48 protein-coding genes, 1 tRNA gene and 1 pseudogene (2 of these 50 cut by a window edge) are annotated in these 57,671 nt (G+C 32.6%); 25 read left to right on the top strand and 25 right to left on the bottom strand.

Translation table 11 applies throughout. The features are described from left to right. Nucleotides 1-1,247: the 5' portion of a putative porin gene (locus B8963_RS07005; RefSeq protein WP_084060674.1), read on the bottom strand. 745 nt of this gene lie to the left of the window's left edge; the window shows 1,247 of its 1,992 coding nt (coding positions 1-1,247); it begins with the start codon at nucleotides 1,245-1,247; its stop codon lies off the left edge, out of view. A gap of 173 nt (nucleotides 1,248-1,420) precedes the next feature. On the opposite strand from B8963_RS07005, the gene B8963_RS16190 reads away from it, so the two are divergent. Further along, nucleotides 1,421-5,689: a thrombospondin type 3 repeat-containing protein gene (locus B8963_RS16190; RefSeq protein ID WP_084060673.1), complete on the top strand. Its 4,269-nt coding sequence runs from the start codon at nucleotides 1,421-1,423 to the stop codon at nucleotides 5,687-5,689. A gap of 12 nt (nucleotides 5,690-5,701) precedes the next feature. Next, nucleotides 5,702-6,406 carry a hypothetical protein gene (locus tag B8963_RS06995; protein WP_084060672.1) on the top strand — a complete coding sequence of 235 codons (705 nt, stop codon included), beginning with the start codon at nucleotides 5,702-5,704 and terminating at the stop codon, nucleotides 6,404-6,406. A 79-nt stretch (nucleotides 6,407-6,485) separates the two neighbouring features. On the opposite strand, the gene B8963_RS06990 is transcribed toward B8963_RS06995, so the two are convergent. The 3 genes from B8963_RS06990 to B8963_RS06980 form a co-directional block, all read right to left on the bottom strand. Continuing rightward, on the bottom strand, nucleotides 6,486-8,243 hold the full coding sequence (locus B8963_RS06990; RefSeq protein ID WP_084060671.1) for a carboxypeptidase-like regulatory domain-containing protein: 1,758 nt from the start codon (nucleotides 8,241-8,243) through the stop codon (nucleotides 6,486-6,488). Nucleotides 8,244-8,725: 482 nt separating this feature from the next. After that, nucleotides 8,726-10,153, bottom strand: coding sequence for a SusD/RagB family nutrient-binding outer membrane lipoprotein (locus B8963_RS06985; protein WP_159447285.1), 1,428 nt, complete (start codon nucleotides 10,151-10,153; stop codon nucleotides 8,726-8,728). 13 nt (nucleotides 10,154-10,166) lie between these two features. Next, nucleotides 10,167-13,322, bottom strand: coding sequence for a SusC/RagA family TonB-linked outer membrane protein (locus tag B8963_RS06980; RefSeq protein ID WP_084060669.1), 3,156 nt, complete (start codon nucleotides 13,320-13,322; stop codon nucleotides 10,167-10,169). Nucleotides 13,323-13,659: 337 nt separating this feature from the next. On the opposite strand from B8963_RS06980, the gene B8963_RS06975 reads away from it, so the two are divergent. From B8963_RS06975 to B8963_RS06960, 4 genes are all read left to right on the top strand, one after another. After that, complete coding sequence (locus tag B8963_RS06975; protein WP_084060668.1) at nucleotides 13,660-14,256, top strand: ribonuclease HII; 597 nt, start codon at nucleotides 13,660-13,662, stop codon at nucleotides 14,254-14,256. A gap of 61 nt (nucleotides 14,257-14,317) precedes the next feature. Next, nucleotides 14,318-16,777 carry a hypothetical protein gene (locus B8963_RS06970; protein ID WP_084060667.1) on the top strand — a complete coding sequence of 820 codons (2,460 nt, stop codon included), beginning with the start codon at nucleotides 14,318-14,320 and terminating at the stop codon, nucleotides 16,775-16,777. Nucleotides 16,778-16,894: 117 nt separating this feature from the next. Next, a complete protein-coding gene (locus B8963_RS06965) occupies nucleotides 16,895-18,235 on the top strand; it encodes an OmpA family protein (RefSeq protein ID WP_084060666.1) in 1,341 nt (446 codons plus the stop codon). A gap of 19 nt (nucleotides 18,236-18,254) precedes the next feature. Next, nucleotides 18,255-18,947, top strand: coding sequence for a TapB family protein (locus tag B8963_RS06960; protein ID WP_084060665.1), 693 nt, complete (start codon nucleotides 18,255-18,257; stop codon nucleotides 18,945-18,947). Nucleotides 18,948-18,977: 30 nt separating this feature from the next. On the opposite strand, the gene lipB is transcribed toward B8963_RS06960, so the two are convergent. Beyond that, nucleotides 18,978-19,694: a lipoyl(octanoyl) transferase LipB gene (gene lipB, locus B8963_RS06955; RefSeq protein WP_084060664.1), complete on the bottom strand. Its 717-nt coding sequence runs from the start codon at nucleotides 19,692-19,694 to the stop codon at nucleotides 18,978-18,980. A gap of 36 nt (nucleotides 19,695-19,730) precedes the next feature. Continuing rightward, on the bottom strand, nucleotides 19,731-19,889 hold the full coding sequence (locus tag B8963_RS06950) for a YqaE/Pmp3 family membrane protein (RefSeq protein WP_084060663.1): 159 nt from the start codon (nucleotides 19,887-19,889) through the stop codon (nucleotides 19,731-19,733). A gap of 156 nt (nucleotides 19,890-20,045) precedes the next feature. Between B8963_RS06950 and lysS the strand changes: the two genes are divergently transcribed. The 5 genes from lysS to B8963_RS06930 all read left to right on the top strand — a co-directional run bounded on the left by lysS (nucleotide 20,046) and on the right by B8963_RS06930 (nucleotide 25,867). Then, nucleotides 20,046-21,737 carry a lysine--tRNA ligase gene (gene lysS, locus B8963_RS06945; RefSeq protein ID WP_084060752.1) on the top strand — a complete coding sequence of 564 codons (1,692 nt, stop codon included), beginning with the start codon at nucleotides 20,046-20,048 and terminating at the stop codon, nucleotides 21,735-21,737. A 362-nt stretch (nucleotides 21,738-22,099) separates the two neighbouring features. Then, nucleotides 22,100-24,595 (top strand): zinc-dependent metalloprotease, encoded by a 2,496-nt coding sequence (locus tag B8963_RS06940; protein ID WP_084060662.1) that lies wholly within the window; start codon nucleotides 22,100-22,102, stop codon nucleotides 24,593-24,595. 147 nt (nucleotides 24,596-24,742) lie between these two features. Continuing rightward, nucleotides 24,743-24,901 carry a hypothetical protein gene (locus B8963_RS15935; protein WP_159447284.1) on the top strand — a complete coding sequence of 53 codons (159 nt, stop codon included), beginning with the start codon at nucleotides 24,743-24,745 and terminating at the stop codon, nucleotides 24,899-24,901. Between the two features lie 199 nt (nucleotides 24,902-25,100). Beyond that, nucleotides 25,101-25,295: a hypothetical protein gene (locus B8963_RS06935; RefSeq protein WP_084060661.1), complete on the top strand. Its 195-nt coding sequence runs from the start codon at nucleotides 25,101-25,103 to the stop codon at nucleotides 25,293-25,295. Between the two features lie 134 nt (nucleotides 25,296-25,429). Further along, nucleotides 25,430-25,867: a hypothetical protein gene (locus tag B8963_RS06930; RefSeq protein ID WP_084060660.1), complete on the top strand. Its 438-nt coding sequence runs from the start codon at nucleotides 25,430-25,432 to the stop codon at nucleotides 25,865-25,867. 74 nt (nucleotides 25,868-25,941) lie between these two features. On the opposite strand, the gene B8963_RS06925 is transcribed toward B8963_RS06930, so the two are convergent. The 6 genes from B8963_RS06925 to B8963_RS06900 all read right to left on the bottom strand — a co-directional run bounded on the left by B8963_RS06925 (nucleotide 25,942) and on the right by B8963_RS06900 (nucleotide 31,927). Next, nucleotides 25,942-27,309, bottom strand: a complete 1,368-nt coding sequence (locus tag B8963_RS06925) for a GH1 family beta-glucosidase (protein WP_084060659.1) — start codon at nucleotides 27,307-27,309, stop codon at nucleotides 25,942-25,944. An 11-nt stretch (nucleotides 27,310-27,320) separates the two neighbouring features. Further along, nucleotides 27,321-28,319, bottom strand: coding sequence for a glycosyltransferase family protein (locus B8963_RS06920; protein ID WP_084060658.1), 999 nt, complete (start codon nucleotides 28,317-28,319; stop codon nucleotides 27,321-27,323). A gap of 239 nt (nucleotides 28,320-28,558) precedes the next feature. Next, a complete protein-coding gene (gene hemL, locus B8963_RS06915; protein WP_084060657.1) occupies nucleotides 28,559-29,848 on the bottom strand; it encodes a glutamate-1-semialdehyde 2,1-aminomutase in 1,290 nt (429 codons plus the stop codon). 10 nt (nucleotides 29,849-29,858) lie between these two features. Further along, nucleotides 29,859-30,686, bottom strand: coding sequence for a glucosaminidase domain-containing protein (locus B8963_RS06910; RefSeq protein ID WP_084060656.1), 828 nt, complete (start codon nucleotides 30,684-30,686; stop codon nucleotides 29,859-29,861). After that, nucleotides 30,683-31,585 (bottom strand): 1-aminocyclopropane-1-carboxylate deaminase/D-cysteine desulfhydrase, encoded by a 903-nt coding sequence (locus B8963_RS06905; protein ID WP_084060751.1) that lies wholly within the window; start codon nucleotides 31,583-31,585, stop codon nucleotides 30,683-30,685. The genes B8963_RS06910 and B8963_RS06905 overlap by 4 nt, the downstream gene beginning before the upstream one ends. A gap of 18 nt (nucleotides 31,586-31,603) precedes the next feature. Next, nucleotides 31,604-31,927 carry a hypothetical protein gene (locus B8963_RS06900; protein ID WP_084060655.1) on the bottom strand — a complete coding sequence of 108 codons (324 nt, stop codon included), beginning with the start codon at nucleotides 31,925-31,927 and terminating at the stop codon, nucleotides 31,604-31,606. Nucleotides 31,928-32,111: 184 nt separating this feature from the next. Here B8963_RS06900 and B8963_RS15930 point away from each other — a divergent pair, with 184 nt between their 5' ends. The 3 genes from B8963_RS15930 (at nucleotide 32,112) to B8963_RS06890 (ending at nucleotide 34,774) form a co-directional block, all read left to right on the top strand. Continuing rightward, the gene (locus B8963_RS15930) at nucleotides 32,112-32,273 is read left to right on the top strand and encodes a C1orf53 family protein (protein WP_159447283.1); all 162 of its coding nucleotides are present in this window, start codon (nucleotides 32,112-32,114) and stop codon (nucleotides 32,271-32,273) included. 63 nt (nucleotides 32,274-32,336) lie between these two features. Continuing rightward, nucleotides 32,337-32,897 carry a DUF4136 domain-containing protein gene (locus tag B8963_RS06895; RefSeq protein ID WP_084060654.1) on the top strand — a complete coding sequence of 187 codons (561 nt, stop codon included), beginning with the start codon at nucleotides 32,337-32,339 and terminating at the stop codon, nucleotides 32,895-32,897. A gap of 125 nt (nucleotides 32,898-33,022) precedes the next feature. After that, the gene (locus B8963_RS06890; RefSeq protein WP_084060653.1) at nucleotides 33,023-34,774 is read left to right on the top strand and encodes an aromatic amino acid hydroxylase; all 1,752 of its coding nucleotides are present in this window, start codon (nucleotides 33,023-33,025) and stop codon (nucleotides 34,772-34,774) included. 11 nt (nucleotides 34,775-34,785) lie between these two features. On the opposite strand, the gene B8963_RS06885 is transcribed toward B8963_RS06890, so the two are convergent. From B8963_RS06885 to alaS, 6 genes are all read right to left on the bottom strand, one after another. Beyond that, nucleotides 34,786-35,397 carry a DUF4230 domain-containing protein gene (locus B8963_RS06885; protein WP_084060652.1) on the bottom strand — a complete coding sequence of 204 codons (612 nt, stop codon included), beginning with the start codon at nucleotides 35,395-35,397 and terminating at the stop codon, nucleotides 34,786-34,788. A 61-nt stretch (nucleotides 35,398-35,458) separates the two neighbouring features. Continuing rightward, the gene (locus B8963_RS06880; RefSeq protein ID WP_084060651.1) at nucleotides 35,459-36,109 is read right to left on the bottom strand and encodes a response regulator; all 651 of its coding nucleotides are present in this window, start codon (nucleotides 36,107-36,109) and stop codon (nucleotides 35,459-35,461) included. Continuing rightward, complete coding sequence (locus B8963_RS06875; RefSeq protein WP_159447282.1) at nucleotides 36,099-38,012, bottom strand: ATP-binding protein; 1,914 nt, start codon at nucleotides 38,010-38,012, stop codon at nucleotides 36,099-36,101. The genes B8963_RS06880 and B8963_RS06875 overlap by 11 nt, the downstream gene beginning before the upstream one ends. A gap of 421 nt (nucleotides 38,013-38,433) precedes the next feature. Beyond that, on the bottom strand, nucleotides 38,434-39,486 hold the full coding sequence (locus B8963_RS06865; protein ID WP_084060648.1) for a hypothetical protein: 1,053 nt from the start codon (nucleotides 39,484-39,486) through the stop codon (nucleotides 38,434-38,436). A gap of 81 nt (nucleotides 39,487-39,567) precedes the next feature. Then, nucleotides 39,568-40,524, bottom strand: a complete 957-nt coding sequence (locus B8963_RS06860; RefSeq protein ID WP_084060647.1) for a GSCFA domain-containing protein — start codon at nucleotides 40,522-40,524, stop codon at nucleotides 39,568-39,570. A gap of 207 nt (nucleotides 40,525-40,731) precedes the next feature. Further along, the gene (alaS, locus tag B8963_RS06855; protein WP_084060646.1) at nucleotides 40,732-43,347 is read right to left on the bottom strand and encodes an alanine--tRNA ligase; all 2,616 of its coding nucleotides are present in this window, start codon (nucleotides 43,345-43,347) and stop codon (nucleotides 40,732-40,734) included. Between the two features lie 218 nt (nucleotides 43,348-43,565). Between alaS and B8963_RS06850 the strand changes: the two genes are divergently transcribed. The 6 genes from B8963_RS06850 to B8963_RS06825 all read left to right on the top strand — a co-directional run bounded on the left by B8963_RS06850 (nucleotide 43,566) and on the right by B8963_RS06825 (nucleotide 47,223). Continuing rightward, complete coding sequence (locus B8963_RS06850; protein WP_084060645.1) at nucleotides 43,566-44,543, top strand: M23 family metallopeptidase; 978 nt, start codon at nucleotides 43,566-43,568, stop codon at nucleotides 44,541-44,543. After that, a complete protein-coding gene (locus tag B8963_RS06845; protein WP_084060644.1) occupies nucleotides 44,543-44,872 on the top strand; it encodes a MerR family transcriptional regulator in 330 nt (109 codons plus the stop codon). Before B8963_RS06850 ends, B8963_RS06845 begins: the two co-directional genes overlap by 1 nt. A gap of 24 nt (nucleotides 44,873-44,896) precedes the next feature. Then, on the top strand, nucleotides 44,897-45,496 hold the full coding sequence (locus tag B8963_RS06840; RefSeq protein ID WP_084060643.1) for a LemA family protein: 600 nt from the start codon (nucleotides 44,897-44,899) through the stop codon (nucleotides 45,494-45,496). 8 nt (nucleotides 45,497-45,504) lie between these two features. Then, nucleotides 45,505-45,942 carry a TPM domain-containing protein gene (locus tag B8963_RS06835; protein ID WP_084060642.1) on the top strand — a complete coding sequence of 146 codons (438 nt, stop codon included), beginning with the start codon at nucleotides 45,505-45,507 and terminating at the stop codon, nucleotides 45,940-45,942. After that, nucleotides 45,923-46,708, top strand: coding sequence for a TPM domain-containing protein (locus B8963_RS06830; RefSeq protein WP_084060641.1), 786 nt, complete (start codon nucleotides 45,923-45,925; stop codon nucleotides 46,706-46,708). The genes B8963_RS06835 and B8963_RS06830 overlap by 20 nt, the downstream gene beginning before the upstream one ends. A 101-nt stretch (nucleotides 46,709-46,809) precedes the next feature. Then, entirely contained in the window at nucleotides 46,810-47,223 is a 414-nt protein-coding gene (locus B8963_RS06825; RefSeq protein ID WP_084060640.1) for a hypothetical protein, read from the top strand. An 8-nt stretch (nucleotides 47,224-47,231) separates the two neighbouring features. Here B8963_RS06825 and B8963_RS06820 read toward each other — a convergent pair whose 3' ends face one another. Beyond that, complete coding sequence (locus B8963_RS06820) at nucleotides 47,232-50,003, bottom strand: outer membrane beta-barrel family protein (protein ID WP_084060639.1); 2,772 nt, start codon at nucleotides 50,001-50,003, stop codon at nucleotides 47,232-47,234. 158 nt (nucleotides 50,004-50,161) lie between these two features. Next, a pseudogene (locus B8963_RS16065) lies at nucleotides 50,162-50,365 on the bottom strand (glycerate kinase); the annotation flags it as partial. Nucleotides 50,366-50,446: 81 nt separating this feature from the next. On the opposite strand from B8963_RS16065, the gene B8963_RS06815 reads away from it, so the two are divergent. Further along, nucleotides 50,447-50,614 carry a substrate-binding domain-containing protein gene (locus B8963_RS06815; protein WP_317043699.1) on the top strand — a complete coding sequence of 56 codons (168 nt, stop codon included), beginning with the start codon at nucleotides 50,447-50,449 and terminating at the stop codon, nucleotides 50,612-50,614. A gap of 11 nt (nucleotides 50,615-50,625) precedes the next feature. Here the strand turns inward: B8963_RS06815 and der are convergent, their stop codons facing one another. Further along, entirely contained in the window at nucleotides 50,626-51,933 is a 1,308-nt protein-coding gene (gene der, locus B8963_RS06810; protein WP_084060637.1) for a ribosome biogenesis GTPase Der, read from the bottom strand. A gap of 77 nt (nucleotides 51,934-52,010) precedes the next feature. Here der and B8963_RS06805 point away from each other — a divergent pair, with 77 nt between their 5' ends. After that, on the top strand, nucleotides 52,011-52,526 hold the full coding sequence (locus tag B8963_RS06805; RefSeq protein WP_084060636.1) for a GTP-binding protein: 516 nt from the start codon (nucleotides 52,011-52,013) through the stop codon (nucleotides 52,524-52,526). A gap of 93 nt (nucleotides 52,527-52,619) precedes the next feature. Here the strand turns inward: B8963_RS06805 and B8963_RS06800 are convergent, their stop codons facing one another. From B8963_RS06800 to B8963_RS06790, 3 genes are read right to left on the bottom strand one after another with little or no spacing between them, the layout of a single operon-like run. Then, a complete protein-coding gene (locus tag B8963_RS06800) occupies nucleotides 52,620-53,201 on the bottom strand; it encodes a hypothetical protein (protein ID WP_084060635.1) in 582 nt (193 codons plus the stop codon). Between the two features lie 50 nt (nucleotides 53,202-53,251). Beyond that, complete coding sequence (era, locus tag B8963_RS06795; RefSeq protein WP_084060634.1) at nucleotides 53,252-54,139, bottom strand: GTPase Era; 888 nt, start codon at nucleotides 54,137-54,139, stop codon at nucleotides 53,252-53,254. Next, on the bottom strand, nucleotides 54,126-55,490 hold the full coding sequence (locus B8963_RS06790; protein ID WP_084060633.1) for an alanine/glycine:cation symporter family protein: 1,365 nt from the start codon (nucleotides 55,488-55,490) through the stop codon (nucleotides 54,126-54,128). The genes era and B8963_RS06790 overlap by 14 nt, the downstream gene beginning before the upstream one ends. A 184-nt stretch (nucleotides 55,491-55,674) precedes the next feature. Between B8963_RS06790 and B8963_RS06785 the strand changes: the two genes are divergently transcribed. The 3 genes from B8963_RS06785 (at nucleotide 55,675) to B8963_RS06775 (ending at nucleotide 57,496) form a co-directional block, all read left to right on the top strand. Beyond that, a tRNA-Met gene (locus tag B8963_RS06785) sits at nucleotides 55,675-55,747 on the top strand. 314 nt (nucleotides 55,748-56,061) lie between these two features. Then, nucleotides 56,062-56,784: a hypothetical protein gene (locus B8963_RS06780; RefSeq protein WP_084060632.1), complete on the top strand. Its 723-nt coding sequence runs from the start codon at nucleotides 56,062-56,064 to the stop codon at nucleotides 56,782-56,784. A 490-nt stretch (nucleotides 56,785-57,274) separates the two neighbouring features. Further along, the gene (locus B8963_RS06775) at nucleotides 57,275-57,496 is read left to right on the top strand and encodes a hypothetical protein (RefSeq protein WP_084060631.1); all 222 of its coding nucleotides are present in this window, start codon (nucleotides 57,275-57,277) and stop codon (nucleotides 57,494-57,496) included. A gap of 32 nt (nucleotides 57,497-57,528) precedes the next feature. Here the strand turns inward: B8963_RS06775 and B8963_RS06770 are convergent, their stop codons facing one another. Beyond that, on the bottom strand, nucleotides 57,529-57,671 hold the 3' portion of the coding sequence (locus B8963_RS06770; protein ID WP_084060630.1) for a CPXCG motif-containing cysteine-rich protein. Its footprint extends 40 nt past the window's final position; 143 of the gene's 183 nt are visible here — the last part of the coding sequence; the start codon falls outside the window, past its right edge — the gene reads right to left on this strand; it ends in the stop codon at nucleotides 57,529-57,531.

The following is a 57,671-nucleotide window of genomic DNA, read 5'->3' as shown; positions in this document are numbered from 1 at the left end:
ATTTTGTATGATGCTCCAACATTTAGTATTGTACCTGTTAATTTTCCAGAAAGGTTATATGCAAAATCCCCTTTCAAATTAAAACCTCCTATTTGTTTTTGATAATTTGCTCCTAAAGAAATTTCTTCTCCTTTTATTTGCCTAGCAATAGACTCATTATTAACAATAAGCGTACTATTAAAATAGTAATTATAATTGTAAATATTTAAATTACCCTTTAACCTACCCAATGTTGAATTATAAAATTCTGCACTAAATTGATTATAAAATGTTTTTAAAATGGCTTTGTCTGACAAATTACTTGCCACAAATGCTTCTCCAAAATAATCGTTTTGATTGTTTTGGGTAAATTGATAGTATTTTGTTTCATAATTAAATACATGTCCAATACCCAGTGAAGTTTTTTCCGCAATTGTCGAATCTTTAACTTTTCGTATTAGCTTATATCTATTTTCAAAAAAATACCGCTTACCTAATATTTTAGTTTGAGCATCTGTAAAATTTACATCAATCCTTGATCTATCACTAAAATCGGCATCGCCAGATTCAAACTGGCCTTCTTTATTTGATAATCCTCCATTCTCTTCATTTATCAAATCTTGAGCAGCAATATGCATTCTAATATCATATCTACTATTCTTACTTTGATAATTAGCAGTTGTTCTAAAATTACCCGCTTCGGACTCACTGGAATTGTATTTACCTAATGATCGAAAACCTTTGTATGCGATGGAATAGTTTAATCGTTTTGACAAATTAAAGGTTAATAAAATATCTAAAAACTGCCCCTCTTCAAAAACAGTTTTAAACATAGCATCGGTAGTTGGAGTTGGAACATTGTAATACTTAACATCTTCCATCTCCAAATAATTAAAGTGTTTTGCAGAAGCTCCAATTTTAGGGTAGAATAATTGCGATTCAAAATCATAGCCTAAATTATTATAAGCCTGACCCATATTTGCCAAGGGCAATAATTCAAAATTATCCTTTCTTAAATAATTATAGCGGTACTCCTTTTGTATTGTAAGTGTCGTATCTAAATAAGTAGTGTCTCTTGAGAATGAAATTATTTTGTAATCTTTGATGGTGATATTCTCTTCTTTATCTGATTTTTCCTTTTTAGCTATTTGTTTAAAATCTTTCTTTTCCGAAAGTAAAGTATCAGACTTCACTGTAGTCAACCCAGTTTCTTGCGCAGAAATTATTTTAATACTAAATATGAAAATTATAAAAAACAGATATCTCATTGAATATTACTTATCGAAAACAAAGGTAATTTTTTTGTTATTAAGAAAATGTGAAAGTTTATTTAATACCAAATTTCAAATAAAAGAATTGAAGACCCAAAAAAAGAACCAAACAACAAATAAAATTTAAATTTTGATTTATTTTCAAGATATTTACAAAAAAAGGCTAAAAAATGTTAAGAAAAATACTTTTCTCTTGTTTACTCATATCAAGTTTTTCCTACGGGCAATTTAATCAAGATGCTCCCTGGATGCAAAATATCAAAACAAAAAGTAACCAGACTTCAAAAACAGAAACCATAAGTATTGATGACATATCTAAGGCTTTTAACGAATATTGGCTTGATAAAGATTACAAAAAAAAAGGTAGTGGCTACAAACCATATAAAAGATGGGAAAATTACTGGAATTATTTCGCAAATAGTAATGGAGTGATTCCTTCCTCCAAAGAACTGTATCAAAGTTGGAAAAACAAAGTAGCTGGAACTGGAAAAGTCAATGAAATTAGCAACTGGACATCTATTGGTCCTGTTAACACTTCACCTTTTTCAGGCAGATTACCAGGACAAGGCAGAGTAAATGCTATAGCTGTTGACCCTAACAATTCTAACATATGGTATGTAGGCGCACCTGCAGGAGGGATTTGGAAATCAACAAATTCTGGCTCTTCATGGGTAAACTTATTTGACGATTTTCCGCAAATTGGTGTTTCAGGTATTGCTATTGACCCTAATAATTCTGACATTATTTATATAGCAACTGGTGATGATGATGCTGCGGATTCTTATAGTATTGGTGTTTACAAATCAAATGATGGTGGTTTAACCTGGAATGAAACTGGACTAAATCCATCAAATACAACTATCAATTTTTTAGCAAATGAAATTGTAATTGACCCATCTAATTCGAATATATTATGGTTGGGAACTAATAATGGATTGTTTAAATCTACCGATGCAGGAAATTCATGGGAAGTAAAACAGAATGGGGATATAAAAGATTTTAAATTAAAACCGGGAGACAGTAACACTATATATGCCGTTTCATCCACTCAATTTTTTAAATCCGTTAATGGAAATACTTTCACCACTATAACCAGTGCGCTTCCTGCTTCATCTGGAAGATTAGTCTTAGGAACTTCACCAGCAGACCCTTCCGTAGTATATATTCTAAGCGCCAATACTAGTATAAATGAATACAAATTCCAAGGAATTTACAAATCAGTAGATAGCGGTAATACATTTACAAAAACATCTAATACAGTTGATTTAATGGAATCAAACCAAGCTTGGTTTGATCTAGCCTTAGAAGTATCGCCAACAAATGCCAACGAATTATATGTTGGCTGCTTAAATATTTGGAAAAGCACTAATGGAGGGATATCATTTAACAAAAGAAATAATTGGTTTGATAATAATGCTGCCTATACCCATGCAGATATACATACCATTAAATTTTTTGGTAATAAATTATTCGTTGGAAGCGACGGTGGTATTTATGTTTCTGAGAATGGAGCAACCACATTTTCTGACAAAACGTCTAACCTAGAAATTAGTCAGTTTTACCGAATTTCTGTTGCTCAAAAAAATTCAGATAAGATAATAGGAGGATTACAGGATAATGGTGGTTTTGTTCTAAATAATAATCAATGGAATAATTATCATGGTGGAGATGGAATGGATAATGTAATAGATCCAAATAACGAAAATTTACTTTATGGATTTACACAAAACGGAGGATCTCTTAACATATCCACTGATTCTGGACAATCTATTGGATCTATTGGCCCACCTCAGAAATCAGATGGTAGCAATTTAGTAGGTAACTGGATTACTCCTTTAGCTATAAGCAGCACAGGAGAGGTTTATTCAGGATTTGATGCCGTATATAAATTGGTTGGAAATTCATGGGTAAAATCATCAAATAATTTCCTTGCTAGAAACGAGCTTATTGATGATTTAGAAATTGACCCCAACAACCCATCTATAATGTATGCTGTGAATTTTGAAACAATCTACAGAAGCCTTGATGGGGGTGTAACTTTTACTAATATAGCATCTCTAGACAATCAAATATCTGATTTAGCTATAAATAGAACAGACGGAAATATACTCTATGTTACAACTTCATTGAGAGTGGGTACGGCAAATAGATCACAAATCAATGAAACTGATCGAGGGGTTTTTAAAATCACCATCAATAATGATTTTGGTTCAATTGAAAATATTACTCATAATTTACCTACAGATCAAGCTTTTTTCTCTATTATCCATCAAGGCAGGCATATTGACAACCCTATTTACGTTGGCACAAGCTTAGGTGTTTATAGACTTGACGATACTATTGATGAATGGGAAGAATATTATACTAATTTTCCAAACGTAGCTGTTGGTGATTTAGAGATTAGTTTAGAAGATAATATTATTACAGCCGCAACCTATGGTAGGGGTGTATGGCAGTCCCCTATACCTGTAAAAACTGCCGAAAACGACTTAAGTTTAATTTCCGTGGATATAAATTCTGATGCAGTTATATGCTCAAATTTAGATCCTGAAATTTTAGTAGCTAACAAAGGATTAAATGATATTACAACAATCAATATTTCATATTCAACAACTAATTCTCCAGAAGAAAATTATACATGGAACGGCATATTAACAAGTGGACAAACCACAACAATTACATTACCTACTTTAAGCTCTTTGAATTATGGAAAATCAATTTTAAATATAACAGCAACAATCCCAAACGATGCTTTCGCTGATAACAATTCATTAAACAAATCAATTTTTATAAATAAAACTGGAATTGGTAATGCAATTAACACTTTTGACACACCTGAAGAAACTCTAATTGCATATACTGAAGGGAGTAACCAAATAGTTTGGGAAAAAGGAATTCCAAATGGCACATTATTAAATAAGGCTAGTACAGGAGAAGTTTATGCCACAAATTTAGATGGAAATCATCCAGATCAAGTTAAAGCTATTTTATTAAGTAATTGTTATTCTATTTCTTCAATTACAGCACCAGTTTTAAAATTTAAAATGGCTTATGATCTAGAATTAAATTGGGATATTGTTTATGTTCAGTATTCTATTGATTCTGGAAACTCTTGGAATATTCTTGGTAATATAAATAGTCAACCTAATTGGTATAACAGTAATAGAACAAATGCTTTGTCAGGATCAGAAGACGATTGCCAAAATTGTCCTGGCGCACAATGGACGGGAACGAATACAAATTTAACAGAATATTCATATGATTTTGGTGCAAATGCATTGTTAGGAGAAACTGACTTAACAACACAGTCTAATGTAATATTCAGAATTGTATTTCATTCAGATGCTGCTGTTAATCAAGAAGGTGTTGTTATCGATGATTTTCAAATAGAAGGAATAGAAGATGATGAAGATGATGATAATGATGGCATCTTAGATGAAAACGACAACTGCCCTTTAACTGCGAATGCCAATCAAAATGATAATGACAATGATGGCTTAGGTGACGTTTGTGATGCTGATGATGACAATGATGGCATTTTAGACATTAATGATAACTGTCCTTTAACAGCTAATGCCGATCAAGCAGATAACGATGGAGATGGGGTTGGTGATGTTTGTGACTTAGATTTAGATAACGACGGTGTTCCGAATAATTTAGATCTTTGTCCTAGTACCCCTGCTAATGCTATTGTAGATATTAATGGTTGCGAAATATTTTCTTTACCCGCTAACAATTTTAAGATTTTAACGAATAGTGAAACGTGTATTTCAAGTAATAACGGAAGTATATCTATCGAAGCCATACAATCCTTAGAATATACAGCTAATTTGACTGGCAATAATGAATCCCTAAGCAATAACTTTACTACTTCTACCAGTTTCGCAAATATTAAAGCTGGCAACTATACCATTTGTATAACGGTCGCGGATCAACCCAATTACGAAAATTGTATTGATGTGGTAATTTCGGAACCAACACCACTAGGAGTTGGTTCAATAATAAATTCTTTAAACAAGGAAGTTACATTAAGTTTAAATGGAGCCCAAGAATATATTATTACACTAAATGAAAAGGTTTTTAGAACTTCAGAAAATACTGTAACACTACCATTAACAAAAATTGAAAATAAATTATCCGTTCAAACTGATAAAAATTGCCAAGGCATTTATGAAGAAAATATAATTTTAGGAACAGAAGTATATATATATCCTAACCCAATTGTAGGAGGAGAACTTACTATTTTCCTTGGAGCTAACAGCCCAGAAAAGGCATTAATTACGCTTTACAGTATAAATGGAACTAAACAGTTTTCAAAAAAATACACAGTAAATAACAATAAGATTTTATTTAATGTAGATAATCTTTCTCAAGGTATTTATCTGTTAAATGTAAAATCTGGTGAAACACTTTCATCATACAAAATAATTAGAAAATAATACAATAGACCTATGAAAAGCTTAAATTATACAATACTTTTAGCGCTTATTTTTCTTACATCATGCGGTGGTGGATCCGATGGTGGATCTACCACAGAACCGGATCCTATTCCAAATCCGACAGCAGCTACATTGATTTTTCCAGAAAACAATAAGGAATGTACTGAAGGATCAGTTTTAAATGAATTACAAAGTTCTGTAAATTTTCAATGGTCAGCTTCGGAAAATACCGATTCTTACAGTCTAACCGTCACTAATTTAAACACTAATTCATCTTCAACCACTACTTCTAGTACAACAGAAAAAACGATAACACTGCAGCGTGGTACTCCATATGAATGGTTTGTTACTTCAAAGGCTAATGGCACTGCAGAAACAGCGATCAGTTCAAAATTTCGATTTTATAATCAAGGTGTTGGAGTTGAAAATTATGCACCTTTTCCTGCAGTAGCTGTTTCCCCTAAAAGAGGAATCACTTTATCAACAAGAACAAATGTTGATTTACAATGGATTGGAGAAGATATAGATAATGACATAGCATCTTATGAAATTTTATTTGGCACAGAAATAATTCCAACAAATTCCTTAGGCTCTACAACCACTAATACTATGAATACCTCCGTTATTAGTGGAAACGTGTATTATTGGGTTGTAATAACCAATGACCAAGAGGGCAACAAATCAAGATCTGAAGTGTTTGAATTTAAGGTCGATTAATTTAGATATAAAAATATATTACTTAAAAGAAGTAATTCAATCTATATTGAAGATAAAAAAATATTATTTACACAGATATTTAATCCCCCATTGTTAAGAGCGTTTGGTCTAGTGTAATTTCTAATATTTTAAAATTTTGATTTATTTCAGAAAATTTAAAAACTTTTACCTGCTTAGACTGCTTTTTAGAATTATTATAATTATGAAATAAGGTCGCTTTTATATAAGTTGGCTCAAAAGTTCTATTCCCAAAATATTTCATATTTATTTGCCAATTACCATTGGCTATATCATCTATATAAAACTGCTTACTTGAATATCCTATCTGCTTTTGTTTTTTCATCAAATCTGGCCTTTCATCCATAGTATTTGAATTTACCGTGTAATTATTATTGGAATGGACTAATTGTACTTCAAATTCGGCATCAGTATGGCTCCATTCTAACAATAATCTTACAGGCCAAGTATCTTTATACACTTGTTTAGAAATATCCTTTGCTATTTTTTCGCCATGTAGTATTACAAAATTTTTAGACTCTGTTCTTATAATAGAATCAATTTCACTCAAACCATGAGTACTATCTTTTCTTATATGAGATTCATATCTAGAGTATATAGAAGCAGCCTTAGTAAAAAGAGTGTTCTCTGAATATATATTTGCCAAATCTCTATACGATTGTGCATAACTTGGCCTTAACACAAGTAATTTTTCATACAAGTCCACAGCTCTTGCTGTGTCACCTTCAATTTCAAAATGATATGCTAAAACCTTTAAAACGTTCGCATTATCTCCATGAATTTCCTCTATTTCATTATAAATTATATTCTTAGTAATGTGATCACCCCAAGCTGATTTAAAATAAGAAGCTACATCAAATAAATAAAATGGCAAATGCTTAAAATTATCCTTTTCAGAAACGAAGTTTTTAACTGCCTCTTCTCGAGTTTTAGAATTAATAATTCCACTTAAATAAACTTCAGAGTACGAATTTTGCGGGAATGGAACTGCATTACCTCTGTACTTATCACCTCTTAATTTAGCATAATCATAAAGTTGATCAGGACTATCAGGATCAGACTTATAATTTGCAGTTTTTGTATTTATAATAATCATGCCTCCTAATCCTGTCTTACCATATCTTAGTGATATTGCTGGTCCATAAATTATTGCAAGTTTTTTAATATCTGTAATAGACATATGAATTGGAAAATCTCTTGTAACAGAACCATCAATATCATATCCAGCTGGTGCAGGTGTCTTAACTAAAGTTGGTAGATACCTAAGAATTACTTCACTTGTACCAGATTCATTAACGGCAACTCTTGCGGATGTAAATTTTTGAATAAAATCAAAAATATCTATAGCACCAGTACCTTCAAAATCAGTTTCATCAAATGTCATAACCCTATGACCAGAATTTCTAGCATTTATATAGCCATAGGCAGTGTTAAAAATATTCTTATCAAATACATAACGCTCCTCCATTTTTTTTCTTTTACTAACCCTCTCTTTTGAAACAATAACCTCTTTCAAATTTTCCACCTTCGATACCATATTAACATTCAAAACTTCAGTTACATCCTCTATAATTATTTCTACAGGCTTCATACCCAAAGAAGTGAATACCAAAGTCTGTTTTGGCGCTACTTTAGTTTCATATCTACCCCGACTATCAGAAATTACTACCTTTTGATGATTTTTTATGGCAACTTCAACATTAGCTAAAGGTTTAGAAGAAGATGTTATAAATCCAGTCACTTTTTGTGTTTCATCTTGAGCAAAAAGTATAGTTATCGGATTTAAAATAAATAATATTATGAGTTTCAGATTTTTCATTGTAAAATAGTCATTAATTCAACCGTTTAAAACAAAAGTTACAAAAAAAAATATAAGAAACACCAAAAGTATAAATAAAATTAACATGTAAGAAATTACGTAAATAAAGAAAAATATTACTAATTTAAAAGCTAAGATTATTTTAATTTAAATTACAAACTGAAAAGAAATTTACCTTATCATACATGTATTTAAACACAAGATTATTTCAGACTAAAAGTTATTCTATATCAATAAAAAATGAGTGTAATAATTAGACACTGTACTAATTATCCTTATCCTAAAAGTTTTCTTAAAAATGATTGAATTCTGAAAAGTAATAACTAATAAGTCATTAGGGTAAATAATATCTAAAATAAGTATAATCACTTTTATAATGAATACGTTTATTTTTTTACAGTAAGTCTTAATAAGAAATAAACAAAAAAAGACCTTTGAATTAATATTCAAAGGTCTTTTTATCAAGTATTTAAAATATTTGGTTACTTCTGAAACCACATAGGAGTTGTCAAAGGAACAATTTCCGGTGCATTAGGATTAGAAGTAACTTCACTCAAAGGAATTTGGTATCTTCTTATAAAATCTGTCAACACAGCTCCTGTCGGAAGCACAATAGTTGGCACATTATTTCTTCTCTGGTCTGTCCAAGATTCAATCGCTCTTGTGAAGTTAGCAACATAAGTCTCTTCATGAATTTTTCTTAGTGCTACAGCTTCAGTATCACTAGTTATTGATCCTCTTGATGAAGCTAAAAATGCATCCTTATCTGCTTGAGAAATTTGACCAGGAGCTCCATCATAAGAATTCAAAGATGCTGAAATACCTGCTCTATAAAAAGCATTAGCATCTCCGGAAATATACCCTAATAAGGCTGCTTCGGCTAAATAAAAATTTGTTTCGGCAGCTGTTGCATATCTATCAGGCATCGCTGGTCGAATTATATTTAAACTTATTGTTGAAACACCTGTAGTACTAAAAACGCCTTGAGCTTGTCCAACGTAATCTCCACTACTATTTGTATCAAAATACGTCGCTCTTCTTGGATCTGAATTCGAATTCATGATGTTTACCAAAGGAATACCAGCACCCCAAAAAGTATTTACTCCTCCACCAAATTGGTCAATAGTTTTCCAAATTGGATTTTCATTACCTGCAGCATCTGTATAATTCAATACAGCATCTTGAGAAGCATCTAAGATTAAAGGTTGATTTGCAACTGCTTGAATTGCAGATTGTACAGAGGAAGGATCAACATTTGCAATAAGCATTAATGCTTTTAACTTTAAAGAATTTCCAAATCTAATCCAAGATTCCCTATCACCTTTGTAGATAAGATCTCCATCTTCCACAATATCCGTTTCATTTGCTAAATTCGCCAAAGCTTGATCAATTAAAGTAGGAATACCTCTTAACACTTGTTCTTGGGTGTCAAACTTGGGATTTGGGAAATCCTCTACCTGAAGTGCCTCACTAAATGGAATATCCCCAAAAATTTGTGTTAAATTCAAATAAGCAAAGGCCTCTAAAACTTGTGCTTGACCAATAATATTTGTAGCATCGGGTCTATTAGCTTCTGTTAATCTGCGCATTTGTAATAAATTACGTAAGGCAGTAGTAAATTGACCTACCCAAACATTATTAGTGGTATTTGCACTGATATTGTATCGCTCAGGATTAACAAAAACTCCAAAGCCTACAGTCGCTGACCATGATTGTGAATGCATGTTCATAGAGTTCAACTCTACCGTTCTATTCGCCGAAAAACCACCTACGAGCACTTGCGGCATTAATAAATCTGCTTCAATAACTGTTGCAGCTAATGGGTTTGTATTGATACCTTCTATAGAATCCTCGCAGCCAAAAGTTAACAATGCTAAAAAGATAAATAAGGGTTTATAGATAAATTTCATGTTTTTCATGTGATTAAAAATTTAATGTTAAATTCATCCCTATACTTCGAGGGCTAGGAACTGAACCACGTTCAATACCATCTAACTGACTTCCCGCACCACCAATACTTGCTTCCGGATCAATATGAGGAACTTCTGAGTTAAATATTGCTAAATTACGAGCTTGAATACCCATTTGCAATGCTTTAATTGGTGTATTTTCTAAAGCTTTAGTTGGAAAAGTATAGGTAAAACTTAATTCACGCCATTTAATGAATGTGGCATCAAAAATATTTCCCTCAGCTATAGAAGCACTTGCATATTGCTGCCAATAACGCTGCGTACTTGCAATTGGTGTTGTATTTGGAGAATAAGTACCGTCCCCATTATCAACGAAAGTATTTGGATCTACAAATAAATTATCCCTATCAACAGCAGTTTCAACTGCTAAACCACTTGTTCTCAATGCACCTACTGTGTTTGAAAACATTTTCCCACCTTGTCGCCAATCAAATGTAGTCGATAAACTAAAACCTTTATACCTAAAAGTAGTAGAAAGACCCATAGTAAAATCTGGCTGAATAGTGCCTAGTTCTCCAGGTTGTCCAATTTGACGAATCCCATCAGCATCCACTAATATTTGGTCTTCAATTTCTTCACCATCTGCATCTAAAGCCCTTGCAAATCTAGTTCCAAATAACTGAAAAGGCTTACCTTCAACTGCTCTAACAGCGATACCATTAAATTCAGTAGCTAAATTTAAAGCTCCTCCAGGCAGACCAGATAAATCTTCAACTATAGTTTCATTTTTTGTGAAATTAGCAACAACATCCCAACTAAAATCTTCTGTTTTAACCAATAGTGCATTAACATCAACTTCAAATCCTTTATTAGAAACTCCTCCAACATTCGTTAAAAAACTTGCAAAACCAGAGGTTTGCGGAGTTGGTACAAAAATAATATCATCCTCAGTTAAATTGGAGTAATATGTCGCATTTATATTTAAGCGACTCTTAAAGAAACCAAGCTCTAGACCAACTTCATAATTTTCTTGGTTTGAGGGTTTTAAATTTGGGTTTGTAATAAATCCATTAGAATCAAAAGCTAACTGACCATCAAAAGGATAAGTACCTCCTGTCCCAAACTGTCCAAAGAATGCATTATCAGGATTATAATTGTAATCCAACAAATAAGCCCCAGTATCTCCTCCAACGTTAGCCCAACTACCTCTTATTTTACCGAAACTAAATATATCATTTGTAATATCTAAAGCATCAGAGAATACCCAACTTAGTGATACAGAAGGATAGAAAAAACTATTATTATTTACTGGCAAAGTAGAAGAAAAATCATTTCTACCTGTTGCATTTAGAATTAGCCAGTTTTTGTAATTGAATGTAATATCTCCAAAAATTCCAAAAATTCTTCTTTCAGAAAAACCTTTAGAAACATTATTAGTTGCTGCGTTTCCAGTATCATATAATCCAGGAACTGTTAAATCAATACCAGTATTAGTTAAAGACTCAAAAACCCTCGCATTCCACTGCATACCGCCACGGGTAGTAATATTAAAATTACTATTTAAATCTTTATTGTAGGTGGCAATTAAATCTAATGTTAATTCACTTGTATCATTCCAATCATCCGTGAAATTTCCATTTAATCGACCTACAGTACCTATTGAGTTTTTAATAAAACGTTTGTCTACCGAAGTGTCATAACCTGCTCTACCTATAATATCGAAGCCTTCAAAAGGAAGGTATTGCATAGAAATATTTCCAAAAAATCGTTGAACGTTTACTTCTGGTGCATTCTCAAAAGCTACCCAGTAAGGATTGTTTTGTTGCCCACCAGGCAAGTTAATTTGGTTACCATCGCTATCTTTATATGGTCTAAACGAAGCAAAATTCGTAGTTCTTGGTAAAAAATTTACAATACTTGTCAATACATTAGGATCATTTGCTCCAACTCTTGCAGTACCTCCAGTAGTAGTTCTTATATAGTTAAAACTAGTTCTAGAAATAAACTTATCTGAAAATTCGCGACCTGCATTAAAACCAATATTAGTTCTATTTAACGATGAATTTGGAACAATACCTCTTTGATCAGAATAAGCAACACTTAACCTATAATCACTTCCGTTATCTCCTGCACCTGAGACAGTAACACTATTTATACTAACTGCCCCGGTACCATAAAAATCATTTAAATTTCCAGGCACAGCTTGAAAACTTTTTTGGGCACCATCAATATCTCTATATGTCTGACCTCCCAATGTACTAAAACTTGGACCCCAACCCGATGTAGCTTGTTCGTTAGGCAATTGATCAAAATCATAAACACCATCATCACCAGAAGCAAATGAATTTTGGAAATCAGGTAAGATTAAAGGCGTATCAAACCTAAAATTTGAATTAAAAGAGACACTTGCCTTATTACCTTTTTTACCTCTTTTAGTAGTAATCACTATAACACCTCCTGAAGCTCTGGAACCATATAATGCAGCAGCAGAAGCTCCTTTAAGAATTGTAACGGTATCAATATCATCAGGATTAATATCCTGAGCTCTGTTCCCGAAATCAAAACCACCCGTAATTCTTGATCCTGTAGCAATGTTGTCATTAGAAATTGGAACGCCATCTACAACAAATAGAGGCTGAACTGTACCAGACAAACTTGAATTACCCCTAATTAAAATTCTAGTTGAACCGCCAACATTACCACTCTGATTTGAAATTAAAATACCAGAAGCCTTACCTTGCAAAGCACTTAAAACATTTGTTTCACGAACTTCGTTTAAATCTTCAGATTTAACAGTTGAAACCGCATAACCTAAAGTTCTAGATTCACGTTCAATACCCAATGCAGTAACCACAACTTCCTCTAAAGCTTCAGCATCTTCTTCCATTGAAAAACTAATCGTATTCGCTGATCCAATTGTTTTTTCCACAGCTTTTTGACCGATGTAAGTAAATCTCAATTTTTGTCCAACATTGGCATTAATTGAATAATTACCGTCAAAATCTGTTTGAGTTCCACTAGTTGTACCTACTACAACCACAGAAACACCAGGTAATGGCAAACCAGATTGATCCGTCACGTTACCTGTAATTGTTTTCTCTTGAGCAAAAGAAAAACTCATTATTAACGCCAGTAGCGGCGTTAACATCCATGTTAACTTTGATTTCATTTAAATAGTTTTTTTAATTAGTCAATCGCAAAAATGATAATTTAATGTTAATAAAGCAAGTAAATATGGCAATAGAGAACAATATTTGTTAAATTAATGTTATTAATTATGAAATATTTAACTTGCCCTGAACCAAATTAAGAATACTACATCATTTTTAACATTTATAGGTAACTAAGCGGTATTTTATAGCCAAAAAATCAGGATATTATATAACAAAACAATCTTTTCATTAAATTTTCATGATAAGTTCCTTATAAAGGATAAAAAAATCTATGTTTAGCCTTAACTTTTTGTTAACTAATTTTAACGATGTAATTGTTTTATAACTTTATTAATGCTAAAAAAATACTTTTTTCAAGATAATGAAATTGGAACCGATGAAGCTGGTCGCGGTTGTCTTGCTGGTCCAGTGACTGCAGCTGCTATTATTCTTCCTGAAAATTTCACAAATCCAATATTAAACGATTCCAAAAAACTTTCTGAATACAATAGATTTCTATTGAAACCTATTATTACTGAATCGGCCATCAGCTTTGGAGTAGCCCATATAGAGCCTTCGGTTATCGATGATATTAACATTTTAAATGCATCTATTTTAGCCATGCACAAAGCTATTGGTCAACTGGAGACGAACTCAACTTTTATTATTGTTGATGGTAATAAATTCAAGCCTTACAAAAATTTCACCCATGAATGCATTATAAAAGGGGATAGCAAATTTATGAGTATTGCAGCAGCTTCGGTTTTAGCAAAAACATATAGAGATGAACTTATGAATACGCTGCACCTAGAATTCCCAATGTATAACTGGAAACAGAACAAGGGATATCCCACAAAAGAGCATCGAGAAGCGATCCGAAAGTATGGTTTAACAAAATACCACCGCAAAAGTTTTAGACAGCTACCAGAACAATTAAAGCTTAAAATATAATTACACCGTGCAATCTAAAGCTAATTATAGATTAAATTCTAAATTTGTTAAAAGTGTTTTTATGAGAGCTATATTTTTAGGTATTGTATTCTTGTTTTTATTTGGCTGTAATAATAGTATACCTGTTTCGCATTCTTTACTAAATAATATTCCCCAGAATTCGTCAGTAATTATCCGAATAAATGATTTTGACCTTTTTCAAAATGATTTAAAGAATAATTATTTCGTAAAGGCAATCCAAAAAACAAAACAATACTCCGATAATGCGGAAAAAATTAACCTCTTATCCTACCTAAAACCTAAGAGTGAAAGTGTGCTATGTTTTGTAGAAGTAGGCAAGGAAAATTTCGACTTTTTCTTAAAAACTGCAAAAAGTGAGGATCTAATAGAAATTAAAGAAACTATTGAAAAAACAACAGAACAAATTAATTACGAGAAAGACACTTACCATAAAATTATCATCGACAACCAAATAATTTATAGCTACACCTTAAATGAAGCCATTTACATTAGTTCTTCTTCCTTATTAATTGAAAATTTAATACGTGTTAAAGAACCTGTTGCCGTGGACGAAACTTTACAGAAATTATTTAATTCCGCAAACAAAAATAAGTCGGCAACTTTTTTAGTAAATACTAAATATAGTAACGGGATTCTAAATTATTTTATCAACGAAAAAAATGCTCCTAAAATTTCATCCTTTTCAGATTGGATTTCATTAGACGCCAGTATAATCCAAAACGAAATGAAATTTACCGGTATCAGTTTATCCGACAAAATAAGTACAAAAAAATTTGCTGATTTATTTTATAAAATAAACCCGGTTGTAAATCTTACCCCAAAATATGCACCAATTAATGCTAAGGCAATATTATCATATACTTTCGAAAACTTTGATGATTTTAATCTAAACCAACAAAAATACCTTGAGGCTCCCTTAAAAAAAGATACTATATTCAATACTACTCAAGAGCTGGGTGTCGCCTTTTTAAATAACAAAAAAGTTGTTATTTTACAAACCTATGATTCAGAAAATATTATTAAATATATTTCTGAAAATACCAACGAAACCAATACATATCAAGGCAACGATATTCAAAAACTCACATCAGATAATCTTTTAAACATATTCCAGCCCCTTATTTCTAACTTCACAACTAAATACGCCACTGTTCTAGAAAATGCGATATTATTTTCTGAAGATTTAGAATCGCTTCAAAATACTATAAGCAGTTTTAAAAATGAAGCAACTTTCGAAAAATCTGCGACTTATTTAAGTGCTAAAAATAGTACCGCAGATGAATCTAACATACTTCATATACAAACTTCTGATGGAATAAATGATTTTCTTAAAAATGAATTTAAAAGTAATAGCTATAAAAATATTTCGGGCTTAGATTTCGCTAATCAAACTTTAATCTTTCAATTAGTTGCAGACAATGGTTTTTATCATACAAGTGCAATCTTGAAAAAACTTGGCACCAAATCCGAATCTAACATAACCGCTCCGCTATTTACTGTACGATTAGATAATGATATTGCTACCCAAGCTCAATTTGTAAAAAACCACCTAACAAATAAAAAAGAAATTGTTGTTCAAGATATTGATAACATTTTGTATTTAATTTCTACAGATGGTAAAGTACTCTGGAAAAAACAGTTAAATGGTAGAATAAAAAGCACCATTTCTCAAGTAGATCTATATAAAAATGGACGACTTCAATTGGCGTTTATAACCGATTCTCAATTTTTGATTTTAGATCGAAATGGAGAAATCGTGAAACCTTTTGAATTAAGTTTTAAAGACGATGTTATTAATAGCTTGTCTGTTTTCGATTACGATTCTAACAGAGATTATCGTTTTCTGATTACACAAGGATCTAAAATACACATGTACAATAACAAAGGTGAAATTGTAAGTGGTTTTAAGCTTACTGATGACGGTAAAAAAATTATCAAAGCACCTCAACATTTTAGAATAAACAAAAAAGACTACATTGTGTTTGGCGAAGAAACTGGTACAATAAGGGTTTTAAGTAGAGTTGGTTCAGACAGAATTAAGGTTAAGGACAAAATTATCTTCTCCACAAATGACATATATCTTTATCAAAACAAATTTACAACAACAGACGAAAAAGGCATCCTAAATCAGGTAGATGAAAATGGCGTAATCTCTAAAAATAACCTAAACCTAGGCAAAGATCATGGTATTTATGCAACAAGTAATACCTTAGCAACTATGAGTGAAAACACGCTTACCATCAAAGGAAAAAAAGTAGATCTTGAACTAGGCGTATACACTAAACCTATAATTTTTTATGTTGATAATAAAATTTACGTAAGTGTTACCGATATCCAAAATCAGAAAATCTACCTTTTTGATAGTAATGCAGAAGCTATTCAAAACTTTCCTGTTTATGGTAGCTCTTTAATTGATCTTGGAGATATTGATAATGACAAAAAAATAGAATTGGTTGCCAAAGATTTAGAAAATTCTGTAATTGTTTATAGAATAAATTAGTTAAGCATTTTATGTCTGCCAGCTATACAACATAACATACAATTAATACATATTATAGATTTCATAAATGCTTTTTTCTTATTTTTAATTTGCAAAAACATTAAATTAAAAGTTAAGATGAAATCTACAAAATGGGTATTTAAAACTCTAGTTTTATTAGCTTGTACATTATTTTTTACCACAACTAGCAATGCTCAATTCTTAAAAAAACTTTCTAAAAAAGCAAGTGAGGCCGCTGAAAGAGCCGTTACTCGTAAAACAGAAGAAAAAGTTGATAAAGAAACTTCCAAAGCAATGGATAGTATTCTTAACCCTGGCAGTACTACCCCAAAATCAGATATTCCAAGTGATGACGAAATAGGTCTTCCTGAAAACAAAACTGAAGGCAATCAAAAAACCGAAACGCAAAAACCAAGCAACTCTACTAGTTCTACAAAAGAAAAAAACCTACAAGTATATAGTAAGTTTGATTTTGTTCCTGGTGACAAACTATTGTTTTTTGATGATTTTGCCAGTGATTTTATAGGAGATTTCCCAGCAAAATGGAATACCAATGGCACTGGGCAAGTAGTGTCTTTTGATGATGATTCTGGAAAATGGTTCGAAATAAAAGATGGAAGCAACTCTTACTATTTAGCTAACATTAATTCATTACCAGAAGACTATACTATAGAATTTGATATAGAAACACTTGGGTTAGATAGCCAAACTTCCTCAGCCGCTACTCTAGCTATTATTCTAGACGAAGATGACGATTTTAGCTATGGAAGTAATTCTAATTATGTCTACATTCCATTTTGTCAATACACCCCTGTTGGAATTAGACTCTGGAATCATATCAACAACCAAACTACTATAAGTAATACCGTTGAAGCAGATATACGCACTATAATAACTAAAAGGCCGCATATTTCTATAGCAGTAAATAAACAACGTTACCGTTTATTTGTTAATGAAACTAAATATGTTGATGTGCCTAAAATGATTGGACCAGGAGCACCACTAAAATCATTAAAATTTCAAGTTAACTCCACAAAAGATGGTAAGGAACGAATCTTTATAAAAAATATTAGAATTGCTGAAGGTGGGCTTGACCTAAGAAAAAAACTAATTGCAGAGGGACATGTATCTACAAATGGAATATTATTTGACACTGGTTCCGCAAACATACAACCACAATCCATGGGGATAATACTGCAGATTTCTCAAGTATTGCAACAAGAAAAAAATATGAAACTCAAAATAGTTGGCCATACTGATTCAGATGGTTCAGAAGATGCCAACTTAAAATTATCACAACAAAGAGCAGATGCTGTAAAAAAGGCATTAAGTTCTGTTTATGGTATTTCTGAAGATAGATTAGTTACAGAGGGGAAAGGGGAAACAAGCCCTGTTAGTGAGAATACTACCTCTGATGGAAAAGCACAAAATCGTCGTGTAGAATTCGTGAAAATATAAACCACAAATTTTTGTTAAAATGAAAAAATTACTTCTTGTTTCGTTATTATGCATTTCATACACGCTACAATCACAAATAAATTGTAGCAAGTATTATCCTTTTGAAGAAGGCACCAGTTTCCAATATTCTATGTTCGACAAAAAGGGTAAACCAGATGGCACATCTGATTATAAGGTAACCAGTGTAATAAATTCCGGCGGGGAGACTAAAGCCGCAATGGACATTGTACTCCATGATAAAAAAGGCAAAGAAATTGTACAATCTAATTACAACATAATCTGTACAGGAACAGGAGTTAAAATAGATTTCCAATCTTTAATGCCTAGCCAAATGTTAGAGCAATACAAAGAAATGGATGTCCAAGTAGACTTATCCGGTACTGATATTGAATTACCAAATGATTTAACTGTTGGGCAAGAACTTCAAGAAGCGAATGTTACCATGAATGTAAAAATGGCTGGTATGAATATGAAAACTATTGTCAATATGATGAATCGGAAAGTGGAAAAAAAAGAGACGATTACAACCCCTGCCGGATCATTTGAATGTTTTGTAATTTACAGCGAAAACGAATCGCAAATTATGGGAATGAAAAAAACATTTCCATCGCGTTTATGGCTTTCCGAAGGCGTTGGTATGGTTAAACAAGAAAGCTATCAAAAAGATGGCGATTTAATGAGTACCATGGAATTGACAAAATTCAATAAATAAAAAACACCCTTACTAGTAAAAAACCGAAGTCTACGCTTCGGTTTTATCTTTTATCAATTTAGCTTCGAACAATACCGAAAAATGTTTTAATAGCTTCTCTTTTACCTCTTCAATATCAACTTCTTTTTTTCCTAATTCCACATTTAAAGAAGTAACCGCTTTGTCTCGTATTCCACAAGGTATCATTAGATCAAAATACCCTAAATCGGCATTTATATTTAATGCAAAACCATGCATGGTTACCCAGCGGCTTGCTCGCACACCCATGGCGCATATCTTACGCGCAAATGGCGTACCTACATCCAACCAAACACCTGTTTCACCTTGAGATCTTTCAGCTTTTAATCCGTACTCCGCCAAGGTTAAAATAACCATTTCCTCTAAAAACCTGAGATATTTATGGATATCCGTAAAAAAATTATCTAAATCTAAAATGGGATACCCCACAATTTGTCCCGGTCCATGATAAGTAATATCTCCTCCTCTATTAATCTTATAAAAAGTAGCTCCCTTTTTTTGCAACTGTATTTCATCTACAAGTAGATTATTCATATCTCCACTTTTACCAAGGGTATACACATGTGGATGCTCAACAAAAAGAAAATAATTTTTTGTTGCAAGGGATAACTCCTCTCTTCTGTTTTTAATTTTAGTGTCTAAAACAGATTTAAATAACAACTCTTGATAATCCCAAGTGTCTTTATAATCTTTCAAGCCTAAATCTGTAAGGATAACTTCTTTATTCATCTTTGCAAAGATACAAAGACTAAGATTTCCAATAAATTAATTGTCTGGGTTATTTAAAATTACCAAAGCCGCTATTACTCCTGGCACCCAACCGCATAAGGTTAATAAAAATACGATAATAATAGATCCGCATCCTTTCCCTAGTACAGCTAGTGGGGGAAATAAAATAGCCAAAATAACTCTCCAAATACTCATTTTAATTGATTTTGATTGATGAATGTAATAATTAGACGAAATCTATACAACTATGTTACACTTTTCATGAAATAATGTAATTGGCAACATTTACTTTTATTCAGATTGATGAATTCGAGCATTGTAACTATATTTGCAGCCTTAATAAGTATAAAAATGCAACTTTCAGAACAAGAGGTAATCAGAAGAGAGAAATTAGCCAAATTACGGGAAATGGGAATAAACCCTTATCCCGCCGCATTATACCCTGTAGATACTACATCAAAAAGTATAAAAACAGATTATAAGGATGGTAAAAAGGTAATTGTAGCAGGTAGATTAATGCGAAAGAAAATACAAGGAAAAGCTTCTTTTGCCGAATTACAAGATAATGAAGGTCGCGTACAATTATATTTCAATAGAGACGAAATTTGCCCTGAAGACGATCATACTAAATACAACGATGTTTTCAAAAAACTTTTAGATTTAGGAGATATTATTGGAGTTGAAGGGGAGCTTTTCACAACACAAGTTGGTGAAAAAACCGTATTGGTTAAAGATTTTACCATTTTATGTAAAGCTTTACGCCCATTACCACTACCTAAAGTGGACCCAGACGGTAAAGTTCATGATGAATTTAATGATCCTGAATTGCGTTACCGTCAGCGATATGTAGACTTAATAGTGAATCCTTCGGTAAAGCAAACTTTTATAAAGAGAACAAAAATCACCAACAGTATTCGTCAGTTTTTTAACGATAGAGAATATTTAGAAGTAGAAACACCTATATTACAGCCCATACCTGGTGGAGCGGCAGCACGTCCATTTTTAACACACCACAATGCATTAAATATTCCTTTGTATTTGAGAATAGCTAACGAATTGTATTTAAAACGATTAATTGTTGGTGGTTTTGATGGAGTTTATGAATTCTCAAAAGACTTCAGAAACGAAGGAATGGATCGCACCCATAATCCAGAATTTACAGTAATGGAACTTTATGTTGCTTATAAAGATTACAACTGGATGATGGATATGACAGAACAACTGTTAGAAAAAGTGGCGATTGATGCCAATGGAACATCAAAAGTAACCGTAGGAAAAAATCAAATAGAATTTAAAGCTCCTTACCCAAGAGTGCCAATTTTACAGGCAATTAAGGAACATACTGGTTTTGATGTTGCAGGTATGGATGAAGTGGAACTTAGAGCAACTGCTAGAAAATTAGGTCTAGATGTTGATGAAACTATGGGTGTTGGAAAACTTATAGATGAAATTTTTGGAGAAAAATGTGAGCATTTATACATACAACCAACTTTTATTACAGACTATCCAAAAGAAATGAGTCCGTTAACTAAAGAGCATAGAGATAACCCTGCGTTAACAGAGCGTTTTGAACTTATGGTTAATGGTAAAGAATTAGCAAATTGTTATTCTGAGCTTAATGATGCCATTGATCAAAGAGAGCGTTTTGAAGAGCAGTTAAAATTATCAGCAAAAGGTGATGATGAAGCTATGTTTATAGATCAAGATTTTATTCGCGCCTTAGAATATGGAATGCCTCCAACTGCTGGAATTGGAATTGGAATAGACCGTTTGGTTATGCTAATGACCAACAACTCTTCTATTCAAGAAGTTTTATTTTTCCCTCAAATGCGACCAGAAAAGAAACAAGTAGAACTTTCTGAAAATGAAAAAGTTATTTTTGAAATTCTTAAAAAGCATAAAAAAATGCCTCTTGCAGAATTAAAAGACGCATCAGGTTTAAGCAATAAAGCTTGGGATAAAAGCATAAAGGCCATGGGTAAAATTGGCATTACCAAAGTCACAAAAACGGAAAGTGATTTAATTATAGAATTACAAGATTAGTATTCTTGTCAAATGCATTTAAGAAGAGAAATCAATTGATTTCTCTTTTTTTTTGGTTTAAACGAAACAAAGCCTTTGATAAATCAAAGGCTTTGAATCGACTAATTCCAATAACTTAATACTTTGTAGTTTTTTTTGTATTGATTACTGAACTTATTAAAGAGACGTTTAATTTCTTAAAATGTTACATTAATAATATATAATTAACAATATGCATGTGTTAAGTTAGATAAAAAACATAATATTTTATATTTCAACCTATTAACAGCACCTATTTCAGCAAATATGATTAAGAAATCATTAACAAAAATTAAATATTAATTTTCGTTATTTGAAATAGACTAATTAAACCGAAAATACAAATGATTAAAATTATTCTTCAGAGAACTCTTCTTGCTCTCTTATTAGTAGGATGTTTTTCAACTTCCGAAGCACAGATCTTTAAAAAGAAAAAGAAAACTACAGCATCTGCTGAAAAACCAAATCCTAAAAAAGGAGAAATTGAAGCTTATGACAAGGTAATTACGAAAGAGGCCATTACAGACAAAGGTCTTTTTGATGTGCATAGAATAGATGCTAAATACTTCTATGAAATTCCTGATTCATTATTCAATAAAGAAATGTTGATGGTGAGTCGTATCTCTAAAACCGCAAGCGGAATTGGCTTTGGAGGGGGCAAAATCAACACTCAAGTTCTTCGCTGGGAAAAGAAAGACAAAAAAGTTTTACTTAGGGTCGTATCTTACGATGTGGTTGCCGCAGATTCATTACCGGTACACGAGGCTGTAGTCAATTCTAATTTTGAACCAGTATTACATTCCTTTGACATTAAAGCATTTAAGAAAGATTCGCTACATCCTGCTACCGTTATTGAAGTGAGTGATCTTTTTGAAAAAGATGTGAATGCACTTGGTTTACCAGACTATTATAGAAAAAGTTTCAAGGTATCTAGATTAGATGGCGATAGAAGTTATATTGAATCTGTTAAAAGTTACCCACTGAATGTTGAGGCTAGACATGTAAAAACATATGCGGCAAGTGCTCCTCCTTCCAATGAAAGTTTAGGTTCTATATCTATAGAAATAAACAATTCTATGATTTTATTACCAGCAAAGCCAATGAAAAGACGCTATTTTGATGAAAGGGTTGGATGGTTTGCAAGAGGACAAGTAGACTACGGTTTAGAGGCGCAAGAGAGTAAAACAATTACTTTTTTAGATCGATGGAGATTAGAAGTGAAAGATGAAGATCTAGAAAAGTTCAAAAAAGGAGAACTTGTAGAACCTAAAAAACAAATAGTGTACTACATAGATAGAGCGACTCCAAAAGAGTGGGTTCCATTTATTAAACAAGGTATAGAAGACTGGCAAGTAGCATTTGAGGCTGCAGGTTTTAAAAATGCAATTATTGCAAAAGACCCTCCAACAGCTGAGGAAGATCCAGAATGGTCACCAGAAGATGTTCGCTATTCTGTAGTACGTTATTTAGCCTCACCTATTCCAAATGCAAACGGTCCACATGTAAGCGACCCAAGAACTGGTGAAATCTTAGAATCTGATATAAATTGGTACCATAACGTAATGACCTTATTACGCAACTGGTTTTTTGTACAAACTGCAGCCATTAATGAAGATGCTAGAGGCGTTACCTTTAAAAATGAAGTAATGGGACGTTTAATACGTTTTGTATCGTCTCACGAAGTAGGCCATACTTTAGGCTTACCGCATAATATGGGAAGTAGCGTTGCGTATCCTGTAGATTCATTACGTTCAGCTTCATTTACTAAAAAATATGGTACCGCACCATCCATAATGGACTATGCTCGTTTTAATTATGTAGCACAACCGGGCGATGAAGGTGTTGCTCTTATGCCAGAAATCGGCATTTACGACAAGTATGCAATAAGTTGGGGATATAGACCAATATTGGATAAAACTGCTGAAGAAGAAAAGCCTGTCTTAGATCAATGGATTTTAGCACACGCTGGAGATCCGTTATATAGATTTGGTCATCAGCAAGCTGGTGATGTTGTAGACCCAAGCTCTCAAACAGAAGATTTAGGTGATGATGCAGTGAAAGCAAGTACGTACGGAATTGCAAATTTAAAACGCATTGTTCCAAACTTAGCTACTTGGATTGCTGAAGATGGTAAAAAATATGATGATTTAGGCACTTTATACGAGCAAGTATTGGCTCAATATAATAGGTATATGGGCCATGTTTCTAATAACATTGGAGGCGTATACGAGCATTACAAAGCATTTGGTCAAGAAGGAGCGGTATATACTCCAGTACCAAAAGAACGCCAGAAAAATAGTTTAAATTTCATCCAAAAAGAATTGTTTGCAACTCCAACTTGGTTACTTGACCAAGAAATATTTAATAAAATTGAATATTCTGGTTCCATAGAGCGATTACGTGCCATACAGGCAAGAACACTTGATAATATTTTAAGTTTAGGCAAAATAGCTCGTATTATTGAAAACGAAACGATTAATGGCAAAGATGCTTATGCGCTAGCTGATATGATGAAAGATTTAAGAACCGGAATCTGGTCAGAACTATCTAGAGGCAGTAAAATTGATACCTATCGTAGAAATTTACAAAAAGCCCATATTGAGCGATTAGCATATTTAATGACAGCTGAATCACAAAATACCTCAAGAAGATCAAGTGCATACGTAAAATCAACAGCTATAAACACAAGTCAGTCAGATGTTAGATCAGTGGCCAGAGCAGAATTAAATATGCTTAAAAGAGCTATTAGAAATGCTGTAGGAAGAACAACTGACAATATGAGTAGATATCATTTAGAAGATGCAATCACACGTATTGATGCTATACTAGACCCTAAATAACCAAAAAAGAGACTAATAAACACTCTCAAAATAATCTAAACTACACAAACGCGGATTTGACCTATACAAATCCGCATTTGACAACATTTAGATAAAAAATAGCAGGCTTTTATTTAACTTTGAGTCAATGATAAAAACCCCCAAATCATGACAAAAAAAGTACAAAGCATTTTATATTTTTCAGTTTTCATTCTCGCATGTTTGGTATATACCATAACTGATAATGAAAAAACAGAAATCAAGAGTTTTTCAAGTTCTAATTCTGAAATAATCCAAAACACTACAGTCTCTTTAAATAATAATTAGACATAATAGAAGTAGATATATAAAAAAGGCATGAATAAAATTCATGCCTTTTTTTATTCCCACAAAACAAATTAAATAGCTAAGTAAATACTACAAAACTATAGTTTCACATACATTTTTGTAAGTATTCACAACAAACAATAAACAATCTGTGTGTATTTTCTTACATTTGTGTATCCCAAATTATAAATTTGTTATTATGACCCCGAAACTTAAAAGCCTTATATATTTAACGTGTTTTATTCTCTGCAGTGTGCTTTATAATCATATTGAACAGCAGGAAAGTAAAAAGTCGATTATTACGAGTTCTAATTTGGCAACCATGGAAATGACTGATATGGACGAAAATGACGAATTAACTTTAGAAAAAGAGGAGCACGTTGAAAAAGAATAAGCCATAAACTTAACAGACTTTTAAGCCAGCACATTTGCTGGCTTTTTTATGTCTATATGTTAAATAAAAATTAAGACTTTAAACCATTCTACACTAAGACAGTCCTAAAGTAAATAAACATTAAAAAAAATAACATGAAAAAAGTAATAGCAGTTTTAGTTTTATTCGTTGGGTTAAATGCAATGGCTCAAAAGAGAGAAAATAGAAATTTAAATCCTGAGCAGATTGCAACCCTTACAACGAAAAAAATGACTTTGGATTTAGATTTAAATGAAAGTCAGCAATCAAAGATTTATGAACTACAGTTGGAAAATGCAAAATCCAGAATGACAAAAATGGAAGCGCATAGAAAAGAAAACAGTGAAAGCATGAAAAAACTATCATCAGAAGAACGTTTTGCTAAGAAAACTGAAATGTTAGATCATCAAATTGCACAGAAAAAGAAAATCAAAACCATTCTAAATGCTGATCAGTTTGAGAAATGGGAAAAACTGAACCATAATAGAAAAAATAGATTTCATAAAAAGAGAGGAGAAAGAAAGCATAACATGAAAAAAGAAAACAAAGAGTAGTTTTAGATTGTTGAGTTTAGTTAAGTTGCTTAAAAAGCTAGGTCTACGCCTAGCTTTTTTTTTATGTTCCTAATTTAGTCTGGCTTTAAAAATTTAGAAAACCATTTGCCAGACTCCTTAACGGTTCTTTTTTGGGTTTTAAAATCCACATGAATTAATCCAAATCTCGGATGATAACCTTCAGCCCATTCAAAATTGTCCATTAAAGTCCAAACAAAATAACCATCAATTTTTAAACCTTTTTTCTTTGCTTTATATACCTGCTGAAGATAATTTATAAAAAAATTCCTGCGTTCCACATCATTCACTTTTCCATCAATAACGGCATCTTTAAAAGCAGCTCCATTTTCTGTTATGAAAATTTTATTTACGCCTTCATATGCATTAAACTTTTTAATCATCTTATATATACTCTTCGGGTAAACCTCCCAATTCATTAAAGTCGTATCTACATTTCGTTTAGGTGCCTCAACAATTTTAACACCCAAATAAGGCACAAAATAACTATGCTTTACCACTTCTCTTGTATAGTTTTGAATTCCAATAAAATCAAAATCAAAAATCATATTCTCAACATCACTAGGAAGCATATACTTTTGTATTTTTTTTAATATTGGCACCGTTTTATAGGGATAATCCATACCTAAAGAAGGCTCTATAAAAAGCCTATTAAGCATAGCATCAACCCGTTTGGCTGCTTGTACATTTTTATACTTTTTATTTATTGGAGTTATATAAGAACATGAAAAAGTGGTGCCAATAAAGGCATTGGTGACTAATTTTCTTATAATTCTACCCCCTAAAGCTTGACACAAAGTTGCATGATGCACAGCTGGAAGAAAATTACTCAAGCCTTTTTTTCCTGGAGCATGAACCCCTAAAAAATAGCCAGCGCCTGTGAAAACCATTGGTTCATTTAAAATCATCCAATTTTTTACTCGGTCACCAAAATGCTCTGCACATACGGTTGTGTAATACTCAAACCACGAAACTATAGCCCTATTGGTCCAACCACCTTTATCCTCCAAAGCCTGAGGCAAATCCCAATGATATAGTGTAACCCATGGAGTAATTTCGTTTTTTAAACAAAAATCAATTATACGATTGTAATAAGCAATACCACTTTCACTAATCTGCCCAATTCCATCTGGAAGTATCCGTGACCATGATAGCGAAAATCTAAAATTTGGAATATTCATTTTCTTTAGTAAAAGAATATCCTCCTCGTAATTATGATAAAAATCGCAACTTTTTTTAGCGTGATGATCTTGATGAATTACACCTTTTTTACTGGTAAAAGTATCCCAAATAGATGGTTTTTTATCATGTAAATCATGCGCTCCCTCTATTTGATATGCTGCAACAGAAACTCCCCATGTAAAATTTTTACCAAATTTTTTACTCGTGAATTTTCTAGATTTTAAATTTTCTTCTGCGTCCATACATCGCTAGTTTAATTTGGACCTTTGGTATCTAGAAAAATTTTATCAATTATTGTTTCTGTCATATCTGGATAATCTACCTGAACGTTATGATCGCTTTCAATCCAATTTTTAATATGCTTTATATATTTTGTTTTCAACGATTTTATTACCGGCACCCCTAAATCTGACAGCGCAGCAGCATTACATTGTTGTTCATACTGTCCTTTCATAGGAATAACCATCAATTTCTTATTTAAAAAAAGTGCCTCAGCAGGTGTTTCAAAGCCAGCGCCACACAACACACCCTTACTTGATACCATACTTTTTATAAAAGCATTATTCGTTATTGGCTGTATAGTAATGGTTTTACTTTGAAAAACTTTTTCATGATGTTTAGAGAAAATTTGCCATTGAACATGCTTTATTTGCGATAGTATTTTTAAAATTTTAGTATCGCTATATGATGGCAAATAAACAGTATAATGTTCCTGATTTTTTATTGTAGCCTTTCGAACATCTTGGCGGATAACTGGGGTAAAAATACTGTCATTATACTTTTTAAAATGAAAACCATACTGTTTTGTGGAAGGGGCATAATTTTTAAGTATAAAATGTCCCATAAGGTCTAATTTTACGGGCTTTGGGCTTCCGGTCATCAGTACAGCAGATTGGTGACTAAGACTAACACATGCCTTATTTTTTAGCTTGCATGCCCACGCGGACACGGGTTCAAAATCATTAATAACCAGATCATATTCTTCAATTGGCAAACTCTTTATTTCTTTTTGAAGTCGTTTAGATTTAGCCTTAAAATAGGTTTTCCAAACATCTACACCACCCTTTTTTCCGAAAATAAAACTCAAGCCTTTAAATCTATATTTTATAGGATATGGAATATCAATATCAGCCTGTGTACCACTTAATAAAATATCTAATTCAATATTTTTCTTTTGTAGTAAGGGTATTATATCACGAGCCCTGCTTAGGTGACCATTGCCTGTGCCTTGAATAGCATATAACACTTTCATATAAGACAAGCATTTATTTCTATGACCAATTTAATAGTTGCTGGTAGTGGCAAAAAAGAAGCGCATGCATTTTTCTTAACAGCAACAAACTTCTCACTCATACCCTACATATAATATTTTCAAAGATGAAAAATTAATGGGCTTCTTTACTGGTTTTATAGTTTAAGAATTGGTTATTTATTTGTTAAACAAAAGAGAGACCTTTGGGTCTCTCTTATTACTTTATGCTTGATCTTCTTTTATTTTAATTCTTCTACTATGTTTTCCAAAGCTTTTATAGTAGCATCTAAATCTTCAAAGGAAAGTGCGTCGTTTAAAAAATAGCTTTCAAATGCACTTGGTGGCAAATAAATTCCATTTCTAAGCATGCCATGAAAATATTTTTTGAAGGTTTCATTGTTTCCTTTAGCTGAAGAAGCAAAATCTACAACCGGTGTTTCCGTAAAGTGTACAGAAATCATACTACCAAATCTGTTTATTTGATGCTTAATACCATTATCTTTCAAAACTTTTTCTAGGCCTTTATGCAAATAAGTTGTTTTATCTGCCAAGCTTCTAAATATATTTGGATTATTATTTAGAGCGGTTAACATGGCTAAACCTGCACTCATTGCCAATGGATTACCACTTAATGTTCCTGCCTGATACACGGGACCTTCGGGAGCTAATTTTGCCATAATCTCATTACGAGCCGCAAAAGCACCAACAGGTAGCCCTCCACCTATTACTTTACCAAAAGTTACAATATCAGCAGCAATACCTAAAACTTCTTGAGCCCCACCTCTTGCAAGTCTAAAGCCGGTCATAACTTCATCAAAAATTAATAGTATACCTTCTTTAGTACATAATTCTCTTAAACCTTTTATGAAATGTTCCTCTGGAATAATACATCCCATGTTCCCTGCAATAGGTTCTATAATTATGGCAGCAATTTCGCGTTTGTTAGCATCAACTAATGCTTGTACTCCAGCTAAATCGTTATAATTTGCTAATAAGGTATCCTTTGCGGTTCCCTGCGTAACCCCAGGGCTATTAGGACTACCAAAAGTAACTGCTCCACTACCCGCTTGAATTAAAAACGAATCCGAATGCCCATGATAGCATCCAGAAAATTTGATGATTTTATCTTTACCCGTATAACCTCTAGCAAGACGAACTGCACTCATACAGGCTTCCGTGCCACTATTTACAAATCTTATTTTATCTATATTCGGTACCATTGAAACTGCAAGTTTTGCTAGTTCCGTCTCTATTTCAGTGGGCATTCCAAAAGAAGTGCCTTTTTTTGCTTTCTCAATTACCGCATTTATAACTGGCTCATAGGCATGACCAAGAATTAATGGCCCCCAAGATGCTATATAATCTATTAATTTATTACCATCTTCATCGGTTAAATAGGCGCCTTTGGCTTCTTTTACAAATATTGGTGTTCCTCCTACTGCTTTAAAGGCTCTAACTGGAGAGTTTACTCCGCCAGGAATATATTCTTGTGCTTCTGAAAAAAGTTCGCTGCTTCTTTTATATTGCATGCTATAGTATCTATTTTTTTACTGATTTTACGATAAGTTTTTGGCCTACAGCTAAATTACTTGAATTCATGTTATTCATCTTCATCAATTCATCTACCGAAACAAAATATGTTCTTGAAATAGAATATAGCGTATCGCCTTTTTCAACAATATGGGTTTTATATTCATACTCTTTCGGAACTTTAGTAACGGCATACCCCTGATCTTGAACAATTTTATCGTACTTATGTAATTGATACTGTTCTATATAGGATATTAATTTACTTGGATATTTTTTATCCGTGGCATAACCCGCCTCCTTTAAGCCATGTGCCCAACCGCGATAATCGTCATTACGCAGATCGAACAAAAAGGCATACCTAGCACGTGAGGTTAGAAAAATACTGTGATCTCTAAATGAATACATAGGATGATTATATTTTCTAAAACATTCTCCTTTTTCATCATCATCATGAAAATCATATTCACCTTCCCAGCCTGTATGACATTTAATACCAAAATGATTGTTTGTTTTCTTTACTAAAGCGCTTCTTCCATAACCACTTTCTAGAATACCTTGTGCCAAGGTAATACTTGCTGGAATACCGTAGGCTTTCATTTCAAATTGTGCAATTTCAGAAAATGTATCTATATATTCTTGAACCGAATTGATTGGAAAATCTATAAATTTTCCAGAATCTTCAGGAAGTAAATACACATCTTTACTAGTATTTACATCGCTAGATTTATTAATTGTTGTGACAACAGGTTTTTTGTGGGTACTAGAAACCACTCTTTTATTGGATTTACACGCAGCTAAAAAAACCAGAAGCATCAAAAAAGCAATCTTTTTAATCATAATAATATTGGTAAATTTTTCTTCTTCAAAAGTATGTTCATTCCTGCAATACCTTGTAAACCTCCTGTATGTATCGCTAGAATTTTGGTTCCTGGTTTAAAATAATCTTTAGCAATTAAATCTAGTATTCCAAACATCATTTTACCGGTATAAACCGGGTCTAAAGGTATTGTAGTTTTTAATTTAAAATCATTAATAAAACCAATTAATTCATTGGTTACTTTGCCATAACCGCCAAAATTATAATTTGTTTCCAAATCCCAGTTACTTTTATCTACAAATTTACAAATATCTTTTTTCAAGAAATCACCCTTTAGTGCTGGAAATCCGATTATATACTGGTCATCATTGGCAGCATTTATTAATCCGGCGATGGTTCCTCCTGTGCCTACACAACTACAAATTACAGTAAAATCATTATCCTCGCTTGATAAAATTTCTTCGCAACCTTTAACAGCTAATGTATTTGTGCCACCTTCTGGCACTCTATAAAACATGCCAAATTCCTTGTTTAATAGTGAAACAGCTTCTTCCGATTCTTTATTTCTGTACCAATCTCTAGAAACAAATTTAAACTGCATACCATTGGCCTTTGCAAAACGTAAGGTTGGATTTTCGTGCCATTTATCATGCAATTCATCACCTCGAATAATACCTATTGTCTGTAAATTATTTTCTTTTCCTGCAAAGGCTGTTGCAGCAATATGATTGCTAAATGCACCGCCATAAGTCAGTACTTTTTTAAACCCTCTTTTTTGAGCATCGAGTATATTATATTTTAATTTTCTGAATTTATTTCCAGAAATATAGGGGTGCAAATTATCCTCTCTTTTTATAAATAGAGATACTTTTTTTTTATCTAAAATAGGAAGTACTATTTGCTGGTTTTCACTTTTCACCACTTACTCTTTGAAGTCTCAAAGATATTTAATAAAGCTATATGCTTTTCTTTCTGCGGTATATTTTAAACTACGTTCGTTAGCATATGCTTCGCGTTCAAAACTAATATTTTGGTAAGCTTTATAGGTATTCATGTATTGAATACAGCGAAAACACCATTCTAAAACATACCATACATAGAATGCCAGCAAAAATAGCTCTTGCTGTTGTTTTAAATGAATACGCTCATGGTTAATAAGAATAGCATCTTTTTTTAAAGAACTGTTTTTAAGTATGATAAAAGGCCAAAGCGATAAACCCACATAATTCTTAACAAAAAAAAGCCTGGAAACTAAAATCATTCTTTACAAATATCTTTTCTCAAAGATAATGACTAAAATCATGCCATAGAAATTCTATGGATTTATTACCTACTTACACGATAACTCGCAGATATTATGCTATAATTAAAGGTTAAATCTGCTCCACCACATACTATTTTTAAAAAAGAAGAATTAAATTTACAATACATTACTAAATTAAAAAATGAAGAAAATTGTTCCTATCGAGGAAGGTGATTATTATCTATCAAAAGAAGGTTACAAAGTATTTACAGAAAAGTACCATTTAAAGCGAGGTTATTGCTGTGAAAGTGGCTGTAGGCATTGTCCTTATGGATACAATACTAAAACTTATAATCGCAATTAAAACAGTCTCTTTCGGCATGATTATTGATAAATTTTAAAGTAGAAACCACAAAAATAAATTGTTATGAAAAATTTAAAAATTTTAGTGTTGCCACTACTCACACTGCTAATGTTGAGTTCGTGCACTTCTGTTCGCGTTGTAGCGGATTATGATAAAAATGCAAATTTTAACGAATATAAAACCTACGCTTTTTATAAAACGGGCATAGATAAAGCACAAATTTCAGATTTAGACAAAAAGCGAATTTTACATGCAATTGATGATGAAATGTCGGCTAGAGGATTTACACTTTCTGAAAATCCGGATGTTCTAGTGAGCATTTTCACTAAAGAACGTGAACAAGTAGATATTTACAATAATTACTGGGGCGGTGGTTTCGGTTGGGGATGGAACCCATGGTATTGGGGCGGACCTGGAATGTTCGGTGGCAATCAAGTAAGCACAAGAACGGAAGGTTCTTTATATATAGATTTAATTGATGCTAAAGACAAACAATTAATTTGGCAAGGAAAAGGTGTTGGATCACTTTACCAAACCAAAAAAATTGAAAAGAGAGAAGCAAGAATCAAAGAATTTGTATCTGAAATACTAGAGGCCTATCCGCCAGTTGTAATGAACAAATAAAAATATTTGATCCTCTAAAAAGCTATAGATTAATTTCTATGGCTTTTTTCTTGACTATACCTCAAAGCGTTTTTAATAAATATGACTAGCATTTTGTATCTTTAAACCAAATTATTTCTTTAGATATGAGCTACGAAAGCAATCCTATTTTAGATAAACTTCCAGAGCATTTACAGCAATTTATAAAACCGCAAAATTATAGTGATTACACTGCTATAAACCAAGCTGTTTGGCGTTATGTAATGCGTAAAAATGTGGATTATTTAAGTAAAGTTGCACATAAATCATATTTAGACGGACTTGCAAAAACAGGAATATCTATAGACGATATTCCGAACATGTATGGCATGAACCGCATTTTGCAAGAAATTGGCTGGGCAGCAGTTGCTGTCGACGGATTTATTCCTCCTTCTGCATTTATGGAATTTCAGGCGTATAATGTTTTAGTGATTGCTTCGGATATCCGCCAATTGGAACATATAGAATACACCCCTGCTCCAGATATTATACATGAAGGTGCTGGTCATGCTCCCATTATTGCAAATCCAGAATATGCAGAATATTTAAGACGATTTGGAGAGATAGGTTGTAAAGCTATTTCTAGTGCTAAAGATTATGAATTATATGAAGCCGTTCGTCATCTTTCCATTATTAAAGAAGCACAAGGAACACCTCAAGATAAAATTGATGCTGCTGAAAAACAAATAGAATATTTGCAAGAAAACATGGGTGAACCAAGTGAAATGGCGCTGATTCGCAATTTACATTGGTGGACTGTTGAATATGGTTTAATTGGCACTGTTCAAGATCCTAAAATATATGGCGCAGGCTTACTTTCTTCAATTGGAGAAAGCGCTTGGTGTATGACCGATGATGTAAAGAAAATACCTTATTCTATTGAAGCAGCACACACGCCTTTTGACATTACCAAACCGCAACCTCAACTATTTGTAACTCCTGATTTTGCTTATTTAAGTCAAGTTTTAGAAGAATTTGCCAATACCATGGCATTGCGAAAAGGTGGATTATCAGGAATTAAAAAATTAATTAATTCTAAGGAATTAGGTACAATAGAATTAAGTACTGGTATTCAAATTTCAGGGAATTTTAAAAGTGTTATAGAGCACGAGAACAAACCAGTATATTTTCAAACTATTGGAAAAACTGCTTTAGCTTATCGCGAAAAAGAACTTGTTGGCCATAGCACCAAGCATCATTTAGATGGTTTTGGCTCACCAATAGGAAAACTTAAAGGAATTAATATTGCCATTGAAGACATGAGTCCTCGCGACTTAAAAGCCTATAATATATTTGAGGGACAAACCATTACTTTAGATTTTGAAGGTGGGATAAAAATTCATGGTGATATTATTACTGGGACTCGGAATTTAAGAGGAGAAATAATTCTTATCACTTTCGAAAATTGCACAGTTACTCATGGAGATACTATTTTATTTAAACCGGAATTTGGATTATATCACATGGCGGTTGGCGAACGAATAGTTTCTGCTTTTAATGGTCCTGCTGATCTCGGCAGTTTTGATTTAATTACCCATAAAATCACCAACACTACTATAAAACCAGTTAAAAATGCCAAAAGCACACAACTAGAAAGCTATTATCAGCAAGTAAGGGATTTTCGTGAAGGCAAAAACACAACAATTTCTAGAAATAAAGTATTTCAAGAATTAAAAAACAATTATCCTACTGATTGGCTACTTTGTGTAGAATTGTACGAATTGGCAAAAACGAATAATGATACTGAATTTGCCCAAGAAATTAGTGAGCATTTAGAAAACCTAAAACAAGACCAACCTAAATTAGGTCATTTAATAGATGATGGATTATTACTAGTAAATCAAAGTTTTGTTCTTTAATTTTTTAATGTTTATCCTTTAATTAATTGCGGTAAATTTTCTTTTACCGCTTCACCCTTATATTCTAATGTCCAACCCATAGAATTGGTTAGAATGTAAAATTTAGATAATTCGCTTAAAAGACGATTCTCTGCATTACTTTTTAATGTAGAACCCTCTACTTTCTTTAGTAATGATGCTCGAACATTCCTTTTTATCTTATTATAATCATCCGCTGTAAACTCATTAAAATAATCCGAAGTTATATCGTAATATTCATAATCAGGATTCAGTTTTATTTCTGGCTCTGGAATACTTTTTATGATTAAGGTTTTGCTTTTTTCATCAATCTTAAAATCAATTTTACTAAGGTCATAGGCTATGGTAACATCTGCATTTACCACCACTAAGGCCTTTTTATCAGCCGTAAAAAGTGGTCCGAAAAATTGTTGCGAATCTTTGTAATTATATACTTCGGAAAAATGCCCTTCAGTTACTATTAATTTTGAAACGTTCTCTATTTGCTGCTGTATTAGCATAGAGTTTTCTTTTAGTATTGACTTATCTTTTGAACTATCTGAACAAGAACGAAAGATAAAAACAAGTGCCAATGTAATTACAGCACCAATGAGGATGTTTTTCATGCGACTAATTTTCAAAGCATTTTCTAAATGAAAATAGCTTAACCAAAAGTATTGTTTTTTATCAAATTAAATTGATTCTTTTAGCCTTTTGTATGGCTTCTAATTTGCTGTGCACTTGTAGTTTTGCGTAAATATTTTCAATATGCTTGCGAACGGTACTTGGTGATAAAAACAAGTTATCTGCTATTTTTGTATAGCTAAGTCCATTACTTAATTGTTCTAAAACCTCTGCCTCTCTATTGGTTAAGGATACTTGCTCTTGTTCTGCAATACTTTTTAAATCTATTGGATTGCGAAGAAGTTTAAGGGTTCTTAATGCTATAGATGGGGTCATTGCTGCCCCTCCGTTCATTGTGTCAATAATCCCTTTATAAAGATTTTCTGGATCTACATCTTTCAATAAATAACCATCAGCACCTGCCTTAATTGCATTAAAAATATTCTCGTCATTATCAAAAACCGTTAAAATCACAATCTTTATCTGAGGATATTTTTTCTTTATCTTTTCTGTAGCGTCCACACCATTTAAAAATGGCATTTCTATATCCATCAAGACTAAATCTATAAGATGATCCTCATTAATTTTCTCCAAACATTCTTTTCCGTTTACGGCCTTCCATTTAATAACAATATCATTAAAAAAACCTAGCTTTTCTTCTACGGCTCTCAATAAAAAGGAATTATCCTCGACTATGGCTATCTTAGTTTTCATAATCTTGATTAACAGGTATTTTAAATTCCACAGAGGTTCCGTGTCCTATTTGAGATTTTAAATTCAAAACCCCATTCATATCTTCTACCCGCTTTTTTATATTGGCCATTCCATTACCAATGGCCATTTTAGCTGGGTTAAATCCGCCTCCATTATCTGTAATTTCTACATGAAAATAATCTATAGATTTGTTGATGCTTACTTCTATTTTATCTGTTTTGTTATGGCTATTTATAAAAGCATATTTTAATGCATTATTCACCGATTCTTGAATAACTCTGTACAAATTTATTCCTTCAATAGCTGTAAAAGTATAGTTGGATTCTATCTCGGAATCAACATCAAAATCAAATTTAATTTTCTCTGAAACCTTATTAGCGGTCATGATAAAGTTGTTTATTCTATTTTGAAGATCTTCAAAAGTGATACTTTCTTTATTCATAGCCCAAATAGTATCGCGCAATTCATTTATAGTTGTTTTTGTAAAAACCCCTAAATCACCTAATTTATCCTTTATCACGGATTCTCCCGATTTTAGGCCATAGCGTAACGTATCTATAGTAGAAATTATAAAAGTTAGTTGACTGCCGATATTATCGTGTAAATCTCTTGAAATACGAAGTCGTTGTTCTTGTAATCGATTTTGAGTTTCAATCTGCACCAAAGCTGTTTTTAACTCTCCCTCCTTTACCAATTGTTTATTTTTAAGCTTTTGTCGTCCGTTTAACAAATACCCTATTAATCCTAATAAAAAAGCAAGACCTAAAACGCTATAAATAATGTAATTTTTCTTGTTTAGTTCTAATTGATTTTCAGCAAGCTTAGCCTTTTGAACTGAAAGTTCCTTTTCTTTCTTCGCTGATTGATATTTAGATTCTAATTCTAGAATGGATTTAGTTTTCTCAATTTGAAATAAGGCTTCTTTTTTTTCTATATATTCTTGTTGGGTGGTGTAGGCTATTTCAAAATTGCCTTCTTTAAAATATATTTCTGAAAGAAGCTTGAGTGCATTTATTTCAAATTCTTTAAAATCCTTTTCTTGGATGGTAATAAGTGCCAATTGCAATTCGCTTATAGCCTTAGTATAGCGTTTAAAATTTGATTGATTCTTAGCATATCCAATTCTGGTATTTGCCAATTCATAATCATTACCATCATTAATAAAGAGTTCTATAGCTTTTTCATAAGATTTTTCGGCCTTCTCAAAATGCCCAAGACTATCTTGCGCAACCGCAATATTATTTAGCATATAAGGAACATATCGTGTATATCCTAATTCCTGATACCCTTGAGCAGCATTTTCAGCATAGGTTATTGCCTCTTGAAATTTTTTCAATCGCAAATAAACCGATCCAATATTCCCTGTGGTTACGGTAATACCAAATACATTATTACTGTTTTTATAAATAGCTAAAGCTTGCTGATAATAGTGTAAGACTTTATCATAATCTTCTTGCTTTTTATAAACAATACCAATGTTGCTTAGTACCATTGGTACTAATTTCTGATCATTCCCATTATTCTCGTAAATACGTAAAGCTTTAAAATAATTTTCTAAAGAAGCCTCGAAATTGCCTAATTCATCATTAATAATTCCTAAATTATTTAAGGTATTTCCAATGGCAATACTATCGCCAATACCTTTATTTATTTTCAGGCTTTTTTTGTGATAATACATAGCACTGTCATAAACAGCATTGGCTTGAAAAGCACTTGCCATGCTATTAAAAGCTGCAGCATTTAACTTTTCATCCCCAAGCAATTCAGCAACTTTAAAAGCCTTTTTGGCATACCATAAGGCACTGTCTACTTGTATATTTCTGTATTGCCACGATATTTCGTTTAAGGTTAAGACAAGTGCTTCTCCTTTTTGTTGTTTTGAAACTGTAATCAAACTATCCAATGAAGTCGCTTGACCACAAAGTGAGAATGCAAAAAAAAGAAAAATCGGGAGGAGAGCGTATTTTTTTGGCATTGCGTTAGTATGCATTAATATATCTAATTTACTCGAAATTTTGAATATTTAAGGCATCATTTAAATTATACTTTTGAAAATCGTAAACAGTCAATTTCGCTATTCGTTTTTTAGCTTTAAGATGATGAGTATTTAAATGTAGCGCGTATTCCTTTACAATTTTCTGATGGCTACGTTTAATTTTTAGGGATTCAAGAACAAATATAAAACGTATAAAAAGCGCCAATAAAACCGTAATAAAAAAAATAACAGTAGTGCCCTCCATACTATAATTCTTTAAAAATTATTTATAATAAAATGTCGAAGTGTATTCAATCACTTCGACATTTTACATTATTTAGATCCGCAATTATTTACCTAAAACATTACTTGTATGGTATTCTAAGAATTTTCTACCCGCTAAATACATACCTTCCGCATACTTTTTACCGTCTGGCTCTAACCATTTAGTAGTTTCACTATAATTATCGCCTCTAATAGAAACAATAGGATTTAATAACGTAGCCGTAGCTTGAGTTTGTGTAGAATACGCCGTTATCTTATCTTTTTCTAACACGCCCTCTATTTCTAAATCAGATTTTATTCCTCCAGAATATATTGATTCTGGACTACCTCCTATTTTTAGTTTTCCACGAGTAAAATTCACATAACTAGAAAGGCCAACGGCTTGTTTAGATTTGTCAAACATACTCGTAATACCTGAAGATGTTTTTTCATCGGTAATCGTGTACAAATTGGCCAATCTGTAATTAACAAAGAGTTTTACTTTCGCTTGGTTTCCAATATTCCAATCATTCCCTTCCGCTGAAAAAATATACAATAAAGAGGCATCTGCTATTAATGCATCGTCTAAATCTTGCGATAAGTTCTGTGCAGTTTTATCAAATCCGCCTAGTTTAGAAGAGAAAGCATTTCTATCTTTATAGTAGTATGCATATCCTGTAGGAATTACAGCAATAATACCTGTCATGTCTGTTTCGTAAATAGCAGGGCCAACAGCCTTTTCCCAACCTTTATATGTATCAGTTTTTCCTGCTTCTTCTGATGAAATAATTTCGTATCCTTTATTTTTAAAATCTGCTATAAATTCGGAGTATAGTTGATCTGCTTTGGCTTGGATTGCCTCTTTATCTAAAGTTAATAAACCTACTGCTGCTTTGGCTTTGGCTGCATTTTTAACAGTTCTACCAAAACCACCTGCTTTTTTTTCATCTACTGCCTCTTTATAAATTTCAAAATTAATGGTAAAACTAGCAACATACATTTTCTTTGAACCGTCTGTTACGTTCTTTGCTTTATAACCCCCGTCAAGTGGTTTAAACTCACCTAGCGTCTGCGCTTGAGTAGTGGTCAACGAAAAAAGAAATGCTGCGAATAGTAAAAATTGAAGTTTTGTTTTCATAAAATTTTAGGTTTAAATTGATTTATACCAAAACTCTATAAAAACTACATGCCAGTAAATAAGGCAATTGCCCTATTTTGATTAAAATTTTATAAAAGGAAAAGTTTTTTGAAGCGAATGAATTTTTTCCTCAAGGGTTTTTAAAAATTTTTGATGATTTTCAGCATCAGGATTAAAAGGTTTATGCGCCAATGCCTTTTGAATTGCTTCAACATTAGCCATAGTAGGAATTGCTTTTCCGCTAATCCAAACATCAACAAATTTTTCCCAAATATATTGAATAGCAGTTGTATTTGGGTGCACCAAATCTTCCGCATAAAACCTATAATCGCGAAGTTCGTCCATCATGATTTCATAGCTCGGAAAATAGCACTCCTTTTTCGACAAAGACGAAATATCTACAATATGTTGTAAAGCCGTGATTAAATGCGATTTACTCAATTGATTTTCAACAAAACCATCTTTTAAATGACGAACAGGAGAAACCGTGAAAATAAAATGAGCATTTTTATTTATAGATTGAATATGCTCAATGGTAGCCATCAGACTATTTTGAATCTGATCTATACCAAGTAATTTTTTAACAAATTCCTTTTGAGGAACTTTATGGCAGTTCGCAACTACTTGCCCTATTTCTTTTATTTCATATATCCAAGCAGTGCCTAGAGTAATTACAATATGCGACGCACATTCAAGCTGTTTTTTGGTTTTTTCTAAAGCTGGATTTAAGTTTTGTAACAACAACTCTTTTGATACCGCAGATAAATCAGAATGCGCATCATAGCATTGCCATTTATCATTTAAAAAAAACACATCTTTTTCTGTGTATACCGTTTGATGTATTGCTCTAGAAACCAACTTTTCAATGGCCAAGGGATGAAACAAAATTCCAAACGGATTTTGAACCGTTTGAAATTTATAATACGCTAATTTGTCTCCAATATTTTCTACAAAACAAGACCCAAGCAGCAGTAACTGACTATTATAGTCAATTTGATTATTTGCTTTTGCTAAAGGAATTTGTGTTTGGAGTTTCAAATTTCCGGTATTAGGTATTAGTTGATAATGTTTATTTTTGAACTAAATTCTGTTCAAGTGATTGATATTTAAATTATTATAAAATATCAATTGCATCGAGAACCATATTAATCTTTATGATTCTCAATACAATTTTTCTTCAGTTCAATCAGTAAAATCACTAAAGCAGATATTCCGAAATTTTACCTTAGAAAAAAGCAACACAGTTTATACTACGTAACTTTTTGCATTATTTAATGCTTCAGCTATTCCACCAGGATTTTTACCACCCGCTGTGGCAAAGAATGGTTGTCCACCTCCACCACCCTGGATGTGCTTTCCTAATTCACGCACTACAGTAACCGCACTTAAATCCTTATTAGCCACTAATTCTTTAGAAATATAGCAAGATAACAATGCCTTATCTTCATTTTCAGCTGCTAACAACAAGAATAAATTGTCTTTATTGCTTCCCATTTCAAAAGATAAATCTTTAATGCCTGCAGCATCTAAATCTACTTTTTTTGCAAGAAAATCTATTCCGTTAATAGTTTCAATTTCATTTAATAAGTCGCCTATTAAATTTTTTGCTTTATCTCTTAAAAGAGATTCTATTTCTTTTTTAAGTTTGGCGTTTTCCTCTTGCAACGACGTCACCATTTTAACAGGATCGTTCGTATTATTCAATAAATCTTTCACCTCAGATAAGGTCTTATTACTTTCAAAATAAAACTCCTTTGCTGCATCTGAAGTAATTGCTTCTATTCTGCGAATACCTGAGGCAACTGCACCTTCAGATTTAATTTTAAAATGCCAAATATCTCCGGTTGCTTTTACATGGGTTCCCCCACATAACTCTATAGATTGTCCAAAACGAATGGTGCGTACCGCATCGCCATATTTTTCTCCAAATAATGCCATTGCTCCTTGCTCAATGGCTTTTTGCATAGGCACATTTCTACCTTCTTCTAATGGCAAGTTTCCATCAATTCGTGCATTTACAAAATTCTCTACAGCTTTCAGCTCGTCTGTTGTTAATTTAGAAAAGTGAGAAAAATCAAATCTTAAATATTTAGAATGCACTGCAGATCCTTTTTGTTCTACATGGGTTCCTAATATTTCTCTTAATGCTTGGTGCAATAAATGGGTAGCTGTATGGTTCGCTTCTGTTCTACGACGTTGCTTTTCATCAACAACTGCTTTAAAAGTTTCTGCTGTGTTTTTTGGTAAATTCTTAGCAAAATGAATAATCTCGTTATTCTCTTTTTTAGTATCTAAAATGTAAATAACATCGCCATTTGCAGCTTCTAGATAACCTTTATCTCCTACTTGACCACCACCTTCAGGATAAAAAGGAGTTAAATTAAATACCAATTGATATTGTTCTCCATCTTTTTTTGAAGTTACTTTTCTATACTTAACCAATTTTACGTTGGTTTCTAAAAGATCATAACCAACAAATTCTTGTTCTAAATCTTTAGATAATACTGTCCAATCTTCTTTTGAAATTTCTGAAGCCGATCGTGAACGATCTTTTTGTTCCTGCATAGCAACATCAAATCCCTTTTCATCTAATGTTAAACCGCGCTCTTGTAAAATAAGTGCCGTTAAATCTATTGGAAAACCATACGTATCATATAATTCAAATGCCTTTCTACCATCAATTTGGTTTCCTTTATTGTTAGAAATGATGGTATCTAATAAAACTAACCCTTGATCTAATGTTTTTAAGAAAGAGTGTTCTTCTTCTTTAATAACATTCTCTATTAATTGTTTTTGACTTTTTAATTCTGGAAACGCTTTACCCATAGTATCGCTAAGCACATTTACCAAGCGAAACATAAAAGGTTCTTTAGTATCTAAAAAGGTAAAACCATAGCGAATAGCTCTACGCAAAATTCTACGAATAACATAGCCAGCCCCCGTATTACTTGGTAATTGCCCATCTGCTATAGAAAAAGAAACGGCACGAATGTGGTCTGCAATTACGCGAATGGCAATATTAACTTTCTCGTCTTTACCATACGAACTGTTCGTAATCGTTTCAATCTCACGAATAATTGGGGTAAAAACATCGGTGTCATAATTAGATTGTACGCCTTGCATAACCATACACAAGCGTTCAAACCCCATTCCAGTATCTACATGTTTAGCGGGTAATGATTCTAACTGTCCATTAGCTTTACGATTGTATTGCATAAAAACTAAGTTCCAAATTTCTACCACTTGTGGATGGTCATTATTTACTAATGAGGCACCTGAAATTTTTGCTTTTTCTGCCGCAGACCTTATATCCACATGTATTTCGGAACAAGGACCACAAGGGCCTTGATCACCCATTTCCCAAAAATTATCTTTCTTATTTCCGAAAAGAATTTGACTTTCTGGCACTATTTCTTTCCATAAATTTAGTGCTTCGACATCCTTTTCTAAATTGTCTGCATCATTGCTTCCTTCAAAAACAGTAACATACAAAGTGTCTCTATCAATACCACAAACTTCAGTTAAAAACTCCCAAGCCCAAGCAATAGCTTCCTTTTTAAAGTAATCACCAAAGCTCCAATTTCCTAACATTTCGAACATGGTATGGTGGTACGTATCTTTACCAACTTCCTCTAAATCATTATGCTTTCCACTTACGCGTAAACATTTTTGTGTATCGGCTATACGGGCATATTTAGGTTCTGTATTACCTAAAAAGAATTCTTTAAACTGATTCATTCCAGCATTGGTAAACATTAAGGTAGGATCGTCCTTAATAACCATTGGTGCCGAAGCGACTATTTTATGCTGTTTCTTTTTAAAAAATTCTAAAAACTCTGACCGTATCTCTTGAGATTTCATTTGTATTTGTTTAATGCTTTTAAATGCAAGCTAATATTAGTTACTTTATCTAAAGTTTTCAAAAAATTGTAACATTTTACTTTTTTTCTAGTCTAACAGAAGAACCATTTTATGGACAAAAACTTAAGCTTTTGATAAATTTAACGGTTTGTGCAAAACTATTTTTATATTTGTTTGTTACCTTAATTTGAGAGCACAAAAATAGGATAAATCCATTTATGTCTAAAGTAAAATATTATTACGATCCAGATACGCTTTCGTATCGCAAAATAGAACCTAAAAAATCTAGAAAATACAGAAATATAAGTCTGTTTTTACTAGGTTCATTTTTATTTGGATTATTAGGATTGACTATACTTTTAAACACCAGTTTTATTAATACTCCCAAAGAGCTATCGTTACAGCGCGATGTGCGTAATTACGAGTTGCAGTTTGAGTTGTTAAATAAGAAAATGGAACAAGTAGAACAAGTATTAGCCAATATAGAAGATCGAGATAACAATATTTACCGTTTATATTTTGAAGCAAATCCAATTCCAAATGAACAACGAAAAGCTGGTTTTGGTGGTGTTAACCGTTATAAATCATTAGAAGGATTTAATAATTCTGAAATGATTATTGCCACAACCAAACGTATGGATATCATTCAGAAAGAAATGGTAGTACAATCAAAATCACTAGATGAAATTACCAAACTAGCAGCAGAAAAAGAAAAGCTTTTAGCAGCAATTCCGGCAATACAGCCTATCAGCAATGAAGATCTTACACGAATGGCTTCTGGTTACGGTTGGCGTTCTGACCCATTTACAAAAGCTAGAAAAATGCACTGGGGAATGGATTTTACCTCTCCTAAGGGAACCCCAATATATGCTACTGGCGATGGTAAAGTAACTAGAGCCGATAGTAATTCTTCTGGTTATGGTAATCATATTAGAATAGACCATGGTTTTGGTTATGTAAGCTTGTATGCTCATTTAAGCAAATACAATGTTACGGCTGGCCGAATGGTTAAACGTGGCGATTTAATAGGATTTGTTGGAAGCACAGGAAGATCCGAGGCCCCGCATTTACACTACGAAATTTTTAAAGACGGCGAACGTATTAACCCTATAAATTTCTATTATGGAAGTTTAACCGCCGAAGAATTCGAAAATATGTTGAAAACAGCAAGTCAAGAAAACCAATCTCTGGATTAATGCACATAGAGCTACCTGAAAAACGATATTATGGAATTGGCGAAATCGCCAAAGCGTTTAACGTAAATACATCGTTAATAAGATTCTGGGAAAAAGAATTTGATGTTTTACAACCTAAGAAAAATGCCAAAGGCAATCGTAAGTTTACGCCACAAGATGTGAAAAACTTACAATTAATTTTTCATTTGGTAAAAGAACGCGGTTTTACTCTTGATGGTGCGAAAACACATTTAAAAGAGAATAAAAGCCAAACGCTATCAACTTTTGATATCATTCAAAAATTAGAAGGTGTAAAAGCAGAGTTAATAAAAATTAAAAATCAATTATAACACAAACCAAAAAACACTAATAAAATGAAAAAAGGACTAATAGGGATTATTGTAGTAATTGCTGTAATGGCCATTCTAGGAATGTGGTATGTAAATACTAACAATACACTAGTAAATATGAAGGGACAAGCTACGAAGCAATGGGCTAATGTTGAAAGTTCATATCAAAGACGTAGTGATCTTATAGGCAATTTAGTAAAAACAGTGCAAGGTGCCGCAGATTTTGAAAAAGGTACACTAACCGCAGTGATTGAAGCACGCGCAAAAGCTACCTCAACGACTATTGATGCCAATAATTTAACGCCAGAAAAAATGGCGGCATTCCAAGATGCACAAAGCGGATTAACAGGTGCACTTAGCAAACTTATGGTTGTTGTAGAACGTTATCCAGAACTAAAAGCCAATCAAAATTTTTTAGACTTACAATCCCAATTAGAAGGTACCGAAAACCGAATTAATGTTGAGAGAAATAGATTTAACGATTTAGCTGGCGAATACAACATTAAAATAGCGCAAATACCTACCAATATTATTGCTAGTATCGCTAATTTTGACGCAATGTCATTGTTTTCTGCAAACGCAGGTGCTGAAAATGCTCCTGATGTGAATTTTGATTTTAAATAGAATTTTAAATGTCTAAAGTTGAAGATTTTTTAACAGCTGCAGAAGAACAAGAAATTGTTCTGGCTATTATTGAGGCTGAAAAAAATACTTCAGGTGAAATTCGCGTTCATATTGAAGCTCATTCAAAAATTGAGCCTTTTAAAAGAGCTCAAGAAGTTTTTCATTTTCTAAAAATGGATAACACCAAAGAAGAAAATGGCGTACTCATATATGTTGCTGTTCATGACAAAAAATTTGTTATTTATGGCGATCGAGGAATCAATAATGTTGTGCCTAAAAATTTCTGGAACACCACTAAAGATGCTATTGAGCAGCAGTTTAAACAAAATAATTTTAAACAAGGAATAATCGATGGGGTGCTAAAAGCGGGCAAAGAGCTTGAAAATCACTTCCCTTGGCAACATAACGATACTAATGAACTTAGCAATGAAGTATCTAAAGGGTAGTCTTTTAATTCTGTTTTTATGCGTTTATGCATTTGGGATTTCACAATTTAAAATTCCTGACAAACCTAGCTTGCAAAAAGGTGTATACGACTACATAAATTTACTTTCGGATACCCAAGAAACTAGCTTAACCCAAAAATTAAAAAAATACGCTGATAGCACCTCAACACAAATTGTGGTCGTTATCATAAGCTCTACCGAAGGCGAGGAAATTAACTTTTTAGGAGCACAATGGGGACAAAAATGGGGTATTGGCCAGGCTAATGAAGATAATGGTGTTTTATTAATCTTAGCTAAAGACGATAGAAAAGTAGCCATTAATACTGGGTACGGAGTTGAAGGATCACTTACTGATGCGATGTCTAAGCGAATTATAGAACAAGTAATTATCCCTGAGTTTAAAACAGGCGATTATTATGCTGGTTTAGATCGTGGTGCAGATGCCATTTTTAGTGTTTTAATGGGAGAATTTAAAGAAGACCGCAACTTCAATAACAATTCTTTTCCTTTTGAAAGCATCTTCCCTTTTATAATTTTTATTATCATCATTATTATCCTCTCCAACAAAAACCGAAGAAACGGTGGAGGAAACAGAGGTAATAGATCTGGTGGTTTTGATATTTGGGACGCCATTATTCTCAGCAATATGGGTCGTGGCGGAAGCAGCTCTGGAGGATTTGGCGGAGGCAGTTCTGGTGGCGGAGGCTTTGGTGGCGGATTCGGCGGCGGCGGATTTGGAGGCGGTGGAGCTTCTGGAGGATGGTAACAACCTAATAGTTAAAAAGCAACCATTCGTTAAAAAATACATCTTAAGATAAAATTGTCTTGCTAAAGTATCTTTGCTTTCTTCCTATTTCTATTTTTTTAATGCAGTGCGAAAATGATGCTACTGAAGATTGTAGTGCAATAACGTGTTATGCTGAAAAAGTATATATTAGGTTAATTGATAAAAATACTAACGAAAATTTAGTAGCAAATAATACTTTTTCTGAAGGCGATATTAACATTGTAGACCAAAATGAAAACACAATTTCCTTTGAATCATTTTCTGAAACAGATGGTACTATAGCTATAATTATACCTAGTACCACATCTGAAACTTTCAATTATACTTTTCAAATTGGGACCGAAATTAATTTTAGCACCTTAATTGCAGTTGAAAAAATTGGAGAAGGCAATTATTGTTGCGGAATTGAAAAAGATATTGCGCAAATTACAATTATAGGTATCGATAATGAAATAGTCTATGAAACAAATACAATAACCATATTTGTACCTTAGAGGATAGACTACATAAATCTGACACCATTTCCTCGTGACTTCTTACCTCCAAATTGATCGAACTTATAGCTAAAACTGAGCATAAAGTATTGTTGCAATACCGTGCCTTGAAAATCTTGAATAAAGTCTTCTCCGGAGGTTCTTCTAGTATTAATATTCTGATTTAATAAGTCATACGCCAAAACTTTTATAGTGGCATTTTTATCCAACAATTGCCAACCTAAGCTCATATTCCAAAAAACAGCATCTTTATCAAATCCTGGCCCTACATTACCATTATAACTATACGTAATATCATTACCCCAAATTAAATTTTCGGGCCAATAAGTGGTAGTTTTAAACTGTAGATTATGAACAATAAAATTTATATCATCAAATCCGTCAATATTATATTTTGTTTGATTAAAGGTAATTGCATAAACTGGTTCTATTTCGACCAGCTCTCTAAAATTTAAGGTGGTGGAGACTCTTGGCGTAAAAGAAAGGTTTTTAGACTCTAATCGCGCACCATTGGTAAAACCTACACGCTTATTAAAGTTGACATAGGGTCTTATGTTGAATTTAATGGAATAAGCACTGTCTTTTTTAATTTCCTTAGAGTACTGCATACCTCCATACCCATTTAAATTTCCATCAATATTTGCATAAGTGGTAGTTCTTAAAAAATCTTCATCTGTTGTGGTTACAGAAGAAACACTATTGTCTTCAATTGTTGCACCTGCGTACATAAAAAAACCGGTACGATCTTTCCAATTATAATCATTATAATTAATATTTATCCTATGATTTACTGAAGGTGATAAATTTGGATTACCTACAATAATATTTAAAGGATTTGAAACATTAGGAATAGGCTGTAACTGATTAACTGATGGAATATTTAAGTCAGAATTATACCATAATCCAAGTCTTTTAGATTTATCTATGGTATACGAAATATTCGCATTAGGCAACACATTACTATAATTTTTAGAAAACGAAGTATTTTGCAAATAATCCCTATTGTTCAGGTTAGTAGCTGTATAATCAACTCCTATTCTCAAACGAAACTTCTCCCGGTCACTATTAAAGCGTAATGAAGGAGTCTGCTGCTCGGTATTAAATCTAAAATCTGAACTTAAACTTTGATTAAAATTGGTATAATCATCTGTAATCGCATCAAAATCATACACAGATCGTTTATTGTTGCGTTGGTTATTCTGATATTCATAACCAAAATCTAAATAAATTTTATCTGCTAACGGTTGTCTGTATCTTACTCCAATTTCATAAGAATCGTTTTTATTATTAGAATCTGTAATTTGATCTAAAGTTTCTTCACTTGGGTTAGCACCGAAAATTTCACGTAGAGAATTTAAATTAGCGAAGTTTATATTTTCTGAATTATTATTTCTAAAAGAAAAGCGAATGTATTTACCAATAGTATCTAATTTTTTAAAAATGGTCATTCTATTAGAAAAATTCCTTTGTTGGCCATCACTTATTGTTGCGGTTTCATTACTATTAATTAATGCTCCATCCTCATCATTTGATGTTGTGTTGGAATAATTAGCAGAATTTGTTCTATTAATACTTAATGATGGTTCTACTGAAACTCGTAGTGTTTTATCAATATCAAACTCCAAATCTGCTCCACCTTGATTACTATTAGTGCTTCCTCTAAAATTAGATTCGGTGTTGGTGAAAAAACTACCATCTGGCAGAATGTTTTCCCTGAATGTTTTTTGGTCATTATAAGAATCACTATACGAGAAAAAGTAATTACTACTTACTTCATATTTATTTTTTTCTTGATCGGCATAACTAGCTCCCACAGTTGAGGAAGTGGTAATTCCTTCGCCAAAACCAAAAGACAAACCGCCAACTTCAAAACCTCCATTGCTATTAAATGACACTCTCCCTCCTGAGTTACCTACCATATCGTAAATTTCGTCAAAAGAAAATCCTGCATTATTAATATTATTGGTGCTTGCTATAACACTCAGGCGCTTTTTATTATTAAAATAATTTAAAAGTCCGTTAGCCTGATATCGGTCATCTGTACCATAACCAGCAGCCATTCTTCCTAAATAGCCTTTGTTTTTGTCTTCTTTAATTGTAAGATTGATGGTTTTTGTTTCTCCGTCTCCATCTTCACCAGCAAATTCCTGCTCCTTTGTTTTGGTATTGGTAATTTGAATTTTGCTAATAATTTCTTTAGGCAGACTTTTAGTTGCAACTTTAGGATCGTTACTAAAGAAAACTTGGCCATTTACTAGTACCTGATTAACCTCCTTACCATTAACGGTAATTTTTCCATTACTATCAACTTCTACTCCGGGGAGCTTTTTTAGCACATCTTCAACGGTGGCGTCAGGTCGTGTTTTAAACGAATCTGCATTAAATTCTAAAGTATCTTTTTTTATAGTTATAGGCACTCTCTCGCCCGATACTTGTACTCCTTTTAATTCTTCAAACTGCTCCTCTAATTGAATAGTATTTAAATTGATAAGAGATTTCCTTTCAAGGGTCATCTTTAAAGTTTTGTAACCGTTGTATGAAAAGAATACATTAAACTTACTTAAACTTGTTTTTCCTTCTAACTCAAATAACCCATTTTGATCTGTTATGCTATAAGCTATAAGTGTACTATCTAAAATAGATTCGGCATAAATTGTAGTGGCTTCTAAGGGCGTTTGCGTATCCAAGTCTACTATTTTTCCTTTTATTAAAAAGTCTTGAGCATTAGAAAATGAAAAAATACCAAGGAAAAATACTACTGTTAAAAAAGATTTTTGCATTTGATTATTTGGATTGATGAATTTTTGGTTGCGCTAAAAATATGGCAACCTATCAAATGCTTGGCAAGCGTTAACATAATTTTATAATTAAATGTAGAATATACATTTAATTATAAAGCCAACAATTTATCTAAGTATTAAATTTATTTAATACTGGTTTATAAGGAGTGTTTCTTGCTAAAAAACTGAAAAAGCACGTCCTCAACAAGCTTAGATGCATTTTCCATACTATAGGCAACTCCTTTTTCAGGGTCATATATTTGAAAAGCATTTTCTAAGCCCATTTTTTGGATTTGCGCTTCATTTAAATCCAATTTACCAAAAATCGCAACTATAGGTATGCGAAACTTTTGGGCAATGGTTGTAACGTCTTTAACTAATTCAACATAAAAATTCCAGAAGAAATTGCCGTTGTTGGCTTTAGCAACTCGGTAAATTCTAAAATAATTGTTCCTAATTTAACCACTGTAGACCAGCCTGGTGAACGCATTGGTAGAACTGCGGTGGACTATTTAATTGATGAAATAGACCATCCGAATGATGCGCTAATAACAAAAACAATAGAAATAAAAACCAACCTTATCGTAAGAGATTCTTCCTTCAAAGGTTGATTTTTTTTGACTTATTTTTTACGCATAAAAACAGATATTGGAACCCCAGTGAAATCAAAATTCTCACGTAGTTTATTTTCCAAAAATCGTTTGTATGGATCCCTTACATATTGAGGCAAATTACAGAAAAATGCAAACTGCGGATATGGTGTTGGTAATTGTGTACAGAATTTAATCTTTACAAATTTTCCTTTGTATGCTGGTGGTGGATAATTTTCAATTAACGGCAACATGACATCATTAAACTTACGGGTTTGAATTTTACGACTTCTATTTTCGTAAACTTGAACCGCCGTTTCAATAGCCTTAAAAATACGCTGCTTAGCTAAAACCGACATAAATACAATAGGAACATCGGTAAAAGGCTCCATGGCTTCTTTAATTTTTTGCGTGTAATGCTTGATGGTATTGGTTTCTTTATCTTCCACCAAATCCCATTTATTAACAAGTATTACTATCCCTTTATTATTGCGTTGCGCTAACCAAAATATATTCTGTACTTGCCCGTCAAAACCACGTGTTGCATCTAAAATAATGATACAAACATCGGAATGCTCAATTGCTCTTACAGAACGCATTACTGAATAAAATTCTAAATCTTCTCTTACTTTAGATTTTCTACGAATCCCCGCAGTATCTACTAAGTTAAACTCAAATCCAAAACGGTTGTATTTTGTATCGATACTATCTCTTGTGGTACCAGCAACATCCGTAACGATATAACGATCTTCACCTATTAAAGCATTTATAAATGATGATTTACCAGCATTTGGTCGACCCACTACGGCAAATCTTGGAAGCTCGTCATCTCTATTTGGTTCTTTCTCTGGCAAGACCTCAACAAGCGCATCAAGCAAATCACCAGTTCCACTTCCATTAGTACTTGCAATAGTAAAATAATCGCCTAAGCCTAAGGAATAAAACTCCACAGCATCTTCTGCTCTTTTATTATTATCTACTTTATTTACTGCTAATAATACAGGTTTTTTGACTTTGCGCAGCAGTTTAGCAACATCTTCATCCATACCTGTTACGCCGGTTTCTACATCGACCATAAAAATAATAACATCGGCTTCATCAATAGCTAATTCTACTTGCTTATCGATTTCTGCTTCAAAAACGTCATCACTACCTTTTACGTAACCTCCTGTATCAATCACAGAAAATTCTCTTCCATTCCAGTCGCTTTTACCATAGTGACGATCGCGAGTTACCCCACTTACCGCATCAACAATAGCCTCTCTACGTTTAATTAAACGGTTAAAAAGGGTTGATTTACCAACATTTGGTCTTCCTACAATGGCTACAATAGCACTCATACTTCGTAATTTTGGTGCAAAAGTACTATTATTTATTGAAGAAAAATGATAACTTCTATGCCTAAATACCTGTAACAGTGAAAAGTCTGCCAAATACTATTGTTTTACGGCCTAGATTTCAGAGAGAACTGGACTCGCCTAGTGACGCTATTCTATTAGCTTTTGAAAAAACACGCAAAGATCCCTTTATAGTAAAGCGCTTAGATGATCATGTGTTTATAAAATTTAATGCAAAAGAAAACCACTTTTGGTCTCCTCAATTACATTTAGAAATTGTAAACAATGAAGACCTTAAAACGAGCAAAATTTACGGTGTTTTTGGGCCCAATCCTGCACTTTGGACATTCTTTATGTTTCTACATTTTGGCGTTGCTACCCTATTTATAGTTCTAGGCGTATGGGCTTATTCTAATGCCGCTCTGGATAAAACCTATACTTTGCAAATAGGATTAATGATCGGATTGATTGTGATTTGGTTTGCACTTTATGCATTTGGCAGGTTAGGCAGAGCCAAAGGGAGACCACAAATGCATGAATTGCATGATTTTATGGAAGAGGTAATAAGCCCCCGAACCCCCAAAGGGGGAGAATAAAGTTTTTACAATTACATTGGGTAGATTATAAATACAAAAGAGGCTTAACCATGAATGGTAAAGCCTCTTTTTTTTAGAAAAAAATATTAATTTTTAAAAAACGATACCTACACTTAATCCAAGAGATCTTGTTGCGTAATATTTGGGGGTTTCATCTGGGAGTCCTAATAATGGCTTACCGCCATCTAATTGTAGTTGTGTATATTCTCCAAATAGATTAAGAATTAATTGATATTCATCTTTTTGTAGAATTGGAAAACCAACACCAGCTCTTGCAGTTGCACCTGTTTTAAATTTATCTTTATTTAAGCTAAAATCGTTTGTTGCATTAATATAAAGAAAACCACTATTTTTATCTGTAAAAAAATAGCGCATAACTCCACCTACCTTAAGAAAAGAGTAACTGGGCTTTGATAGCGTCTGAAAGCCCCCTACAACACCTAAACTTAGCTTTTTGAAAATAAAATAATTATAATCTCCTTGCACAGCAAAAGAACTTAATAAAAACCCGGAATTATCTAATTCAACATCCGTAAAAACATTGTTTGAGTCATTATAGGAATACTCCTTATTACTTGGGAAAATAAAGTCGAATTGAGCAGATGTTTGCCATTTTTCTTGAGCTTGGGCAATTATTGAAATAAAAATAAAAGAAACAACAACAAGAATTTTCATACTTTAAATTTGAATTTAATACCAAAGCTACAATTATAATAAGAAATATCCTACCCCTGATTATAGCCAAAACGTTTTAGCTGATTGGCATTGCTACGCCAATTTTTGTTCACTTTAACGTACAATTCCAAATGCACTTGCTTATCAAAGAATTTTTCTAAGTCTTTTCTAGACTCTACACCTACTCTTTTCAGTGCTTCGCCTTTGTGGCCAATAATTATTCCTTTTTGAGAATCACGTTCTACCATGATTACTGCACGCATTCTAATTATAGAATCGTCTTCAAAAAACTCCTCAGTTTCTATTTCTACAGCATAAGGAATTTCTTTTTTATAAAATTGAAGAATTTTCTCGCGAATAGTTTCATTAACAAAAAAGCGTTCTGGCTTATCTGTAAGCTGATCTTTTGGATAAAAAGGAGGGGAAACAGGCAGTAATTCTATGATACGTTCAAAAACACCTTTAATATTGAAATTCATTAAGGCAGAGATTAAATGAATTTCTGCCGTAGGCAATTGTTCTTGCCAATATTGCACTTGCTCTTCTATTGTTTCCTGTTCTGTGGTGTCAATCTTATTTAGCAATAAAAGCACCGGTATTTTACTATGCTGAAGTTTTTCAAAAAAGCGTTCATCTTTCAAAGCTTTTTCTCCAATTTCTACCATGTAAATAAGAATATCAGCATCTTCAAAAGCAGACTTAACAAAATCCATCATAGAAGATTGTAGCTCGTACGCGGGCTTAATAATTCCTGGAGTATCCGACAAGATCACCTGAAAATCATCACCATTTACAATGCCTAAAATACGATGTCTTGTTGTTTGTGCTTTTGAGGTGATAATAGATAATTTTTCACCCACAAAGGCATTCATTAATGTAGATTTACCCACATTCGGATTTCCAATTATATTTACAAAACCAGCTTTATGCTCTGTCATTCTTCAATTTTTTAAAATATGCAGCAGCGGCAACATTTACTTTAGGAGCCAATAACAATACTGCTATCATATTCGGAATTACCATTAAAGCGTAGGATAAATCTATTAAGTTTTTTACTAGCTCTAGCGACGCTACGGCTGCAAAAATAATCATTATAACAAAGTATACATTATATAATTTCCCAATTTTAGGATTCGTTAAAAATGAAAGTGATTTTACTCCATAATAAGAATACGTAAATAAGGTAGATAATGCAAAGGCAGTAACAATTAGCATTAATAACGAATCTCCATAACCAAATAAGGTACGTTCAAAAGCCTCTAAGGTCATTAAAATACCACTTACATCTTCGGTATAGGCGCCACTTAAAATAATAACAATTGCGGTAAAAGTACATACCATTATAGTATCTATAAACGGACCTAACATGGCCACCAAGCCTTCTTTAATTGGATTATCTGTCTTAGATTGCCCATGATACATTGGCGCACTACCTAAACCAGCTTCGTTAGAAAACATAGCTCTACGCACTCCAATAATAACCAATCCCCAAAAACCACCCGTAACAATAGTATTAAAATTCCATGCTTCGGTAAATATTAATTGTAATGATGGCAGTACTTTTTCAGAATTTAATGCCATAACCACGATTACGGCAATTAGGTAAATAAAAACCATAAATGGCACTATAGCAGAAGCTACTTTAGCTATTTTTGAAAGTCCGCCGAAAATTACAAACGATGTAATTACAGCTAAAACTAATCCTATGGTCCATTTCCAATTCACCACATCCATCACATAAATATTTTCTTCAGGTTTTACAACCATCATAAACGTTTCTGTAAATTGATTTGCAGTAAACACCCCAAGGAATCCAAAAAGACCACAAATACAAAAGAAAATAGCTAATGGTTTCCACTTTTCACCTAAGCCTTTAGTAATGTAATACATGGGACCACCCTGCAATTTACCATCTGCATCGGTAGTTCTAAACATGATAGCAAGACTACAAGAATAAAATTTAATTCCCATTCCTATAATTGCAGTTACCCAGATCCAAAAAACAACCCCTGGACCGCCATCATGAATGGCAATGGCTACTCCAGAAATATTTCCCAAGCCTACGGTGGCTGCGACAGCAGCAGAAAGTGCTTGAAAAGAACTTACATCGCCTTTGGCATTTTTATCATCATATTTACCTGCTGTAATGGCGATTGCATGTCCGAAAAAACGAAAAGGAACAAATTTAGAATAGACCATTAAAAAAAGTCCTCCACCTATTAACAATAGAAACATTGGCCATTCGGTATACGGCAGAATACTAGATAATAAATCGTTTATAATTTCCATGCAAGAGTAATAATATGTTATAGAGGGGTAATTTAAGGATTTTAAAGTGATGCTTAAAAAATAATTATCAATTTATGTTTTGATAGTAACAAAAAAGCTTTGTATATTTGCAGCCGGAAATAAATCAGTCAGCATTATGAACTGAGCGCTGAAAAGCGAAGTTGATTCTTTCAGAAACGCAAATCGCGGGATAGAGCAGTAGGTAGCTCGTCGGGCTCATAACCCGAAGGTCACTGGTTCGAGTCCAGTTCCCGCTACTAGAAGAAAACCTCTTAGGAAACTAAGAGGTTTTTTGTTTTTAAGAAGTTCTATACTTATACTCCAAAGAATAATACAAACTCATGTATTTTATTAAATAATAAATTGTAGATTTAGTACATTACAATCCCCCCCCTTTTATTAGTAGTCTGAGTATTTCATTTATCGGATTTAGCTAGAAGTATACTTAAAATTACCACTCCCCCTAAAATGATAATTATTAGCAATTTCATGTGATGCATAAAAATTACGCATGAAAAATGTCAACAACTTAAAATTGGAAAAGACTAATCATAAATAAAACACGCATATCATGAAAAAAACCCTGTCATTATTAATGCTTCTTTATTTAAGTGGTATTATGGCTCAAACAAAGTCTAGAGTAGAAAACCCTCCTATACAAAACATGGATTTGGTACTATTTTCCTTCGGCGTACTAGAATCATTTTCTATTGGTTCTCTTGCTGAATCTGGAGAATTAAACATAAAATTTCCAAATGATTTAAATTTTATTTCTGACGAAGCAAAAGAAAATTCATGGTCAGATGCTAGTTTCACTTTATTTTCAAAATGCGACAATAGTTATGATATACTATCGGCTGATGAAAATGTAAAAGCGGTTAGCGCAGGATATATTTCATTAAGCACAAAAGATAACTCGTATTCAGGGTTACTATTTATGGTTACAAGTAATAATTTGGTTCCTTGGCTAGAAGACTCCTATTCCAATGATGCCACGTTAGGCTCCTATTTTGAATTAGTTTACATGGAGTCTGATTTTAAGTATCAGGGAAATTGTACTTCTACTACTTCGAATATTGAAAATGATAATATCGAAACGCTATATTCTTATGATTTGGAGTTAAAAGCTGGTTTTAATTTTATTGAATATAAAATTGAAAGTGTAAAGGAATATAAAGTGCCAAGCATGTATGAAGAAGGAGTTTTTGATAATATAGTAAAGCCTAGCACCGTAAAAGTTACCTCAACACAGGCTATGCCACCAAAAACATTATGGATTGCCAAATACTATTAACGTTTGAACGAACTAAAACCTAATTATCAAAAAAGGCTTTACATTACAGTAAAGCCTTTTTGATTTGGTATTCCAATAATCCTTAATTTACTCTTTTTCTATAATTTCTTTTGATTTCAACAAACATTAAAAATGCGGCAAGCATAAGACAACAAACTATAATCAAAACTGGGTTGGCATCTATAAAGCCTATTAATACATCAACTAAATTTTCCATCTTTTAATCTCTTATTTACTTTATTCTAATAAGTAGATACAATGGTAACGCATGAGTTGCTTTTTTAATACTTAAAAAAATCTGAAATTTTTCTTAAAAATTATAATGATAGATTATTGCTCTGATTCATAATTTTCAATCAATTAACAGTCATCCGATTAATAATACACTTCATCTGTATTTTTACCACACATCGAAAATAGAAACAGTTGAACGAATCATATGATGTAAAGAACCCTTTCAACACGTTCTAATTAAACCAAATCAATAACCATGAAATCTATTTTTGCTACATTATTTTTTCTAACACTAGGATTTACTGCAAGTGCTAATCACGAGGTTAAAAAAGATATGAAAGTACCTGTAACTCCAAAAACTATTGTAATTTATAAGAACTATAAAACTTCTAGTGCTATAATTTACTTGGATAAGCATTCTAAGATTAAAAAAGCCTTAAACTTTGAATTAAAAGCTCAAAAAGCGAAATTAGCTTAAGCTATATATTAAACATCGTTGAAGCTTGTTGCTTATTGTTCAATATCTGTAGCTGAAAAACCTATAAGTTCTTGATCTTGAAATTCTGGAGTAATTTCAATAGGGTTGCAACATACCTCACAATCTTCTATATAAGTTTGCTTGCGAATAGAACTATCCAATAGCATTGATATTT

Origin of the sequence: Cellulophaga tyrosinoxydans (genome assembly GCF_900176415.1) — a bacterium.
Classification (GTDB): Bacteria; Bacteroidota; Bacteroidia; order Flavobacteriales; family Flavobacteriaceae; genus Cellulophaga; species Cellulophaga tyrosinoxydans.
This window is presented reverse-complemented; position numbering and strand designations above follow the sequence as displayed.

Bases quoted from the DNA above. Each gene is read 5' to 3' on its own strand.
- B8963_RS06990 (WP_084060671.1), bottom strand. From the start codon at position 8,243: ATGAAAAATCTGAAACTCATAATATTATTTATTTTAAATCCGATAACT.
- B8963_RS06845 (WP_084060644.1), top strand. From the start codon at position 44,543: ATGCACATAGAGCTACCTGAAAAACGATATTATGGAATTGGCGAAATC.
- hemL (WP_084060657.1), bottom strand. From the start codon at position 29,848: ATGCAATATAAAAGAAGCAGCGAACTTTTTTCAGAAGCACAAGAATAT.
- lipB (WP_084060664.1), bottom strand. From the start codon at position 19,694: ATGAATAAAGAAGTTATCCTTACAGATTTAGGCTTGAAAGATTATAAA.
- B8963_RS06840 (WP_084060643.1), top strand. From the start codon at position 44,897: ATGAAAAAAGGACTAATAGGGATTATTGTAGTAATTGCTGTAATGGCC.
- B8963_RS06830 (WP_084060641.1), top strand. From the start codon at position 45,923: ATGAAGTATCTAAAGGGTAGTCTTTTAATTCTGTTTTTATGCGTTTAT.
- B8963_RS15935 (WP_159447284.1), top strand. From the start codon at position 24,743: ATGACAAAAAAAGTACAAAGCATTTTATATTTTTCAGTTTTCATTCTC.
- lysS (WP_084060752.1), top strand. From the start codon at position 20,046: ATGCAACTTTCAGAACAAGAGGTAATCAGAAGAGAGAAATTAGCCAAA.
- B8963_RS06800 (WP_084060635.1), bottom strand. From the start codon at position 53,201: ATGAAAATTCTTGTTGTTGTTTCTTTTATTTTTATTTCAATAATTGCC.
- B8963_RS16190 (WP_084060673.1), top strand. From the start codon at position 1,421: ATGTTAAGAAAAATACTTTTCTCTTGTTTACTCATATCAAGTTTTTCC.
- B8963_RS06850 (WP_084060645.1), top strand. From the start codon at position 43,566: ATGTCTAAAGTAAAATATTATTACGATCCAGATACGCTTTCGTATCGC.
- B8963_RS06775 (WP_084060631.1), top strand. From the start codon at position 57,275: ATGAAATCTATTTTTGCTACATTATTTTTTCTAACACTAGGATTTACT.
- era (WP_084060634.1), bottom strand. From the start codon at position 54,139: ATGACAGAGCATAAAGCTGGTTTTGTAAATATAATTGGAAATCCGAAT.
- B8963_RS06950 (WP_084060663.1), bottom strand. From the start codon at position 19,889: ATGAGTATTTGGAGAGTTATTTTGGCTATTTTATTTCCCCCACTAGCT.
- B8963_RS06975 (WP_084060668.1), top strand. From the start codon at position 13,660: ATGCTAAAAAAATACTTTTTTCAAGATAATGAAATTGGAACCGATGAA.
- B8963_RS06780 (WP_084060632.1), top strand. From the start codon at position 56,062: ATGAAAAAAACCCTGTCATTATTAATGCTTCTTTATTTAAGTGGTATT.
- B8963_RS06980 (WP_084060669.1), bottom strand. From the start codon at position 13,322: ATGAAATCAAAGTTAACATGGATGTTAACGCCGCTACTGGCGTTAATA.
- B8963_RS06995 (WP_084060672.1), top strand. From the start codon at position 5,702: ATGAAAAGCTTAAATTATACAATACTTTTAGCGCTTATTTTTCTTACA.
- B8963_RS06960 (WP_084060665.1), top strand. From the start codon at position 18,255: ATGAAAAAATTACTTCTTGTTTCGTTATTATGCATTTCATACACGCTA.
- B8963_RS06835 (WP_084060642.1), top strand. From the start codon at position 45,505: ATGTCTAAAGTTGAAGATTTTTTAACAGCTGCAGAAGAACAAGAAATT.
- B8963_RS06935 (WP_084060661.1), top strand. From the start codon at position 25,101: ATGACCCCGAAACTTAAAAGCCTTATATATTTAACGTGTTTTATTCTC.
- B8963_RS06970 (WP_084060667.1), top strand. From the start codon at position 14,318: ATGAGAGCTATATTTTTAGGTATTGTATTCTTGTTTTTATTTGGCTGT.
- alaS (WP_084060646.1), bottom strand. From the start codon at position 43,347: ATGAAATCTCAAGAGATACGGTCAGAGTTTTTAGAATTTTTTAAAAAG.
- B8963_RS06925 (WP_084060659.1), bottom strand. From the start codon at position 27,309: ATGGACGCAGAAGAAAATTTAAAATCTAGAAAATTCACGAGTAAAAAA.
- B8963_RS06895 (WP_084060654.1), top strand. From the start codon at position 32,337: ATGAAAAATTTAAAAATTTTAGTGTTGCCACTACTCACACTGCTAATG.
- B8963_RS06920 (WP_084060658.1), bottom strand. From the start codon at position 28,319: ATGAAAGTGTTATATGCTATTCAAGGCACAGGCAATGGTCACCTAAGC.
- B8963_RS06865 (WP_084060648.1), bottom strand. From the start codon at position 39,486: ATGAAAACAAAACTTCAATTTTTACTATTCGCAGCATTTCTTTTTTCG.
- B8963_RS06890 (WP_084060653.1), top strand. From the start codon at position 33,023: ATGAGCTACGAAAGCAATCCTATTTTAGATAAACTTCCAGAGCATTTA.
- B8963_RS15930 (WP_159447283.1), top strand. From the start codon at position 32,112: ATGAAGAAAATTGTTCCTATCGAGGAAGGTGATTATTATCTATCAAAA.
- B8963_RS06910 (WP_084060656.1), bottom strand. From the start codon at position 30,686: ATGATTAAAAAGATTGCTTTTTTGATGCTTCTGGTTTTTTTAGCTGCG.
- B8963_RS06985 (WP_159447285.1), bottom strand. From the start codon at position 10,153: ATGAAATTTATCTATAAACCCTTATTTATCTTTTTAGCATTGTTAACT.
- B8963_RS06965 (WP_084060666.1), top strand. From the start codon at position 16,895: ATGAAATCTACAAAATGGGTATTTAAAACTCTAGTTTTATTAGCTTGT.
- B8963_RS06930 (WP_084060660.1), top strand. From the start codon at position 25,430: ATGAAAAAAGTAATAGCAGTTTTAGTTTTATTCGTTGGGTTAAATGCA.
- B8963_RS06940 (WP_084060662.1), top strand. From the start codon at position 22,100: ATGATTAAAATTATTCTTCAGAGAACTCTTCTTGCTCTCTTATTAGTA.
- B8963_RS06885 (WP_084060652.1), bottom strand. From the start codon at position 35,397: ATGAAAAACATCCTCATTGGTGCTGTAATTACATTGGCACTTGTTTTT.
- B8963_RS06880 (WP_084060651.1), bottom strand. From the start codon at position 36,109: ATGAAAACTAAGATAGCCATAGTCGAGGATAATTCCTTTTTATTGAGA.
- B8963_RS06900 (WP_084060655.1), bottom strand. From the start codon at position 31,927: ATGATTTTAGTTTCCAGGCTTTTTTTTGTTAAGAATTATGTGGGTTTA.
- B8963_RS06790 (WP_084060633.1), bottom strand. From the start codon at position 55,490: ATGGAAATTATAAACGATTTATTATCTAGTATTCTGCCGTATACCGAA.
- B8963_RS06820 (WP_084060639.1), bottom strand. From the start codon at position 50,003: ATGCAAAAATCTTTTTTAACAGTAGTATTTTTCCTTGGTATTTTTTCA.
- der (WP_084060637.1), bottom strand. From the start codon at position 51,933: ATGAGTGCTATTGTAGCCATTGTAGGAAGACCAAATGTTGGTAAATCA.
- B8963_RS06825 (WP_084060640.1), top strand. From the start codon at position 46,810: ATGCAGTGCGAAAATGATGCTACTGAAGATTGTAGTGCAATAACGTGT.